Source organism: Bartonella sp. 1-1C (assembly GCF_002810325.1).
Taxonomy (GTDB): domain Bacteria; phylum Pseudomonadota; class Alphaproteobacteria; order Rhizobiales; family Rhizobiaceae; genus Bartonella; species Bartonella rochalimae.
This window is the reverse complement of record NZ_CP019489.1, coordinates 863,704-921,374: the sequence shown is the minus strand read 5'-3', so window position 1 is coordinate 921,374 and position 57,671 is coordinate 863,704. Positions and strand designations below refer to the sequence as shown.

Below are 57,671 nucleotides of genomic sequence, written 5' to 3'. Positions count from 1 at the left end.
GTTTAATATTGAAAATGCTCAAGGTATGATTTTAAAGATTCTTGAAAATAAAAAAGGAAAAACTTCAAAGAAAGAGCGTCAATATAGAGTGTTACCTATTCAAGGCACAAAAGGCGACATTCCAATACAATTTTCTCCTGAGGGAGCTGTGCCAGGAGATCAAATTGTTGGTATTATGCAGCCGGGTGTAGGTGTTATTATTTATCCGATACAATCTTCGGCTTTAACGGCTTATGATGATCAGCCAGAACGGTGGATTGATGTCCGCTGGGATCTTGATTCTGAGATGAGTGAACGTTTTCCTATTCGAATCAATATTTTAGCTGTAAATAGTCCTGGTTCTTTGGCTGAAATTACTCAGATCATTTTTGTAAATGATGCCAATATTGAAAATTTATCTTTTGTTCGTAAGGGAACAGATTTTACAGAAATTATTATTGATCTTGAGATTTGGAATTTAAAACATTTAAATCGTATCTTTTCTCAGTTAAAAAGAGCGAGATCAGTGAATACGGTACATCGGGTTTATGGGTAAAGAGATTATGCAATGAATACACAAGATGTGATTAATATTTTCAAACAAGCAGATGCTATTTTAGAAGGGCATTTTATTTTAACATCAGGTCGTCATAGTGCTACTTATTTACAAAAGGCAAAAGTGTTTATGCATGCTGATCTTACCGAAAAGCTGTGTTATGCTTTGGCCCAAAAAATTAAGAAATATGTGAAAGAGAAAATTGACTACGTAGTTGGGCCTGCAATTGGTGGTCTCATTCCTTCGTACGAGACTTCACGTCATCTTTGCGTTCCCTCTATTTGGGTAGAGCGTGTGAATGGTATATTCCAATTACGCCGCTTTGAAATTGAAAAAGATGCGCGGGTTATTATTGTTGAAGATATTATGACAACAGGTCTTTCTATTCGTGAGACCATTGAAGCATTGGTTGAAGCAAAAGCCACTGTGGTAGCGAGTGCATGTATTCTTGATCGGTCTGGTGGTAAAGTTAATGTAGGAGTCCCAATCATTTCACTTGCCGAGTATGAAATTGCATCTTATGATGCTAATGCTTTGCCTCCTGAGCTTGCTGTGCTTCCGGCGATTAAACCAGGAAGCCGAAATATTTGAATTTTATTAATTTTTCTGCGAAAATGCTTGATGAAATAAATCTGAATAACATAAAATATAAGCATTATTTAGTGTGTACAAGGTATATATGAGTAACCACATATTTTTTAATTATCGAACACCGATGAATTTTGGAAAGCGTGTTCGACGTAAGCTTAGCCCATGTCGTTTGTTTTATCATATGCGTAAACGTATTTTGCGTATATCAGCGACGCCTCATAAAGTGGCGTTGGGGTTCTCTATTGGTATTTTTGCAGCCTGTTCACCTCTTTTGGGATTGCACATCATTTTAGCAATATTTTTTTCTTGGGTTTTACGTGGTGATTTCGCTGCGGCAATTATCGGAACTGTTTTCTCTAATCCATTGACATTTTTTCTTATCATCATGGCTGATTATAAAATCGGTCGCCTATTTTTATTGTTCTTTGGTAATGAAAGTGAAATTTCTTTTTCACAAATTCGCAATATGTTAGATGGTTTGACGTTTTCGCAAGCATGGTTATTTTTTTGGGAAACATGGAATTTGATTATGATGCCGATGTTTGTGGGTGGAATATTTTTAGGTATTATTTTTGGTAGTTTATCTTATATAGGTGTTTACAGAACAATAATTCATTTTCAAAAAAAATCGCTATCAAAAGATGGTAAGAGAGAGATGTTCAAAGCAAAAAAGCTTAGGTAATATTTATGATTATTGGTCTTGGCAGTGATATGGTTGATATAAGGCGAATTGAGAGGATGTTGGTTCGCTATGGTGATCGTTTTATTCAGCGTATTTTTACAGATGTTGAACAGGAAAAATCTGAAAGTCTTTGTCAGCGATCTAGTTCCTATGCTAAAAGATTTGCTGCTAAAGAAGCGTGCGCTAAAGCTTTAGGAACAGGAATTGCTTGTGGTGTTAGTTGGAAAGATATGGGGGTAGTTAATTTATCATCTGGCAAACCGACTATGAGACTAACGAATTGTGCGCACACACAATTAAAAAGATTATTACCTCCTCACCATGAGGTGATGGTTCATCTCAGTATAACAGATGATTTTCCTTGGGCACAGGCATTTGTTATTATAGAAGCACTTCCACGTGGATAGATTCCATGAGAGATTGTGCTTTTATTATTTGGATATTATGATTGCAAAATAAGTTTTATCTATAAAAAGGTAGTACAGGATGAAACAAGAAGAGAAAATGCAAAAAAAAGATAAAAAAAGTGAAATTATTGAATTTTTTTCTGTTCTAATTCAGGCTTTATTTTTGGCTGGAATTATTCGTACACTTTTTTTTCAGCCTTTTACTATTCCTTCTGGTTCGATGCGTCCTACTTTGCTAGTGGGAGATTATCTGTTCGTTTCCAAATATGCATATGGTTATTCTCGTTTTTCTATACCTTTTTCTCCTCCTATTTTTTCAGGACGGATTTGGGCATCTCAGCCTAAGCGTGGGGATGTTTTGGTTTTTCGTTTACCTAGCAATCCGGATATTGATTATATTAAACGTGTTGTTGGATTACCCGGTGATCGTGTTCAAGTTCGTCAAAGTGTTCTCTATATTAATGATGAAGCTGTTTCACGTCAGTTTATGGGAAAGGTTGATGATCCTGATGTGACAGAGGTTAATCATCCTGTTGATGTTTATCGTGAAACAATGTCTAACGGTGTAAGTTACAATACACTTAATTTAGGTTTTATCCCTCAGGTTGATGATACAAAGGTTTTTGAGGTTCCACCAGGACATTATTTTGTGATGGGTGATAATCGTGATAATTCAGATGATAGCCGTTTGAATGTAGGATATGTTCCAGATGAAAATCTTATTGGTCGAGCTAATTTGATTTTTTTCTCTATTAGTAATGGTTCGAGTGCGTGGCAGATTTGGCGTTGGCCATTTGACGTGCGTTGGAATCGTTTATTTTCTTTCATTCACACTATTCGCGACTTTCCGCTTGATAAATAAGTAGGAATTCTGTGATGGAGCATCAAATTATTGATCAGCTGGAGAAGCTGACAGGGCATAGTTTTAAAGATGCAGACAGATTAAAAAGAGCATTGACACATTCTAGTGTGCAAAGTTCAGAGCAGGGTAATTATGAAAGATTAGAGTTTTTAGGTGATCGAGTTCTTGGGCTTTTGATTGCTGAAATGCTTTATCAAATTTTTCCACAAGCAAGTGAAGGTGAATTATCCGTACGTTTGAATGGCTTGGTCAATGCACAAACATGTGCCGATATTGCATTGGAAATGGGTTTACCCGATATGGTTCATGTTGGTTGTGAAATGAAAAACTTAGAAGGTCGTCGGTTAGTTAATATTTATGCTGATGTTATTGAAGCCTTAATTGCTGTAATATATCTTGACGGAGGTTTAGAGAGCGTTCGTCCTGTCATTCAAAGATATTGGCATGATCGAGCCAAGAAGATGAATGCTGGTCGACGTGATTCTAAAACAGAATTACAGGAATGGGCTCATACACAAGATAGTGCACAACCTCATTACCAAGTTGTACAGCGTTATGGTCCAGATCATGATCCGGTTTTTATGGTTGAGGTAAGTATTTGTGGTTATGCACCTGAGATAGGGCGAGGTAGTTCTAAACGTCAAGCCGAGAGAGATGCTGCTGAAAGAATTTTGCGACGTGAAGGTATATGGAAATAGAGGGGAAACATAATCGTGAATGATCTTATTAAAACGCGTTCAGGCTTTGTTGCTCTCATTGGTGTGCCTAATGCTGGAAAGTCAACGTTAGTTAATCAGTTAGTTGGAACAAAAGTATCAATTGTAACGCATAAAGTACAAACAACGCGAACTTTAGTTCGTGGTATTGTAATTTATGATAAGACTCAAATTATTCTGATTGATACACCAGGTGTTTTTCGTCCTCATAAGCGATTAGAGCGAGCTATGGTTTCTGCTGCTTGGGGAGGCGCGAAGAATGCTGATATTCTTCTCGTTCTTATTGATGCTCAGAGTGGTCTTTCAGATGAAGTTGATGCAATGTTAGATATTTTAAAAAGTATTGAGCAGGATAAAATTCTTGTTTTAAATAAAATTGATACGGTTGTTAAATCATCTCTCTTGGCATTAACGGCTAAAGTGAATGAACGAGTGAATTTTTTACAGACATTTATGATTTCAGCTTTAAATGGTTCTGGATGTAAGGATTTGCTGCATTATCTTAGTACAATTATGCAAGAAGGGCCATGGTATTATCCAGAAGATCAAATTTCTGATATGCCTATGCGTCAGCTTGCTGCTGAAATTACGCGTGAAAAACTTTTTCTTCGTCTCCATCAAGAACTTCCTTATTCATCAACGGTTGAAACAGAAAATTGGGAAGAGTGTGCAAATGGTGCAGTTAAAATTAATCAAGTCATTTATGTAGAACGTGATAATCAGAAAAAAATTGTTTTAGGAGCAAAAGGGAGCACCATTAAAGCTATCGGTCAGGCAGCACGTAAGGAATTAATGGATATCTTGGGACAGAAAGTTCATCTTTTTATATTTGTAAAAGTGCGTGATGATTGGGATGCGAACCCAGAGCATTATCGCGAAATGGGATTAGGTTTTTTTTGATGCAATGAAATGGAAAGAACAGGCTATTATTCTCGGTACACGCCAACATGGTGAAACAAGTGTTATTCTTGAAATTATGACACGTCAGCATGGTCGCTATATGGGAATTGTAAAAGGTGGACGTTCTCGTCGTATGGCTCCTCTTCTTCAGCCTGGAAATTTTGTTGAAGCTGAATGGTGGGCACGTTTAGATGAACATTTAGGATTATTTAGGCTTGAAGCGCTTGATTTACATGCTTCAAGATTGATTGTTTTACCAGAGGCGCTTTATTCTCTACAATTGATGGCTTTTTATTTACGTCTTCTTCCTGAGCGTGATCCTCATCCTGTTTTGTATGATATGTTATATTTTTTTATGCAAAATTTTGAGGATCCATTTATAAATGCTGAACTGCTTGTACGTTTTGAGCTTCTACTGCTTGAAGAACTTGGTTTTGGGCTTGATTTATCTTGTTGTGCTGTAACAGGTCGTCAAGAAAAACTTTATTATGTTTCTCCAAAATCAGGACGTGCTGTATGTGAAGAAATAGGACGTCCTTGGAAAGATAAGCTTTTACTTTTACCAAAATTCCTTGTACAAAAAAACGTTTATCCTGTTGATTTTAATGATATAAGCAAAGGATTAATTCTGACAAATTTTTTTTTAACACGCTATGTTTGGGACGCGAGAGGTATAAAACAGTCGTCTTTGCGTGTTAGTTTGATACAATTGTTTGAACGGCGATTTTGTATGAAAGCATCAACATTTTGATTTTGTGAAAGTAAATAAAATGCAAATTTTGAAAACAATTGCTGGGTTGCGTCAACACCTCAGAGAGGAGAGGCGCTTAGGGTTGTCAATTGGTTTTGTACCGACTATGGGGGCATTACATAATGGCCATCTTGCATTGGTACAACAGGCACGGGCGATGTGTGATCGTGTAGTGGTTTCTATATTTGTTAATCCCAAACAATTTGGTCGTCATGAGGATTTTAATGTATATCCAAGAGATCTAGAAGGGGATTGCTCTTTATTGCAAAGGGAGAATGTTGAGTATGTTTTTGCGCCTTCTATAGAAGAAATGTGGCCGTTAGGCAATGAGACAATTGTAGAAGTAGAAGACTTATCACGTATTTTGATGGGGAAATTACGTCCAGGACATTTTTGTGGTGTGACCAGTGTTGTTGCTAAGCTTTTTAATATTGTTCAACCAGATAAAGCTTTTTTTGGGGAAAAAGATTTTCAACAGCTTTTGATTATCCGTCGTATGGTTAAAGATTTGGCTTTTCCTGTTGAAATTGTCGGTGTACCTATTTTACGCGATGCAGATGGAGTTGTTAGTTCTTCACGTAACAAACTTTTGACATTAGAAGATCGCAAAGCTGCAAGGATTATTCCTGAAAGTCTTAAAGCTGTTAAGAGGCTTTATGAGAAAGGTGAACGATCCGTTGATAAATTGTGTGAAGTTGTTCGCTCTGTTTTACAAAAAGAACCACGTGCTGTGATTGAAGCAATAGATTTATGCGATCTGGAAACTTTGTGTGCGATTAAAAAGGAACTAAACAAACCTGCGATTTTATTGCTTACCGTTTGCTTTGGTAAAGTCAGACTTATTGATCAATATATATTACAATAAAAAGGCTGAAAAATGAGTCTTCATAAAGATATAAAGCGTATTACTGCTTCTGAAATACGTTCAAGAAAAAAACAAGAACCGATTGTTGCTTTAACAGCTTATCAGGCTTATAGCGCTCGGATTGCTGATTCACATTGTGATGTGCTTTTGGTTGGTGACAGCGTTGGTATGGTTATATATGGGTTTGATACAACACTTCCTGTTAGTGTGGATATGATGATTTTACATGGACAAGCTGTTGTGCGTAGTTCTAAACGCGCTCTTGTTGTTGTCGATATGCCTTTTGGTTCTTATGAGCAAAGTCCAGAGCAAGCTTTTGCTAGTGCATCTCGTATTCTTGCAGAAACAGGATGCGGTGCAGTGAAGCTTGAAGGTGGTACTTATATGGCAGAAACAATTAGTTTTTTATGCAATCGTGGTATTCCAGTTATGGCGCATATTGGTCTCACGCCGCAAGCGGTGAATCGTTTTGGTGGTTTTAAGACGCAAGGACGTAATGAAAGTGATTGGTTACAAATTGAAGCGGATGCTACAGCAATTGAAGCGGCAGGTGCTTTTTCTGTTGTTGTGGAAGGGGTGGTAGAGCCATTAGCAGTAAAACTTACAGAGAAACTTTCTATTCCTACTATCGGTATTGGTGCTTCCAATCAGTGTGATGGGCAGATTTTGGTGATGGAAGATATGTTAGGTTATGGTGCTTATATACCTAAATTTGTACGTCGTTATGGTGTTTTCGAGAAAGCGATGGATACAGCAATTAGGAATTATGCGAATGATGTCAAATCACGCGTTTTTCCAGCTGATTCAGAGGTTTACAAGCTCAAATAAATTGAGTTTAAAACGGCAGTTCTATAAAAGGGATGAAGAACTTTTTGAAGGTCTTCATAGGAAGAGATACAATAGAATCTTAATGCTTCACTAAGGTAACGACCGTATGATAGAAATTTTATATCCTTTCAGTTATGATAAAAAAATCAACAACCAGAATATGGCTTTTGAACATCAAGGTCATTAAAACGAGTTAAAAAGGCATTTTCAATTTGTTGTGTGGAACATGGTTGTAAATTGAGTCCATCAGATCCAATATTACTTGGATGACCAAAATAACGAAGAGCTTCTTCTCTACTAAAACCAGCAAGAGTGGTGGCTTCATAAAAAGCAGCGATGCGATCAGCTTGTTTGATTTTTTTTAGGATCTGTTGAGGCGGATTGACGGGTAAGGAAAAGCGTATGTGGATAATATCTTGTATACGTTTTTCTACGCGCTCGTAATGTTTTCCTATCACAGCTTTAAAAGGTGAAATTATATCTCCAATAACATATTCTGGTGCATCGTGAAGAAGAGCAAAGAGGCATTCTTCATTAGAGGATCGTGGGAAAAGTTGCTGAAATATTTGTTCGACCAAAAGTGAATGTTGTGCAACAGAATAAGCATATTCTCCTTTTGTTTGTCCGTTCCAACGTGCAACACGAGCTAGGCCGTAGGCAATATCCTCAATTTCAATATCAAAAGGAGAAGGATTGAGTAAATCGAGCCGTCGACCAGAAAGCATTCTTTGCCACGCACGTGTTGTTCCATCTTTTGATAATTCAGCTTTAGCCATTAGTTAGCCTCTACGGAGTTTTCAGGGAAGGTAAAATTCATATTTTCAGGAATATTAATAGTTACAGGAATATCATCTACTGTAAATTGAAGATTTTTATCAATAGCTTCTTTGACATGATCAATACGCATTAAGGCTAAAGCTTCATTTTTGACGCATGTTCCTAATTGACTAAATATTTTTGTACCTGCTTTAACGGTAGAGCCTGAGGTTAAGGGAGCTTGACTTTTAACCACTAAAAAACGGCGGCGAGCTGTTTTGCGATGGTACATTCGTGAAATAACCTCTTGTCCAATATAGCATCCCTTGTTGAAGAAAAGTCCATGAATTTGATCATAATTAATATCATAGGGTAAAACTTTACCTATTTCATAATCTTGACCACTTTCTGCTATCCCATAATGGATACGCATTTGATCCCAACAAGTATTATATTCTGGAATAAGAAAAGGAATTTTTCCATAAGTTCGTATAACTTTTTCCTTTTCTGGAAAGCGCTTATCTATAAAACTTAAATTAAAATTTAAATTATCTAAACTATTATTCCAAAAAACATTTATAACCTCTTGTAACGGTTCTATAATCTCTATTTTTTTATGGAGTCTATAGAGGGCGAGGCGCTTATGAAAAACATCAGCTAAGGAAGCTACAATATCAATCATGTAGTTTTGATCTATTTTACCAATCAGAAAATCAGCGATAACCTTCCCCTGTGGGGATAATAGGGCACCAGGAAAGAGCTCTCGTGATTTTATTTTTGTTACATCCGTAGTAATAAGAGCTTGCAGAAAATTTGTTGCTTCCTCACCTATAACTTTAATAATTTTGCGGTTTTTTAAATTTATGGCATTCTGTTTTTCAATCATGGTTCTTGCCTTTCTGCCTCGAGTTACATAACGATAGAGAGGCTATATACAAGGAGCATGGCTATGTTTAAAACATTTGATACAATTTTTAAAGGCGCAACGCTTGTTAATCATGATGGTATCAGCAAGCGCGATATTGGTGTTGTGAATGGTCGTATTGTTGAAATTGGTGATCTCACATGCGCATCTAGTGGAGAGCTAATTGACTGTACCGGACTTCATATTTTGCCTGGTATCATTGATAGCCAAGTGCATTTTCGTGAACCGGGTAAGGAATATAAGGAGGATCTGGAAAGCGGTTCTCGTTCTGCTGTTTTAGGGGGAGTTACAGCAGTCTTTGAAATGCCAAATACCAATCCATTAACGATATCGGAAGAAGCTTTGAATGATAAGGTTAAACGTGGATATCATCGGATGCACTGTGATTATGCATTTTGGGTCGGAGCAACGCATGATAATATTTGTGAATTAGCAGAGTTGGAAAGACTTCCTGGTGTTGCTGGAATTAAAGTGTTTATGGGATCATCAACAGGTAATCTTCTCGTGGATGATGATAAAAGTGTACGTCTTATTTTGCAAAATACACACCGTCGCATAGCTTTTCATTCTGAAGATGAAGCACGGCTTAAAGAACGTGAAGCTTTTTGTGTTACAGATGATGTGTCATCACATCCAGTTTGGCGTGATGAGGTTACAGCTTTGCAATGTACACAGCGTTTAGTTAAAATTGCACGTGAAACAGGGGCACGTATTCATATATTACATCTTTCTACAGCGGAAGAAGTTGATTTTTTGAAAGAGCATAAAGACATAGCAACAGTTGAAGTTACTCAGCATCATCTTACTTTGAGCGCTGATGATTATCAACGGTTTGGTACATTAATTCAGATGAATCCGCCTATTCGCGAAAAACGTCATCGTGAGTGTCTTTGGCATGGAGTTCAGCAAGGTATTATCGATATTTTAGGTTCTGATCATGCTCCACATACACTTGAAGAGAAGCATAAGCCTTATCCCTCATCTCCTTCAGGGATAACAGGTGTACAGACAACAGCAGCAATTATGCTTACTCATGTTAATGCAGGGAAAATGTCTCTTGAACGTTTTGTTGATCTTACTTCGCATGGTCCTAATCGCGTTTTTGGTATAAGTTGTAAAGGACGTATTGCTGTTGGATATGATGCTGACTTGACTATTGTTGATCTTAAACGTGAAGAAATTATTACGAATGCATTAGTTGGTTCGCGTGCTGGTTGGACACCCTATAATGGTAAAAAGGTAAAAGGATGGCCTGTGGGGACGGTTATTCGTGGTAGGCGGGTGATGTGGGAAGGTGAAATTGTTACGCCTTCGCAAGGTGAACCTATTAAATTTATAGAAGCGTTATCGTAGTACTACTCTTTGGGAATGGATAAGTATTATTGCAGAATTTTGCAATTCAAAATATTCAATTAAGCTATTATGCAATAGAATATATTAATTTTATTCGTGTTCTTATAACTTTTAGACAATTTATAATAGGAATGGGATTTTAAAATGTGCTTTTATTAGAGCACATTCTATTTTTCATCTTTTTATTTTAATTCTTTGGATTATTCTTAATAAAAAGACGAATATTGTATCTATAGAACAAATAAACTATCGAGTAATGCGCATACTCGTTAGAAAAGGATGTATGGAATAGTAGGATCATTTTTTAATTACTTTGCTAGGAGTAATAATTATTGGAATATTACTTCTTATTGTAACGATGATAATATGCGAGAACAGTTTATTTAAATTGCTTCTGCAGCTAATAGTATATCTTAACAATTATTTCATGGGTTTTCATGAGACAAGTTGGTAAGATTTGAAAACTTAAAATTTGGATTCTTTTAGAAAATCATAAGATGTTATTATTCTATGATAGGGATATCTCACTGGTCTTAAGGATTCCAGATAGAGTATATTTTCTATTCATATAAAAGCGCTGGGTAAAGTTGATAAAGAGAGAGAGAAGTTACCCAAAAAATCTAGAAATGTGGAGATTATAGAGATTTATAGTAGAAGAGTAGCAAAAAATTATGTTTATCAGAGGTCAAATTTTTGTACTGCCTATAAATTAATTTATTTGTTTTGTAGTTATTTATGTCAGTTAAATAAGAGTGCTATCAATTTTTTCTAGTTTTCATTATTGAAATTCTTAAGTAAACTTGTGGATAAGGCATTACCTTCTTTTACATATCTTTGATCTGCTTCGATTGCTGAATCTGTACAACGATGATAATTTTCTGAAAAAGCGCTGTAAGCTGCATTAAACGTTTCATATAGGTGAGCGCGTATTTGTGGAGTTGGTTTTTCTGCTTCAATTAATGCAACCATGTGATCATACCATTGATTTGTTGGAAAGCTACAAAGATTACGTAGATAATGCAGAGATCCTAAAATTTCTACTAATCGTAAAAGTTTGATATGATAAGGTGGGTATTGTTGTGCAAAAGTTTGTATTGGAATTAAGAAGAAAATTAAAAAAAATATATTTATCAATATCTTATTCATTATTTTTATTGCTCACTTTTAATATTATCTCTATGAATTTCAATAGTGGATAGAGGAGTTTTATTATGGACTATATATTGATAAATAGAGTCAAAATAGTTCACTCATTCTTATTCGCTATAGATGTGCAATAAGTATTTAGGGCATGATAAACGTAAGAAAATAATCATGAAAATATTAAAATTGAATATTTTAGAATATTTATTTTTTTTATGTAATCAATTTTCTTTTTCCATAAGATTACAGAGTATTTCTTGCGCATAATTCTATTTTGATGAAAATTATTATCTAATAGATAATGGCAGTTAACATTTGCTCATAACGAATAAAGTGACTTTTAATTATCAGTTAGATTTTTTGAATGTAAAAAATATGGTATGAAAAAGTCACAATTTTATTCATCGTAAGGATATTGGTTCTGCAGAGTTTATGGAAATCTAGAATGGTACAGATTTATTACTGATTGATACAGTTGCAATTATTACGTGGTCATGTGCTTCAATATTTATATTCCATTCATCATCGTATTCCTGTTATGGTAAATCGTGCTAGTATTGTGCGCTGGCTTGATTGTTTTCGTTATAAGGAAAATAATGTTATGGACCTTATGATAAGCCTAGTATGATGATTTCGAATTTTATCTCATTTCAAATCAAGTTAACAAGACGACCTATATGTTATCAGATATTTTTTAGGTTATATCTTTACCAAATCAAACAGTTAAATTATCCGATATTCAAAACAATCAACAGTTTGATTTATTTTAATTATTTGAGTATGCATAGTTAGTACGTTTATTAATGAGCATTTATTGCTATTTTTTTATTATATATGAAAATTGATGTTAGTAGTAGACGCAACAGGGCGAGATTTCTTTTCAAACAGTGCTATTAGTGCGTTGATGTAAACAATTTTAAGGAATGGCTAAGAAGTATCACTAATGGAGTGTGATGATGGGAGAATTGCGGTTTTATAATACGCTGACACGGAGAAAAGAAGATTTTATACCAATCGATGCTACTAAAGTACGCCTTTATGTTTGTGGTCCAACAGTTTACGATTACGCCCATATCGGTAATGCTCGTCCTGTTATTGTTTTTGACGTTTTATTTCGTTTGTTACGTCATGTTTACGGTGAAAACCATGTTATATATGTTCGTAATATCACTGATGTGGATGATAAAATTAATGCAAAAGCAGCTCTTCAGTATCCCGATCTAGAACTTAATGATGCTATTCATCAATTAACAGAACATACATCTTATCAATTTCAGCAAGATACATTGGCGCTTGGTTGCTTGCCGCCGACCAGTCAACCGCGCGCAACGGATCATTTGGAGGAAATACGGTTTTTGATTGAAAGGCTTCTTGAAAAGGGCCACGCTTATATAGCGGATAATCATATATTATTTTCTGTCGGTAGTATGGGAGATAACCCTCGTTATGGTATGTTTGCAAAACGATCACTTGACGAAATGAGAGCAGGGGCACGCATAGATGTAGCTTCTTATAAAAAGGGGGAAATGGATTTTGTTTTGTGGAAACCTTCTGCTCAAGGAGAACCAGGTTGGATATCACCAGCAGGAATTTCCGTTTTAGGTCGTCCTGGTTGGCATATTGAATGTTCAGCAATGTCGATGGCGAAGTTGTTATCTCCTTATGGAGGTGGTTTTATTTGTGAAGATCCGACGGCAAATATTTTTGATATTCACGGCGGTGGTATTGATTTGATTTTTCCTCATCATGAAAATGAAATTGCGCAAAGTTGTTCAGTTTTTGGGACAGAACGGATGGCTAATTTTTGGATGCATAATGGTTTTTTGCAAGTTGAAGGTAAAAAAATGTCTAAAAGTCTTGGGAATTTCATTACTATTCGTTCACTTTTAGAGAATGATTTTTTCGAGTTTGCAGACATTTTGTCAGCTGAAGTAAAACGGATCTGGGCTGGTTTATCTATACGTTTTTCGATGTTACAAACGCATTATCGAGAGCCTTTAAATTGGACAATGCAGCGTTTAGTACAGTCCAGTAGTGAGTTGTATCGCTGGTATGAATTGCTTCGTAGTGAAAGATGCTGTTTGGATGATAATCAAACTGTTGATTCTTCTTTAATTAAAACATTAAGTAATGATCTTAATACTTCAAATACAATTACTATTTTACGAAAATTTTATAAAGAGCACAATATTATAGCTCTTGCGCATGGTATGGATTTTCTGGGGTTATTGCGTCAGGAGTTGGTTAAGGAAAAAGAATGTCCACTCTTCGTTGGCAAAACGCATCTTAATTTACAATTTATTGATCAGCGTATTGCTGAAAGGCTTGCTCTTATCCATAATAAGGAGTGGGAAGCTGCGGATAAAATTCGTGGTGAGCTTGCAGCGGAGGGGATCTTTTTAAAAGATAGCAAGGATCCGCAGACTGGTGAGCGTATAACCACGTGGGAGATGAAACAATTCTAATTTCCATTTCCATATTCGAGTAGCTCTCATAAATATGAGGAGAGAGTTTTATGGAATTATATGGTTATGGATATATCACACTTAAGCTAGTTGTGGGTCTTATCGCTTTTTTGTTTATTTTAAGGACAACAGGTCGTGGTAGTCTCAGTCAAATTACACCAATTGATTTGGTAAGTAATTTTGTTATGGGAGGCATTATTGGAGGCGTTATTTATAATCCAAATATTAGTGGTATCCAATTATTGCTTGTTTTATTTATTTGGCAAATCTTAATTACATCTTTTAATTTTTTTGCACGATATTCAGTATTTTTTCATCGGCTTATTGCAGGAGGAAATACCAAACTTATTGTAGATGGTGTTTTTCAGCTTGATGAGATTAAGCGTTTAGGGATCAGTGTAAATGATTTGGCGACGATGCTAAGTATTAAAGGATGTCGCTTACATGAAGCAGATTTTGTTCGATTAGAGACGAATGGTGATTTTTCTGTTGTTAAAAAAGAAGAAGGTAAGAGGTCTGTTATTTTAGTAATAAATGGTGAAATACTTGAAGAAAATCTTAAAGAGATTGGTAAAACAAAGAAATGGCTTAAGACAAAGTTGAAAGAGAAGCGTGTAAAAATTGAGGATTTATTTGTTGCAGAGTGGTATGAGAATATAGATAAGAACAATAACTGTTCCAGTGGATTATTTCTTGTTCCTTTTCCAAGAACGGTTTAATTTAAATGATTTGTATTGTACAGTTTACTAGAGGTAGATAAAAGGTATGATATGATTTATTAAAGAGCAATATAAGAGCTTGTTCTTGTGCGTATTAAATGGGTAATAAAGAAGTCAAGATTTTATGAAACAAAATAGAATCATAAAAACAGTGTCAGCGGCTTCAGGTCAAACCCTACGCACACTTTATAATTTATGGCCTTATATGTGGCCATCAGATCGATCTGATCTAAAAATGCGCGTTGTATGGGCGGTATTTTACCTTATTTTAGCGAAGTTGATTCTCGTATTTGTTCCATATTTTTTCAAGTATGCTACGAATGCACTTGATATAGGGATTAAGATACCTGTGTGGTCTTCTTCATCGATTTGGGTAGTGCCTATCATGTTAGTTTTGGCCTATAATGTTGCGCGTATTGCTCAGGCTGGATTTAATCAATTGCGCGATTCCCTTTTTGCGACCGTTGGTCAGCACGCTATTCGCCAATTAGCATATAAGACTTTTGTTCATCTACATGAATTATCTTTGCGTTTCCATTTGGAACGAAAAACTGGTGGTCTTTCTCGCATTATTGAACGCGGTACAAAGGGAATTGAGGCCATTGTTCGATTTTCAATTCTTAATACAATACCAACTATTTTAGAATTTATTCTAACAGCATTTATTTTTTATATAAGTTATGGGTGGTATTATTTTCTTGTCATTATGATAACAGTTGGTTTGTATACTTGGTTTACGATTAAGGCAAGTGATTGGCGTATTAGTATTCGGAAAGAGATGAATACGGCAGATACAGAAGCCAATACACGTACAGTTGATTCTTTGTTGAATTTTGAAACAGTCAAATATTTTTGCAATGAAACTCTAGAAGCACGCCGATTTGATGATTCTATGGCTGGTTATGAAAAAACTGCAGTGAAGATTTGGACTTCTTTAAGCTGGCTTAATTTTGGTCAAGCCCTTATTTTTGGTATTGGGATGACAATTCTTATGTTAATGTCAGCTTACGAAGTAGCTTATGCGACGCAAACTTTGGGAGATTTCGTCTTTATTAATGCGCTGTTAATGCAGCTATCCATTCCATTGAATTTTATTGGCTCAATTTATCGTGAAGTTCGGCAGGGTTTAACCGATATTGAAGCAATGTTTGATCTTTTGGATGTTCCGCAAGAAATTATTGATAAACCAAATGCTAAGTCGCTTGTGGTGACTCACGGTACTATCCGGTTTGATCGAGTGAAATTTTCCTATGATTCAACTCGTCCAATTCTCAAAGATATTGATTTTGAAGTACCTGGAGGTAAAACTGTTGCAATCGTAGGCCCTTCAGGTGCGGGTAAATCAACTATTTCTCGATTACTTTTTCGATTTTACGATGTTAATGAGGGAGCAATAACCATAGATGGACAGGATATCCGTGATGTCACTCAAAAAAGTTTGCGTGAAGTGATTGGCATGGTGCCACAAGATACAGTTTTATTTAATGATACAATTGCATATAATATTTATTATGGACGCCCAAATGCTACAGATGCAGAGATGCGCAAAGCTGCTGAAATGGCACAGATATCGAAATTTATCGAGATGCTTCCAGAGGGATTCCAATCTTTAGTTGGTGAACGTGGTCTTAAATTATCTGGGGGTGAAAAACAACGCTTAGCTATTGCACGAACACTTTTAAAAGCACCGCCACTTCTTATTTTAGATGAAGCAACTTCAGCTCTTGATACAACGACAGAGCAGGAAATTCAGCAAGCATTGAATATTGTAAGCAGCGGGCGTACAACGTTGATTATTGCTCATCGTCTTTCAACTGTGGTTGGTGCAGATGAGATATTGGTGCTCAAAAATGGTCGTATTATTGAAAAAGGGACACATGCTGATCTTTTATGCAAAAAAGGTTTATATGCATCAATGTGGAATAAGCAGCTTGAGGCTTCACAAGCTGAAGAGAAATTACGAAAAATGCGTGAAGAGGATGAACTAGGTGTTGTTAATCGTGATAAATAAATTACATAAAATAGTAGCTGATTTTATGTATAATGATTGATTAAATATACAAATAGGGGGAAGAAAAATATTTATTAATTATTAAATTATCTATGAATAGGAAGTTATATGACTATTATAAAATCTATCCAAAATGGATTTGTCCCAATTCACAAAGAAGGTTATCCATTTATTGTAGCATTTTTTGTCGTTTCACTCATTTTAGGTTTAATCTGGAGTCCATTGTTTTGGTGTGGTCTTGTTCTAACAATGTGGTGTATATATTTTTTCCGTGATCCAGAGCGAGTGATACCTGTGAATTCGAATTGGGTTCTTTCTCCTGCTGATGGTCGTATTTCTTTTGTTGAGCCATGTGTTCCGCCTGCAGAGCTGGGATTAGGCGATCAAGAAATGATACGTGTTTCTGTGTTTATGAATATTTTTGCATGTCATATCAATCGTGTTCCTATGAGTGGGACAATAGAATCTATCGTTTATCGTCCGGGTAAATTTTCTAATGCTGAATTTGATAAAGCTAGTCAATTTAATGAATGTAATGGAATGGTGATTGATAGTGAACATGGAAAAATTGGTGTCGTTCAGATAGCAGGATTGATTGCCCGCCGAATTGTTTGTTGGCAAAAAACAGATGATTCAATTATTGCTGGACAACGTTTTGGATTAATTCGTTTTGGTTCTCGTCTTGATGTTTATATGCCAGCTAATGTAAAGTTGCGTGTTGCAGTTGGTCAGATAGCAATTGCGGGGGAAACAGTTTTAGGTTCTTTTGGTGATGATGTTGCTGTAAGTGACTTTAGGCTTGATTAGGATGAGACATGAAAAATTCTTCACCGTTTTCTTCATTTGAACCTGAAAGACAAAGTGGTGATATTGCTCATCGGCGGCGTTCACCTATACCGATGCGGTATATTATACCTAATATTATTACTATTTTAGCAATTTGCGCGGGAATGAATGGTATTCGTTTGGCTTTTGAGAATCGCTATGAATCAGCCATTTTGGTAGTACTTTTAGCAGCAATTTTAGATGGAGCTGATGGTCGTGTTGCTCGTTTGATGGATGGTACTTCATCTTTTGGAGCACAGATGGATTCACTTGCTGACGTTATTAATTTTGGTGTTACTCCTGCTCTTGTTGTTTATTCTTTTATATTGACCCAGGCTCATCAGGTCGGTTGGGTAGCTGCGCTTGTTTACTGTGTTGCGTGTTGCTTGCGGTTAGCTCGTTTTAATGTGATGCTAGATGATTCTGATATACCAGAATGGCAGAGGAATTATTTTATTGGTGTTCCTGCACCAGCAGGCGCATTAATGCTTTTATTACCTGTTTATTTAGGGGGAGTAGGTTTAGTCCCCAATTGGGGATGGGCTTTATTCTTTAGTTTTTATACTGTGATTATTGCTTTTCTCTTAGTAAGTCGTTTACCAGTATGGAGTGGAAAAACAATAGGTAATAATTTGAGGCGAGATATTGTCATACCATGTATGCTAGTTATTGTTATTTATGTTGGTTTTCTGGCTACTTATATGTGGTATACTTTATTAATAACAGTTTTTGGTTATATGACTTTTCTTCCCTATAGCGCTTGGACTTATAGTAAAAGAGCTGCTTTAGAAGGAAAAATCAAAAACATTATAGGTAGCTAATGAATAATTAGAGAATTCTATAATTAGCTATAAAAAAGTAAAGTATTTATTTTAGAAAACTTGTAATTAGTTTTGTAGTATATTCAGATTACGGTTAATCAGGAATATGATAGTTCATAAATCGTTTTTTACGAACATCAAAAAGTTTTCCTGTTTCTTTTAAGTGAGGTGATGAGAGATAGGCTATTTCTGCTGCAACTTCTTGTGGAGAAGGTAAGGTTTGAGGATCTTCATCAGGAAGAGCTTGTGCGCGCATTGTAGTACGTGTTGCGCCTGGGTTAACGCAATTAACTTTAATAGATGTTTGTTTGAGTTCTTCTGCCCAGCAACGAGCAAGAAGTTCTAGGGCTGCTTTAGAAGCGGCATAAGATCCCCAAGAAGCGCGTGCGCAATGAGCAACACTTGATGACAGAAGGATAGCGCGTCCAGCATTAGATTTGCGCAATAAAGGTTCAACTGCTTTCATTAAACGCCATTGACTGGTAAGATTTATTTGCAAAATCTCTTCAAACATTGCATTTTCGGTATGAGCTATTGGTGAAAGAGTCCCTAGGATTGCAGCGTTTGCAACTAAAATGTCAAGTTTCTTCCAACATTTGTCAATTGATACATTTAGTTCATCAATCACTTCCATATTACGCAAATCGAATGATACTAACGTTGCAGAACCACCTTTTTTTTTAATTTCATTATTAAGCGTTTTTAAACCGCTTAGTGTTCGTGCAAGTGCAATAATATGAGCGCCGCGTTTTGCTAGCTCTAATGCTAGATGATAACCAATTCCTTTAGAGGCTCCTGTGACAAGGGCAACACATCCAGTGAGATGAAAATCAGATTTTATCATTATTAATTTCTTGTTTTAAGGACAGACAATTTATGAACTATTGGAGTACTTTTTTGATCAGTAAGATGTGTAGGATAATGACCAGTGAAATAATGATCAGTAAATTGTGGATTAGAATTATTTCGTTTTTCTCCTATAACAGCAAGATATAGGCCATCAGTTGAAAGAAAGTCTAATGAATCAGCACCAATAAAATTGCACATGGATTGTAGGTTTGGATATTGATTGGCTAAAAGATTCTCAATTGTAGGTGTATCGATACCATAAAAATCAGGATATAAAATCATTGGGCTGGAAACACGCATATGAACTTCTTTTGCTCCTGCATTGCGGAGCATTCTTACAATCTTTACAGATGTTGTTCCACGTACAATTGAGTCGTCGATTAAAATAACACGCTTTCCTTCAATAATAGAACGGTTTGCAGAATGCTTTAATTTAACACCGAAAGCACGAATTTGTTGAGTTGGTTCAATAAAAGTACGACCAACATAATGATTACGAATAATGCCTAACTCAAAAGGAATTCCAATTTCTTGTGCGTAACCAATTGCTGCAGGTGTACCTCCATCAGGAACAGGAACCACAACATCACCATCGCAAGGTGCTTCTCGTGCTAAATGTATACCCATATTTTTTCGCACTACGTAGACACTTCGTCCTCCGACAATTGAATCAGGACGAGCAAAATAGACATATTCAAAAAGACAAAGCCTTTCTGGTTTCTCTATTTCTGGTTTAATAGTTTTTGTAGTGATTTGACCATCTTTTTGTATTTCACATATAATGATTTCACCATTTTTAACATCACGAATATATTTCGCTCCAATAATATCAAGAGCACAGGTTTCTGAACAAAAGATTGGTTTGCCATCAAGCTCACCCATAACAAGTGGTCTAATGCCTGTTGGATCACGTGCGGCAATTAGTTTAGTACGTGTTAATGCTAACATAGCATATCCACCTTCTACTTGCCGAATAGCATCAACAAAGCGGTCGGATGATGATTCATGGCGTGAGCGAGCAATAAGGTGGAGAAAGACTTCAGAATCTGATGTTGATTGACAGATAGCACCAGAGGCAATTAATTCGCGGCGTAATGTGAGGCCATTTGTTAGATTGCCGTTATGAGCAATAGCAATGCCTCCAGCATTTAATTCTGCAAAAAGAGGCTGTACATTGCGTAATGCTACTTCACCTGTGGTTGAATAGCGGGTATGTCCAATAGCACGATCTCCTGGTAGGCGAGCTAATGTTGCGGAATCTGTATAGTGATCACCTACAAGACCTAAATGTTTTTCTTGGTGAAACATCTTGTTATGATAAGAAACAATCCCTGCAGCTTCTTGTCCACGATGCTGTAACGCATGTAGCCCAAGAGCTGTCAGTGTCGCTGCTTCTTCATGTCCAAGGATACCAAATACCCCACATTCTTCATGAAGTGTATCGTCATCTAACGAAAATTCCTGACAAGAGACGTCGATTTTTGTCATCATATTCTTTCAGTTATGACGTAAGAAATAGCCGATATCATAGACTCCATATGATTTAAAGCTCATTCTTAATAAAACCATTTCTTATTCTGTGAATAAGAGCATCGTTAATTCGTCTAATAATATTTGTAATTTAATTATCTGCAGTGTCGTCTTTTTTAAAGAATTTTTCTATTATTTCAAAGGTATAATCAAGATCTTTTGGCATCATTTCTGCTATTTTTTTACTCAGTGAATCTAACATAGGTTTTGTTTGTGCATTTTTTAGCCAATCGGATTGTTGTTCAGGTTTAACAAGTGCATTAATAAGCATTATGCTGATGACAGCGATCAATAAGCCACGAAATGCTCCGAAAATAAATCCAACGGTGCGATCAAGTGCGCCAATTCGACTATCAATAATAAAATCAGCAATTTTCATAGTGATGATAGAAGTAATGACAAGAACAGTGATAAAAATCATGAAAAATGTGATAACCAATGCTATCATTTTATTAGAGAGATATTGTTCAGTGAAGGGTAATATAATTTTAAATGAATAAAATGTTGAAACTGCTGCAATTATCCAAGAAATGAATGATAACACTTCACGTGAGAAACCACGAAGCATGGCTAGAAAAGAAGAAAATAGGATAACTACTACGACAATACCGTCTAGAATTGTTACACTCATTTTTTGATTCCTTATATGTGCGTTGCATTTCGTTATAATCAGTATAAAAATGTACAGAAATATATTTTTGATTTTTGGTTATGTCGATTTTCTATTTTTATATCAAGAATCTTTTGTGTTTTATAGAATTTTCTCTTTAATTATTTTTCATGGTATAGAGCGTTTTTTATCTGAAGTAATAGCTGCAATCAATTCAGGAAGATCGGAGAATGTGTGTTGTTGAAAGTTTTGTGATTTTATTGTTTCGGTTGTTGCTATAGGTTGAAAGGCTCCTTGAAACCCTAGCTTTTTTGCTTCTTTAATGCGTTGTCCTGAATGGGCAACAGAACGAATTGCTCCTGAGAGACTGACTTCACCAAAATACACATAGTGAGTTGGAAGAGGAATATTTGCAAGAGAAGATACCAAAGCTGCTGCAACTGCTAAATCGGCTGCAGGTTCTGATATTCGGTAACCACCTGCAACATTAAGATAGACATCATGTTGTCCAAAGCGGATACCACAATGAGCTTCCAATACGGCTAGAATCATTGAAAGACGATTCCCATCCCATCCCACGACGGCACGTCGTGGCATACCAAGTGAAGAGGGAGCAACAAGAGCTTGAATTTCTACTAATATAGGGCGTGTACCTTCCATTCCTGCAAAAACCGCAGCTCCTGGTGCTTTTTCATTACGCTCACCTAAGAATAATTCAGATGGATTAGAAATTTCTCGTAATCCTTTGTCAGACATTTCAAAGACGCCAATTTCGTCCGTTGGTCCAAAACGGTTTTTTATAGTCCTTAAAATTCGATAATGATGTCCACCTTCACCTTCAAAATAAAAAACACCGTCAACCATATGTTCAACAACACGAGGTCCAGCAATTTGTCCATCTTTTGTGACGTGACCAACTAGAACAACAGAAACTCCTGTGTTTTTTGCAAAATGGATCATCGCTTGAGCACTGATGCGGACTTGTGTCACGGTTCCAGGCGCTGAATCTGCTAGATTTGACCACAAAGTTTGAATGGAATCAACGATGACCATATCAAGTTTTTCATGTGCATTTAAAGTTGCCAGAATATCTTCAACATTAGTTTCAGCAGCGAGTTGAACTGCCGTATCTGTAGCATTAAGTCTTTGTGCACGTAAACGAATTTGTGTAATAGCTTCTTCACCTGAGACATAGATGACATTGTACCCTTTTTGCGATAAGGCTGCTGCTGTTTGTGTTAGCAATGTTGATTTTCCTATGCCTGGATCGCCAGCAATCAGTAATGCTGATCCACGAACAAAACCACCGCCGGTAACACGATCAAGCTCAGCAATGCCGGAATGGATACGCGGAACATTTTCAATATTTCCAGAAAGAGATGTAAGTGTAACTATATGACCTTTACGAATATTTTTAGGAGGGCCACTTCCTACACCGCTATTTGTACCTTCTTCAGTGAGAGAATTCCAATTTCCACAGGAGTGACATTTTCCAGCCCAACGTGAATGGACGGTGCCACAATTTTGGCAAATAAATTGAAGACGATTACGTACCATAATGGTTTAACCATATTGTTCTGGAAGATAATTACTGTCTGCCAGATCACTGAAACGTGTGAAATCAGCTTGGAAAGAGAGTTTGACTATGCCTGTTGGTCCATGGCGTTGCTTTGCTACGATAATATCAGCTTTCCCAAAAACTTCATCCATTGATGCTTGCCATTTTAAATGTTCTGGACCTCCTATCTTAGGCTCCTCATTTTTAAGATAATACTCTTCACGATATACAAAAATAACAACATCAGCATCTTGCTCAATTGAACCAGATTCACGTAAGTCTGATAGTTGTGGACGTTTATCTGTCCGATTTTCGACTTGGCGTGAAAGCTGTGAAAGAGCAATAATGGGAACATTAAGTTCTTTAGCTAAAGCCTTCAATCCTGTGGTGATTTCTGTAATTTCTTGAACGCGACTTTCGGATGAGCGTCTCGAATTGCTTGTCATTAACTGTATGTAGTCAATAATCAAAACATCCAAACCATGTTGTCGCTTGAGGCGACGTGCACGTGCAGCTAATTGTGTGATCGATATGCCACCCGTTTGGTCGATATAAAGTGGAACTTTTTGTAGGCGATTCATTATGCGTAATAATTTTGCAAATTGTTCTTCTGAGATATTGCCTCGACGAATGTTAGAAGAAGAGACTTCTATTTGCTCAGAAATAATACGTGTTGCAAGTTGTTCTGATGACATTTCAAGCGAAAAGAATCCGACAATTCCTCCCTCATTTTCTGGCGATGATTCTTTTTTTGTATTACAGTTATAAGTATTAGCAATATTGAAGGCAATATTGGTAGCAAGAGCAGTTTTTCCCATACCAGGACGTCCAGCAATGATAATTAAATCCGAAGGCTGTAATCCTCCCATTTGTTCATCAAGCTTTTTTATGTGAGTAGCAATACCTGATAATCGTGAAGATCGCTTTTTTGCTATTCCCGCCATATCAATAGCTTTTTTAATAGCTTCATCAAAACTCTCAAATCCACCACCATATTTCCCCTTTTCTGCTAGCTGAAATAAATCACGTTCGATTTTTTCAATTTGTTGAATTGGTGTAAATTCTAAAGGGGCATCAAATGAGTTATTGACAACTTCATTTCCAAGATTAATCAAGGAACGTCGGATAAAAAGGTCATAAATTACTCGTCCATAATCTTCAGCATTAATAATTGTTACTGCTTCTTTAGCTAAACGAATAACATAATTAAATACAGTAATATCTCCAATTTTTTCTTCAGCTGGAATAAACGGTTTGATAGTGACAGGGGTTGCTAGTTTTCCTTTTTTGATAATTTGTGATACAATCTCAAAGAGTTGTTGATGTAATTGTTGGAAAAAATGTTCTGATTTTAAAAAATCTGACACGCGATCAAGTGCATCATTATTAATAAGAATCGCGCCAAGCAATGCTTGTTCAGCTTCAATATTATGTGGCATCTGCCGAAAAGAGGTGGATTCTTCTTTTTGCTGAGGAATCAGATTAGAGATGCCGGTTTCTTCCATAACAATCTTCCTATTAATAATATTTAGCCTTTCGACTAAATATTATCATGATATACCAATTTTAATGGGAAAGAAGAAAAAACAAACAGTTAAGTAAGAAAAAAATGTTCATTAACTGAGACTTTCTTCATTAAGATTGTTTTTTTCATGGTTATCAGTTTCTTTTGTTAATGGTTGCTCTTGAGTACCATATATTGCTTCAGTAGAAGTTAGATTTTCACCTGCTTCTTGACGCTGCGCTTCACTAGTTGAGCGTGCGATATTAATTGTTACAGAAACTTGAATTTCGGGGTGTAAGCTGAGAGAAATGGTATGAAGACCGATGGTTTTAATAGGATGATTAAGTTCAATTTGGTTACGTTCAATCGAAAAGCCATTCTCTGTTATAATATCAGCAATATTACGTGTTGATACGGAGCCATAAAGCTGTCCTGTTTCACCAGCTGAACGGATAATAATAAATGATTTTCCATCAAGTTTTTCAGAAATTTTTTTAGCTTCGTTTTTGCGTTCAAGATTACGAGCTTCAAGTTGTGCGCGTTGTGTTTCAAAGTGCTTTTTGTTGATTTCATTAGCACGTAAAGCTTTACCTTGAGGTAATAGAAAATTACGTGCATAGCCATTCTTAACTGAGACAATATCGCCAATCTGACCAAGATGAGTGATGCGTTCAAGCAAAATGATATCCATAGTTTTTCCTTTCGAATTAAATCAATTAGTGAGATTTGTGTGATTGGCTGTTATATTGAATGGTTGCCCAAATACCCATAAGCAGAAGCATAAAAGAAATAGGTACAGTAAAAATAACAGTTAAAATAGCAATGTATACAAAAGATAATATTATTATTCGGCCACTTATTTCTTTTGTAATATTATGGAGATATGCTAGACCACTAACTGATATGATAACTGTATAGGCAGTAATAAAAACATTTGCGCTTAAATTTAAAATAGAACTAATTTCAATCATTGCAGCTATAAAAGCAAAAATGAAAATAACAAGTCCCCAAATTGGAAGGCGAAAATTTTGTTTCCAATCATCACGAGGTCTTTTCAGCCAATCTATATGACGTGCTATTATCATTGAAAAGTAAAGATTCGCAATAAAAAACAATAAACTATAAACGGTTAATACTACTGCTGTTAGAGTTGCTGTATGTGTCATTACAAGTTCAGTAAAAGAAAGAATATTAGTTTCGTTTATAGACTGCGATTGTCGCATAGTCTGTACTATATTCTCGGTAATTTGCTTTGCAATAATAGGAGAAGCCGGATGATTTTGGACATAAATTCCAATAAAGGTTGATATACAGGCAATAAAATTTGTTAAAAGAAAAATGATTGATGGTAAGGGATACCATATCAATGAATTTTCTTCTTGTATTGTTTGTACTGGTTGTGCAAACCCAAGGAGCCAAGAAGCATAAACAGCAGGAAGAAAAAACAACAACATAAAACTAAAACCAATATAAATATTATTGGTTATGGAAAGAACAAAAGTTGCGCTAATTAAAGCAACAAGACTAGGTAATGTGCCATATCTAAATGCTGTGATAAAAATTGGAAGCGAAATAAAACAACCTAAAAAAAGAGAACAATAGGGAATAATATTTGAAACACTGATGATTGCCATCCCTATGACAGCAGTAAACAATCCTGCTAAAACACCGATTATTGTTTTATAAGAATAGGAATCTTCCATTGATCGCTGTCCTGCCTTTTGCAGTTAGAGGTATAGAATACCCCAACTTTTTTGGATATATTATATGTATTATAATTAAAATACGTTTTTTAAAATATTAAAGAAAAAGAATAATTGGCCAGAAAAAATTCTGGCTACATAATTAAATTAAAATTTATTTGATAACATATGGAAGTAAGCCAAGAAAACGAGCGCGCTTAATAGCATTCGCCAACTCACGTTGTTTTTTCTGACTAACAGCTGTGATGCGCGAAGGAATAATTTTTCCACGCTCTGAAATATAACGCTGTAACAGCTTGATATCTTTATAATCAATTTTAGGAGCATTTGCACCAGAAAATGGACATGTTTTACGGCGGTGATGAAAAGGACGACGTACCGAAGTTTGGTGAATATCTGTCATCATGCTATTCCTCCTGTTGGATTTTCATGTTGACGGTGTAGATTTTGAGCTTTCTCTTCATTTTGATTAGAGAAGCCATCACGGTTGAGGCTTGAAAGTGCTGTCGATTGCTCTTTTTCGTGTTTTTCTACACGGACAGTCATGTAACGTAGAATATCCTCATTAATGCGCATTTGACGCTCAAGTTCAGCAATTGTTGATGCTGGAGCGTCAATATTTACCAATACATAATAAGCTTTACGATTTTTGCGGATTCGGTAAGCAAGAGAACGAAGACCCCAATTCTCTATACGCCCAACTTTTCCACCATTTGCTTCGATAACGCCTTTGTAAGTTTCTAAAAGCTCATCAATTTGCTGCGGTGCAATATCTTGTCGGGCAAGAAATATGTGTTCATAAAGAGCCATTATTTTGCCTTTCTTCAATTAAATTCTACCAGTTTTGGCGCAAAGCCTCTGCGACTTGTCTTTATTGGAAAATCCAAAGAAGAAAGGACGCGTTTGCATTCGAGACACTCGAGAGCGGAGACACAGGAGGCCGGAATTATTATATTCCCACTGGTTTTTCCCAGCCCTCCGTTCAACCCCCAGCCAAATACCGGTAATGAACATTGAATACTTACAGCTTATCTTTAAAAATAGCAAGTTGATGTTTACAAAAAATATCATTTATTGAATCTTGGGATATTTTTTATATATTTCGCGTTTCGCTTTAACTCTATCATATTACTGTTTTTTTAGTAGACAATGATATAATAGAGAGGAAGATAATGATATAAAAGTGAGATAAGAATGAACATTTTACACCAGATTGATCTAGCACTTTTCGAAATGCTTGCTAATAATGATCAAACGGAGTTGGTTTTTGTTTGGTTTGGTATCATTTGTGCAAAGTTTTTGATTTATATTATTCCTATACATCTTTGTGTATTATGGTTTTGTGGTGGATGTATGGAAAGGCGTATTGCCTTAAGTATTGGTATTAGTATTTGTGTTGCTCTTATTATAGGCTATATTATTTCTCTTATTTATTATCGTCCACGTCCATTTGTTGTAGATTTTATGCGACCTCTTATTAAGCATCAGGAAACAGCTTCTTTTCCAAGTAATCATGCATTAGTTATTGTGTCTTACTTTGTTAATCTTTATTTGTATAGATACAAAATTGCTTCTAAGTTTGCATTGATATTTTTGTTATTAATTTGTTGGGGACGTGTTTTTACAGGTGTACACTATCCTTTTGATGTTTTGGCTGGTGTGATTTTAGGAAGCTTTGTAAGTTGGTTTATTATTCGGTTTGTTGCATCATATTTTCCTAAATTTCTATATCAAATTCCACCTTTGAAATATAATTTTCATATAGGTACTTAATTCTGAATTAAGTTGATTTGTTGTAATTTATGTTTATTGAATTGGTTGAAAAGAAGATAAATCTAAAATTTAATTTTGGAGATGATGATGGTAGCAGCATTCACTTTCCCAGGGCAGGGAAGCCAAGTTGTTGGTATGGGAAAAGTACTTGCAGAGCAATTTATTGAAGCACGCATGGTTTTTGAGGAAATTGATGATGCTTTAGGTGAAAAATTATCACAAATTATTTTTGAAGGACCAGAAGAGGCTTTGACGTTAACGGCAAATGCACAGCCAGCATTGATGGCCGTGTCTATGGCAATTATTCGTGTCATGGAAAAGTTGGGATTTGATATAGTAAAGAAGGTGAAATTTGTTGCTGGCCATTCTTTAGGAGAATATTCCGCACTTTGTGCTGCTGGTACATTTAGTTTAGCTGATACAGCAAAACTTTTACGGATTCGCGGAAATGCTATGCAAACAGCTGTTGCTGTTGGTGAGGGTGCAATGGCAGCAATTATTGGTTTGAATGAGCAAGATGTTGAAGAAATTTGCAAGTTCGTTTTAGGAAAGGGAGTCTGTCAAATCGCTAATGATAATGGGGGTGGACAGATTGTTATTTCAGGTGAAGCCAGAGCTGTCGAGTCAGCGATCAAGATCGCTTCACAAAAAGGAGCTAAACGTACATTGCTTCTTTCTGTATCAGCGCCGTTTCATTCAGTTTTGATGAGTTCTGCTGCTGATGCGATGAAAGACGCCCTTAGAGCTGTTAATAAAAAAGCACCTATTGTTCCGCTTGTTGCAAATGTTTCTGTTACACCAGAAAGTGATCCGGAACGTATTCTTATGCTTCTTGTTCAACAGGTCACTGGGCGGGTGCGATGGCGTGAAACAATCGAATGGTTTGGAGCTAATAAGGTTGATGTTCTTTTTGAAGTCGGCTCTGGAAAAGTATTAACAGGTTTAGCGCGCCGTATTAATAAGGATATTAATGGTTTGACAATTGGTACGGCTGAGGAAATTGAATCAGCATTACAAGTGCTAGGTGTTTAATCTTAAGGAGTCTAAAAAATGTTTAAATTAACAGGTCGTAAAGCTCTTGTAACGGGAGCATCAGGGGATATTGGCGAAGCAATTACTCGTGCTTTACATGATCAAGGAGTTATTGTTGGATTGCATGGAACGCGTGAAGGAAGACTCAAAGAAATTGCTGTAGATCTTGGTAAAGACACTTTTGTTTTCCCTGCCAATCTTTCTAACCGTGATGCTGTCAAACAATTGGCTAAAACAGCAGAAAAAGAGATGGATGGAATTGATATTCTTGTTAACAATGCTGGTATTACTCGAGATGGTCTGTTTGTACGTATGCAGGACCAGGATTGGGATGATGTATTGGCAGTGAATTTGACAGCTGCATTTACTTTAACACGTGAGCTAACATATAATATGATGCGGCGGCGTTATGGACGTATTATTAATATAACTTCTATTGTTGGTGTTGTTGGTAATCTTGGACAAACGAATTATTGTGCTGCGAAAGCTGGTTTAATAGGCTTTTCCAAGTCATTGGCACAAGAAGTTGCATCGCGAAATATAACAGTTAACTGTATTGCTCCAGGATTTATTCAATCCGCGATGACTGATCAATTGAATGAAAAGCAGAAAGAAAAAATTATGGCTACAATTCCAATGAAACGTATGGGAATAGGGCAAGAAATAGCTTCTGCAGTTGTTTATTTAGCGAGTGATGAGGCAGGATATGTGACTGGACAAACAATACATGTAAATGGTGGTATGGCAATGATTTGAGTATTTGCTGTATTCTACATTGATTTATAACCATTATTATTTTAGATAACGACAAATGAAATAAAACAATAAGTTTATTTCTTTAAGTATGGTAATTGTTCGACTGATCAGGGTATCAATTTAGTACATTTAAGAGGAGATATCAACAGAATGTCCTATATGTTATCACTAAAGTTTTGGAGCAATGCATCTATTACTTGATTATATGAACTTATATCGCTAACCAAGTACAGGAAAACAACATAATTCGAGGATTCAATATGAGTGATACAGAAGAGCGCGTTAGAAAGATTATCGTAGAGCATCTCGGAGTTGACGCAGATAAGGTCGTAGAAAATGCAAGCTTCATCGATGATTTAGGAGCAGATAGCCTTGATACGGTTGAACTTGTGATGGCTTTTGAAGAAGAGTTTGGTATAGAAATTCCGGATGATGCTGCTGAGACAATCTTCACAGTTGGTGACGCAGTGAAGTTTATTGATAAAGCTTCTGTATAATTTTATTTAAAGGGCAAAAGTATTTTATGCTTTTGCCTTATTTTCTAGTTTAGGGCATATTTTGACAATATGGTTTCTAGAGGTGGGTGGTTCAAGGTTAGAAACATGAGACGTGTTGTTGTTACTGGTTTGGGATTAGTATCTCCGCTTGCTAGCGATGTTGAATGGAGTTGGAGGCGGCTCCTTGAAGGAAAAAGTGGTATTCGACGCATCACTGAGTTTGAGGTTGCTGATTTATCATGTCAAATTGCTGGCCGTATTCCTTTAGGAGATGGTGCAAATGGTACATATAATGCTGATTTACATATGGATCCTAAGGACCAGCGTAAGGTTGATGCATTTATTACTTATGCAATAGCTGCTACTGATCAAGCACTTGCAGATGCTGAATGGTTTCCCAAAAGTGATGAAGAGCAGATACAGACAGGCGTTATGATTGGTTCTGGTATTGGTGGCGTTGAGGGTATTGTTGAGGCTGGTTATACACTTCGTGATAAAGGTCCACGGCGAATTTCTCCTTTTTTTATTCCAGGGCGTTTGATTAATCTTGCTTCTGGTTATGTTTCTATCAAATATGGTCTACGTGGTCCTAATCATTCGGTTGTAACAGCTTGTTCGACCGGTGCTCATGCAATTGGTGATGCAACTCGTTTAATTGCATTAGGTGACGCAGATGTGATGGTAGCAGGGGGGGCTGAATCTCCAGTTAATCGTATATCTCTGGCTGGTTTTGCGGCCTGTAAAGCTCTTTCTACTGGGTATAATGATGAACCTGAGCGTGCATCGCGTCCTTATGATGCCGATCGTGATGGTTTTATTATGGGTGAGGGAGCTGCTGTTGTTGTTTTGGAAGAGCTTGAACATGCAAAAAAGCGGGGGGCTCGCATTTATGCAGAAGTGATTGGTTATGGTTTGTCTGGTGATGCTTATCATATCACAGCTCCTTCGGAGAGTGGTGAAGGTGCGCAGCGTAGTATGATATTGGCTCTTAAGCGCGCGCAAGTGAATGTGAGCGATATTGATTATATTAATGCTCATGGTACATCAACGATGGCTGATGTTATAGAGCTAGCTGCTGTTGAGCGTGTTTTAGGTCATCATGCGTTGAAGGTATCAATGTCATCAACTAAATCATCTATTGGGCATTTACTTGGAGCAGCTGGTGCAGCTGAGGCTGTTTTTTGTATTTTAGCTATACGAGATAACATAGCTCCGGCAACACTTAATCTCGATAATCCATCTGTTAAAACAAAAATTGATCTTGTACCGCATACGCCACGTGAGAGAAAAATTGATATAGTTCTTTCTAATTCATTTGGTTTTGGTGGAACGAATGCATCTTTAGTAATGCGGCGTTTTAGTGAATAAATAAGTAGTTTCGTTTGTTATGGCTGTTTTGATAAGCTTTTTGATTATAAGATTTAAGTGAGAAATTGTGAGTAAAATACCTGAAATTATTAAGGTTAGTAAGTTATGTTTGATGTAAAAAGTAAGTCATCATTGAAGAATATAGATGACTTTTCATTAAGTTATCTGCCAAATAATAATGGATTGTTACATCAAAAACGGAAAAGATCGCATATTTTGCGCAATCCGTTTATTATTCTAGGTAATTTTTTTCTAACGCTTATTGTGGTTGTTCTTTTAGTTGTTGGTATTCCTCTCTATATTGTAAAGAACATTTTTGAGGGTAAAGGGATTTCTGAGAAAGAACAAGTTATTCTTATTGATTCTGGAAAAGGAATTCGTGAAATTGCATCATTGCTTGAAAAACGTAGTCTTATTCGATCATCTGATATTTTTATTTATGGGGTTGGTTATTACCAAAACACAACTCGTCTTAAAGCTGGTGAATATTTAATTCCAGCGTATGCTTCGATGCATGATATTATGAATATTCTTGTAAAAGGAAAGTCTGTTGAACATACTTTTACAGTGCCTGAGGGTTTAACGGTGCAACAAGTATTTGACCGGTTATCAGCCAATGAAATTTTGATTGGTGATCTTCCAGAAGTTTTACCTCCAGAAGGCAGTTTGGTGACGGATACTGTTCATTTTATTCGTGGCACAACGCGCGTCGAAATTATAAAAAGGTTATGTGAAGAACAAAAAAAATTAATTAATGCAATATGGGCTACTCGTTCACCAGATTTACCCATAAAGTCTATTGATGAATTTGTTATACTGGCATCAATTGTTGAAAAAGAAACAGGGATTGCAGCAGAGAGACCGCAAGTGGCTGCAGTATTTTATAATCGTCTTGCTAAAGGTATGCGTCTTCAATCTGATCCAACAGTAATTTATGGTATTTTTGGTGGAAAAGGTAAACCTGTAAATCGTCCAATTTATAAGTCAGATATTGAGAGAGAAACACCATATAATACTTATAAAATTGATGGGTTGCCACCAACAGCTATTGCAAATCCAGGTCGCGATTCTTTAAAGGCAGTAGCAAGTTTTCCGAAAAGTGATGCACTTTATTTTGTTGCCGATGGTTCAGGTAGGCATATTTTTTCTAAAACTTTGGAGGAACATAATGCAAACGTTCGTAAATGGCGGGCGTTAGAAAAACGGTAAACCTTCTTAAATTTAGAATTCATATTTAGAAAATTTTGAAAAGAGTAACATTATGACATTATTTGATAATGAATTGAGTACTCAAAAAAAAAATAAACGTCGCGGTTTTCTATTTATTCTTTCTTCTCCTTCAGGTGCTGGCAAATCAACAATTTCGCGGTTAATTCTAAAAGATCAACAGCTAGAGCTTTCTATTAGTATGACAACGCGGGCAAGGCGCCCTAGTGAAGTAGATGGTGTTCATTATCATTTTATTTCAAAAAAAGAATTTGAACGTAAATGTGCAGGAGACGAGTTTATTGAATGGGCAGAAGTTCATGGGAATTATTATGGAACTTTACGTGAAAGTGTTGAAAATGCATTGAGCGCTGGTCGGGATATGTTGTTTGATATTGATTATCAGGGGACTGAACAACTTCAAAAAAAAATGCTGGGTGATACTGTTTCTGTTTTTATTCTTCCTCCATCAATGAAGGAGCTTGTTGCTCGTTTACATCGTCGAGCAGAAGATAGCCAAGACATTATTAATTTGCGATTAAACAATGCAAGAACAGAAATTCAGCAATGGCGCTCTTACGATTATGTTGTAATTAATGAAGATTTGAATCAGTCGTTATTGCTTATTAAATCGATTTATTTAGCAGAAACAATGAAACGTACACGCTGTCGTTTTCTTGAAGGTTTCATTGATGAGCTTATTGCTGAAAAAATTGATTAATATGCTTATCATTTTAAGAGAATCTTTAAATTAACAAGGATTCTATTTTTTTAAGTGATGAGGTTGGCTAAAGTTACAAATTCAGAAATGGAAAGTGTTTCCGCTCGGCGTGTTCCATCAATACCAGCTTTTTCTAAAAGTGTTTCACCTCCAATAGTTTTAAGACTTTGTCTCAGCATTTTACGTCTTTGTCCAAAAGCAATTTTTGTTACGAGGCTTAATTTTTGTGTAGAGCAAGCGAGAGGTTGTAAGCGTGGAATAATGTGAACAACGGAAGAAGTTACTTTTGGCTCTGGTATGAAGGCTTGAGGCGGAATATCAAAAGCGATTTTTGCAATACTACGCCAACCAGTCAGTATGCTGAGACGACCGTAGTAAGGAGATTGAGAAGTTGCTGTAATACGTTTTGCGACTTCGCGTTGAAACATTAAAGTCATTGACTCATAAAAAGGAGGCCATGCTTTTGTTAAAAGCCAATTTAATAAGAGTTGTGTTCCAATATTATACGGAAGGTTTGCAATAATTCGCGGTTTTTCCGGATATGCTTCAAAAAGTTTTGGAAAATCTTGTTTTAATGCATCATTAAAAATAAGCTTGAGTTTTTGTGGATAGTGCTCTTCTATTTCTAAAAGAGCTGGCATACAACGTTCATCACGTTCTATCGCTGTTACAATAGCACCTTTTGCAAGTAAGGCGCGAGTCAAACCACCGGGACCAGGACCGATTTCAAGAACAGGTTTTCCTTCTATATTGCCTGCTTGATGAGCAATCTTAGCTGTTAAATTAAGATCGAAAATAAAATTCTGTCCTAAAGATTTATTAGCTTGTAACTTGTATTTATTGATGATGTTACGGAGAGGAGGAAGATTATCTATTAGCATATGATTGAATTGTTTTTTGCAAGTTGGTCTGCAAGTTTAAGAGCAGAAATAAAACTTTCAGGAGAAGCTATTCTTTTATGTGCAATATCAAAAGCCGTGCCATGATCTGGGGAGGTGCGAATGAAAGGTAATCCTAAGGTAACATTAACAGTAGTATCAAAGTCTAATGTTTTAACAGGGATAATAGCTTGATCATGGTACATACAAAGAGCAACATCATATGTTTGCCTTATACGTTCATGAAACATTATATCAGGAGAGAGGGGGCCTATAATATTCAGTCCTCTTTTTTTAAGATATTCAATAGCGGGAATAATAATTTTTTCTTCTTCTTTTCCTATTGCACCATTTTCTCCAGCATGAGGGTTCAGACCAGCAATAGCTAAGCGTGGTGCATTTATTGCAAATCTGGTTTTTAAATCATTTTCAGTAATTAATGCAGTTTTAATAATTAAATCACATGTAAGAGATGAAGAAATTTTATTAAGTGGAATATGAATAGTAATTGGTACTGTTTTTAATTGAGGTCCAGCCAGCATCATAACTGGATGATATTGTTTATTGGAAAACTTTTGAGCAAGGTGAGCAAGAAATTCAGTATGACCTGGGAAGTGAAATCCAAAATCGTAAAGACTTTTTTTTGCAATAGGGCAAGTAATTAGTGCGCATCCCTGACCCCTTTGAATCAATTGAACGCTGCGTTCAATTGATTCAATGACTCCAGCAGCATTATTCGGTGAAGATAATCCTAGTTGATCACTTTGTCGATTTTTTAAGGGAATTATAGGAAGAGATGTTGAAAAATTTTCTACAAGATTATGAGTAGAAACAGATTTTATATCAATATTAAGTTGTAAAAAACGAGCACGCGAACGAATGATTTCAGGATCGGCTAAAAGAACAAAAGGTGGAATTTGACGTATATTACGCATATTCCACGTTTTTATAACAATCTCAGGACCAATTCCTGCTGGGTCTCCACTACTAACGATTAGCGGAGCCATTATGAATTTTGAATACGTGCTGTTTGTCTCAATTCTTTTAAATACTTTTCACTGAGAGCTTCAAGAAGTTGAGGAATATCTTTCTTTTGATGATCTTGGATGGAAAATATAAGCCGAGCTACACGATCATCAGAAACTCTTTTTATTTGACAGACAGCAACTGCTTCAATACCATTCTGTGTTTCTTGAAAATTAGTCATTTTTCCAGCTGGCGTTGCAAGGATAGCTTTTTCCCAATTTTGAGGTAATTGAGGTTCCAAAAATTTTCCTAAATGACGGATAGTAATATCTAAAATACCTTTTGCTTGGTTTTTAGCGCTATTACATCCTTGGAAATTGGCACGGAACTTATTTGCTTCTTTTTTACGTTTTTCTAGAATTGCTGACCACCGATGTTCAGGAATAACAAAAATAATTTGTTGTAATGTATATTCGTTTGTTGAAGGTTTGACACCGCCATTTTTTAATATCCTCTGTGAGGCTTCTTGTTCTGTAATTACTCCACCTTCAGCTTGATAACGGGCATTAACAAGACGTCCCCAGCCCATTTGCCCCCAAATATATGCTTTAAAGTGTTCTACTGTGACATCAGTTTGAGTGAGCATTTGATTGAGTTGATCAACAGTCATATTATTTTGCGCGGCAAAATTTTCAAAAGCATTCTCAACTTCATCTTTGCTAACTTCAATATTTCGCCGTTTTATTTCATTATTTTTAAGGACTTCATCAATAAGATCGTTTTTAGCTTGTGTGGCAAGATTTCCTTGCTTCTGTTGCAATTTAAGAAAAGCAATACGCCTTTGAATATCATAATTTGTAATAGCATTACCATTAACTGTAACGACAACTGAAGTCTGTGCAAAAGCTTGTGATGTAAAAAATGTGCTTACGGATAAACTACTTACACTCAAAGAAGTGATACAAAATAAAGCAAGAGCACTATTTTTTAGTATATTCATATAAGTAAACCTTTACAATCAATTTTCATCTATTACCCAAAATATATGTTTTTCTGCATAAAAACAATGATAAGTTAAGATTGATATACTTTCTATTATAAATCTGATTTTATTTTTTTGCCAATATCTGTGATAGTACGTAATGAAAAAGAAAAATTAAAATTTTTAAAAGTCATATTTCTCTCTGGATTTTTTACCTGTTGATAACCAATCGTTATTCCAAAGCATTCATCTATATAACTTAGATTTATTCCTTGTTTTACAAAAGCGTTAGATACTAAATCATAACTAGCATTATTATTAATTGACCAATAGTTGGAAAATTTAAATCCCACTTGAAAAGAAATCTCTTGCTGATCTCGCGTATATTCATCATTTTGTTGATGTGAAATATAAGCATATTGCATAGACGTCCAAAGATTAGACCATTTTTGTGATGCTTCTAATTCACTACGGCGGACTTTCCCTGTTGTTTTATCAAAACGTCCACGAGATGCTATAGAAAAGCCATGAGTATGATTTGCTTCAAACATTGTCACATAGTCTGAGTGTGCTGTTTCAAGACCAGAGTACGCACCTAAATTGACAAAGTCTTTCTCTGCGAACGAATTTTTTCCTGCGAGATGAAATGATTGTCCAATAAGTCCATAAAGCGACCAATTATTATTCAGGCTTCCGGAATATCTAAGACCTATATTTACTCTTGTGCCACCTTCTACACGATCATAACCAGAGAATTTATCTCGTTGAAATAAGGTGGTTGTATCAAATACAAGGCTTTGCGCGTCTTCGTTTGGTAATTGTCCTACATAGTGTTCGTTATTGCGTATAAAAATTTGTGTTATTGGTTCTAGTATATGTGTGGATATTTCAGTAGTAATAAGAAGAGGATACCGTAACTCCAAGCCTGCTGTTGCCATACTACGAATTGTTGAGGAAGCAATATTAAAATTTTTCGAAGAGACATTTTCTATGCTAGCAATATAGTTATTGTGAGTGTTTATTGCACTTGTATCAATTCGTAAGGCAAAGATGGGCGTTAATATTAAACCATTTTGGGTATTGAAACGCTTTTTCCATTCTAGTTCATTTGTTAAACGAAAACTGTTTCCAGCTATACCGGAAAGATGAGGAGCATTGCTAGGGTAATCTGGAAAATGTGTGTTATTAAAGTCAGTATGACGACGATAAATTGATTGTATATTACTACGGAAGGTAAGATTTCCAGTGTGAATTGATTTATTTGGTGTAAAAGAATAATCAATGATAGGTAGACCCCATGCTTGCTGAGAATGACGATCATTGAGGGTGTTTTTAAGCAGTGAATTTTGGATATCGAAATGGTAAAAACGCATGTCAAAATAATTTTTGTCTGAAAGACCATTTAAATAAAACTGAGAAATTCTTACAGGGTCACTATAATTTTCAAGTTTGTATGTACGACTAAAATTTCTGTCTGACTGTGCGAAGATATCCCAGCCGTAAATCCACCGCGAATTAATACGAAAATTACCTCTTGTCGCTATCATATAACGATTAGTATTTTGTGAATCAACTCTATCATTATCGAAGTTGTAAGGATTGGTTTGGTATATATGAGCAAAATGGATGTTATAATAGCCTGTTTTTAAACGTTGATGCCATGTACCTTCATTTAAAAGTCCTTGTTTTGTATAAACTGTAGCGGAAAGTGTGAAATCATTGTAGAGTGAGAGGTTCCAGAAATAAGAGTTTTTTACGCCAATACCAAGATTATCAGCATAAAAAAAACGAGGAGAAAGAAAACCACTTATACGTTTTACTGTTGGATCAGGGAGTTCAATAGTTGGAAAATATAAAATTGGGATGCCGAAAGTTTCAAAATAGCCATTTTCAAATCGAATTGTTTTTTTGACATTGTTCCATGTGATCTTTTTTGCTTTGATTTGCCACGAGACTGCACCATCTGATTTGTTATGACAAAGTTCACATGCTGTATAAATAGCATTGTTAAAAGTTGTTATTTGGTTTCTGTTACGATTAGCGTTTTCAGCTGTGAAGTATGTATTATTCGTTGTTTTGATACGTAAAGAATTTACAAATCCTTCTCCAAAGTCTTTTGTCATATCAATATAATTAGAATAGATTTTATTTCCATCCTTTTGAGTAATCTTAACATTTCCTTGAGCTATGACACGTCCTGTTTTTTGATTGTAAGTGACTCTTTGAGCGAGAGCTTTATTACTGTCATATTCAATTTGGACATTTCCTTGTGCAGAAATGGTGTTTGCATCACGATTGTAAATAAGTTTATCAGCAGAGAGTAAGAAAGGACTTTTTGTATTCTGGGGATGATTTTGAAAAAAAGGGTTAGAATTTTGTGCTATTGTAGAATGAGATATAAGAACACCTCCAGAAAAACTGATGAGGCTTTTTATAACCAATATTCTCAGTGTTTTAAAAATTCTCCTTTTACTTGCTAACATTTTTACTTAACCATCCTCTGTATAAAGTAAAAAGGATATTGCAAAAAATAATGCCACTATAACTGGTACCCAAGCAGCAATGATTGGTGGAATGTAACCAGCGTTACCAAAACTTCGAACGAGCATAGAAATAACATAAAGTATAAATCCTGCAATTACACCACCAAGAATTAATGTTCTCGATTGTCCAAAGCGTGGAATTTTTAGTGATACAGTTGCTGCAATAAGAGTCATTGCTACAAGTAACATTGGTAAAGCAATCAGTGATTGTAAATGCATATCAAATTTATTGGCAGAATAACCAAGTGAGCGTGCAACAGCAATTTTTTTGGGTAAGTTGTAAAATGGAATAGTTATAGGATCGGTTAAATATTCGGTTAAAAACTCAGGTTTTAAGTGAGTTTTTATTCGTAATTCAGTAAATTTTTCAGGAGTTTGTCCTATCTTATAGATTGTTCCATTTGTTAATAACCAAGCACCATCTGTCAATGTTGCTTTTTTAGTATTAATCCAGTTTTTTACTGTTGCATTCTCATTATATTGTACAAAGGTTGCATCAATAAGAGAAAGATCTTGATATATGATTGATTTAGCACCAACGGTTATTCTTCCTAAATTTGTGTGTTGTGTTAACCATGGAATACGCGTGCCAGTGATAGATGTTTGGGCATTATTACTACGCCATTCTGCTATCATTTTTTCTGCTTGGAAAGAGCTCCATGCAGCTAGTGGATTAATGAAAAGAATGGAGAATAATCCGAAAAGAAAAGCTCCAAAACAAGCTGGTGCGAGAAATTGCCATGCGGAAATACCGATTGAACGAGCAACGACAAGTTCAAGTTTTTTATTAAGAGAGATAAGCATTGTTATTGCAGAAAATAATGCAATAAAGGGAAAGAGTTGTTGCATAATTAAGGGAATTCGCAGCAATGAAATAAGGAATGCTCCTTTTGCTGTATAATGAGGAAGAAATGCTAGTTTGCTAGAGTTTTCTGTAAAGTCGATTAAGAGGACGAGAATAAAGACACCCAGCAGGAAAAAACAGACTGTTTTAAGATAAAGCATGAAAAAATATCGTCCGAGCGTCAATCCAATCATGATACCTTATCCGAGAGATATTAAGAGTTTTGGTGAGTAGATATCATGATGCACGCGAATATTCAATGAAACGCGAAGTAAGCTTTATCATGAGAGTTCGTAAAGTGCATGATATACTCTTATCACAATATCAAAAATCATTAATTAAGAATTCAGTAGTTTGAAATTTTACCGATCTATCATCACTTTAAATTTATAGTGTATAAATGATTTTACATAATCTACTTTATATAAAAAAGATCTTGTAATTTGTTAGAAATGATAACTTCCTATAATTATAATTTAGATTTAATCAGTTTTTTGTATTTTGTATCGGTGTTATCTGTAGAAAATTCCATAGCATAATAAAGTACTGCCACATTGAGATTGAAGATGAAAAAATGCATAGGAAAAAATGCATAGTAGGAAATTTAGCTATTATTAATCTTTTCCATATTGATTCACTATCATGAATGTAAGCTATAATTCATTTTGAATAAAAGAGGAATTATTTTTGTAAATCAATTCTTTATAATTTTTTGAGAAATTGTTTGAATGACATGGTTAAATTTTTCAAGGATACCGGTTTTATAGTCTGTTAGTAGCATAAAAAAGATAAGCAAGCTTATTCCTATTGGAATGATATAAAGTAGTGGAATGTAAGAAGGGTTATTTTCTGTTTTCCGTGCAAAAAAGTATCCTAACCAATAAATCAATAAGGAAAAAGTAATTGTAGAAAAAGTCGCAGAGATACGCGCTTGTCGATATGAGTGTGCATCTCCTGCTATGGCTATTACGATTAATGCAAAAACAATAGGATAAAGACATTCTGTGAAACGACGATGCAACTCAGCTCTATATTGAAGTGGTTTTCGTTGATAATGAGAATCATTTGGATTGGGGTTGAATAAATAAGAAAGAGGGCGATCTTTAGGATAAATATTAGGTGTTTTCTTATTTGGAATAAATTCGCTTAGACTAAAAGTATGGGAGCTAAATTTGATAATTGAAACATTATCATTTTTATAATCGATTCTTTCTATTTCGCCATCATTAAGGATTAAAAATTTACCTTTTTTATTGTTAACAATAGCTCCTTTTGTTGCATAATAAAAAAGTCCAAGCTGAGGATCGCGCTGATCAGCAATGAAAAGACGGCCAATGGTTCCATTTGCATTTCGTTCACCAATTTCTATGTAAAGATTTTTAGTTAATTCTTGGAAACTACCTTCACGAATGAAAAGACTAATAAGATCGGAATGAGAACTTGCTAATATTTGTCGCATATTAAGACGCGCGTGAGGTGCAATAAAATTAGTAATGGAAAAGGAGGTAAATGAAGCCAGAACTGCTAAAAGAAGAATTGGCTTCCAAACAATATTTTTGGATATGCCTGAGGCGCTGATAACAGCTAATTCTGAATCTTGATTCATTGTTGAAAGAATGGTTGTAATTGCAACAACTAATGCGAATGGTATGATAAGAGAAGTAACAGAAGGAATTAATAGAGATGAAAAATATACAATTGTTAAGAATGTTTGCCCATTTGTTGTAAGAAAATTGATTCGTGCAAGAATTTGTACTGTCCAACTGATGCCAACTGCTCCAAGCAGCACGGCACTAAAAAGAATAAAAATACGTTTTAATATATATAATTCGAGAATCCGCATAGAATAAATGTTATCTTCAGTTCTCACTTCAAAAATGATATTATATAATGCGTTCAGTTTAAATATATAGTCAAAATTTAAAGACTGTTTTTCTGTATATATTTCCTATGAGTAATAGAAAATGATTATAGTTATACAGGCAGTTTATTTATAATAAGTTTCCAGTTTCTCTGATTTTGAATTAACAAGATGTTTTGTATGCAATATCTAAATACAAGGAAATTATAATATCAGGAATTAGTAAAATGTAATGGTGATATTAGCTTGTTATTCTATAAACAGAGTATTGTTCTGAGAGCTTTTTACATTTGTAGATGTTTTAAAGAAATGGGATTAGGAGCAAATAAAAATTCCTTTTTAAAAGTTATATAAATTAGCTACGCAATACGTAAAAGAAGCAATTCTATTAAAAAATACAAAAAGAAAAGCTGTGATTGCAGCTATAATAATCCTATTTTCTGACTTGTACGAGAATAATATGATTTTATAAATATTAATATATAGAATTATTTTTTCAGAATATAATCATTAGAATAAAACGAGATTTTTAATTCTAACTTACTTTATCTTATCAAAATACTGAAGCTCTAATAGTGCTTTATAATGAAAACTATTGAGGATTAAAATGGTTGATATTTTTTTCTATCATTTAACAAAGTCAACTTTAAAAGAGACTTTGCCTGTGTTGGTAGAGCGTGCATTGAAGCGCTTTGGTAGAATAACAATACAATGTATGAATAAAGAACAATGCAATTTTATAGATACTTGTTTATGGGTTTATGCTGATGAATCATTTATTGGGCATGGGACAGAATATGATAGGTATCCAGAGTTGCAGCCTGTGTTTCTTACTACAGGACAAGAAAATCCGAATGATTCAAAAGTGCGCTTTCTTATAGACGGAGCCGTTTGTTCAGATATTAATATTTATCAACGAGTTGTGATTATGTTTGATGGTCATAATGATATGCAATTGAATCTCATTCGTGAGCAGTGGAAAGATTATAAAACAAAAAATTATAATTTAACTTATTGGCAGCAAACTGAAGATTATCATTGGGAGCAGAAGGTTTGAGGTAGAGGATATCTTTATTTTGATTTTTTTAGTTATTGAACTCTCATAAATTAGAGTTCTTTATTATAAAATAATTAGGTTGAATTTTTCTTATGATTGTTTTAGGAGTGATAAAATATAGCCATAGATTAAAATATTCAAATGGAATGATAATGATATTTGACCGAGTTTTACTTATTCTATGGGCTGTAATATTAGCTTTTTTTTGTGTTTCATGGTTGGGAACAACAAATATTCTATCGCAGATATTTTCTATCTCTCATATTAGTATTATTATCGATATCTTATTCTTTTTCCTTTGTTTATTATTTGCTGGCATATTGTGGTGGATTATACCTAAACCGATGTCTTTAAAAATGAAATTAGCGGCATTTCTACCGCTAATATTAGTTTCATTATTCATTATTATTGTGTTTTAGTGCGATATCTCTTCATCTGTAAAACCAATAAAGCAAACGAGTGAGATAAAAGAAGATACAAAGAGATAATAACTAATATAAGAAACACTAAAATGTTGTACTAGATATTCTGCAATATAAGGTGCAACAGCTGCGCCTAAAATACCAGCTAAATTAAAGGTTATAGAAACACCGCTATACCGAACTTCTGTTGGATATGCTGATGAAAGAACTGCGCCAATCTGACTATATGTCATTCCCATGAGAGATAAACCAATAACAGACATTGCACAAATACCTAAAATTCCATGATCGAAAAAGTAAGGAATTGCAAAGGAATAGATACCGGTAGCTATTGTAACCCAAATCATCAAATTTCTGCGGTTAACATGATTAGCAATTTTCCCTGTAAGAACAGTAAAAATACCAAAAAAAACAGCGCCGACCATTTCCACTTGAAGTGCTTGATTAAATGATAATTGCAGATGGTTTGTTGAATAACTTAGCAAATAAGTCGTAACCAAGTAAAATAATACAAGAATTGTCATGCTACAAAATGTACCAAGAAATAAAATTCGTGGGTGTTTGAAGAATACATCTAGCACAGGTATTTTAGAGGTTTTTTCGTGGCTGATATTTTTTTTGAATTCAATTGTTTCATTGATCGACATACGAAGCCATAATCCTAAAATAATGAAGACAATTGAGCCAACAAAAGGAATACGCCATCCCCATGAGAAAAGTTGCTCTTCATCAAGCGCATGCCATAGTGCTAAGTAAGCTATAATAGATACGCATAAGCCAATTGGAGCGCCTAATTGCGGAAACATTGCGTACCAACTACGTTTTTCTGGGGGAGCATTTTCTGTTGCGAGTAGCACAGCTCCTCCCCATTCTCCTCCTAATCCGATACCTTGTCCAAAACGACATACTGTTAAAAGGAAAGGAGCAATCCATCCAGCTGTTTCATAAGTAGGCAAAATACCAATAATAATTGTTGAAATACCCATTGTAAGAAGAGAGGCAATGAGCGTTATTTTCCGTCCAATTTTATCACCAAAGTGCCCAAAAATAACTGATCCTATAGGGCGCGATAGGAAGGCGACACCAAAAATAAGGAAGGATTGCAAAATAGCGAGCTGCTCATTTTGGGATGGGAAAAATAATCGAGGAAATATGAGAGCTGCAGCAGTTGAAAAAACATAAAAGTCAAAGTATTCTATTGTTGTGCCGATAAAACTCGCGAACAAAATTCGACCGGGTGAAGATTCTCGGCTAGTGTTGCGTTTTTCTATACTTATAGACATGGATAGAAAGTTCCTTTTTGTGTGAAATTGAGTTACAAAACGCCTATAATTATAAAAAATTTATATCAGTGTCGAGTCATTATCGCTACCGATTTTAATTATTGCTGTGGATTTTTAAAATATATAAATGAAAATGAAGGACTATATATCCGCATCAATAGAGTTGTCTTTTTTTGTAATAATTACATTTGATCTTTTAAAAGAGTGAGTGATCAGTGTAATCAAACGTCGCTTATAAGTAAAATTGACTTGATTATGTTTTTAATTTTGATTAAAAAATCAAAATGTATAAAATTGCTGTGAATTGTAATCACTAGTCTTAACTAGTCTTGAAGTATTTTTAAAAAATTTGAGAATTCATGTTTAATTATTTAGTACTAGTCAAAAAGTTTTTTGATGATTTCCTTTGAACGGATGCAGTATTAGAAGTATAATCAAGGTGTTTTTTATATCCTAGATGCAATTTGAAGAGAGTTAATAGTAATTCTAAAAAGAAAGAGGAAAAATTTACCTAAAAGGATTCATTAATGTTCAAGAGAAAAAAAAAGATAATTTCAAATTATAAGACGGATTATGCTATACCTCAGTGCCTAATACAAAAGCGTCGTGAAGTAGTAAATTCAGTGATTAGTGCGCATATGATTGAAGGATACACTTTTAACTCTAAAACTTTAGGTATTTTAGAAGAATATATGAACGGGGATTATTCACTACAGCAGTTTAATACTCAGTTGGATAATTCTATGGAAAAACTCATTAAAGTAAATGCACAAAAGGAACATTCAACCTATTCTAGAAAAAAGCTGATAAATAAATATGGAATACTGGTAAATAAATTTGGAATAACAGATACAGTTGCTCTTCGTGACAAAATTGCATGCGATGTAGCAAAAGCAATTGTTAATTTGTCTTGTGAAAAGGTACCAGAACAATTTGACACTTCTTATCTAAAAAGTCTTCATAAGAGCTTATTTGGGAATATTTTTGATTGGGCTGGAAAGACTCGTGACGAGCTTAAATTTTTTGATAGTAGAATAAATGCTAAGTTGCCATTAATAGGAAAATTGAGCTCTATAAATAGTGAGGAAATTCAAGATAGTGAGGAAATTCAGGAAAGCTTGCAAAAAATCGATAACATTCTTTTTGAGAAGAATAATCTAAGAGGTTTATCATCCGAAGAATTTGCTCATAATGTAGCAAGAATGTTTTCTTTTCTTAATTATGTATGTCCTTTTGTAGCGGGGAATGAATGTACGCAAAAGGTGTTTTTTGAACAGCTTGCTAACGCTGCTGGTTATAAACTCGATTTTTCGGTTGTAACAGAAGAACGCATGAAATTTGTTAGGCATGCTTCGAAAACATTAGAAGGTGATGTAGATGCTTTAACTCCTATGGAGCATTTGTTTGAAGATATTTCCGATCCAGACAAAGTGTGTATGCTGAAAGAGTTTGTCAGCAATAACAAGTATAAAGGTGTAAAGAAACAGACTATTGTAGCTGCTCGTAAAGATGAGATTTATAACGGTATCTATAGAGGTTGTAGTTCAAATTCGGTTCTAGTCGAAACGCCAGATTGTTGCGTCGTGTGCCACAAAGATTGTTTTATGCCAGGAGAATTACAGACCTTAAAATTAGGTGATACAGTTGCTTTTAAAGCTGTAATACCTAAGGTGTTTGAAGATATTCTCATTCCAAAAAGAGTATGTGTTCCTTTGACAAGAGAAGAAATTGCTGAGAAAGTTAAAAAAGATTTCTCTGTTCAAAGAAGCTGGAAAGATGTTAAGTATTATTCAAAACTTGTTTATAATAATTCGAAAATCTTAAAAAAAAATATCGAATTAATTGATAAATTTTCATGTTTTGATAGAGCGCTTGCACAACAGCTTGCACAACAGCTTGCACAACAGCTTGTGGAATCTCCTCAATCTATTTCTCATCTTGCAGGTTTTGAGGTGTTAGGTATGAGAAATTTAAAGCGAAAAGAAGCTGAAGCGTCTTGTGCTGCACTTAGTGATGCAATTGTTCGGTATGCAGATATTGTAATAGGGACTAGAGATGGAATTTTAGAAAAACAAGCAATACAAAGTAGTATTTCAAGTAGATCTGTAAAAATGCCCAGTAAGGAAATACAAGATATTTTAAATTTGCCAGAAGACATCCAAAAAGAAATGCTTGATGTTTCTCCTTCATTACGTCAGGAATGTTTTGATTTTATGGATGCAATCATCTCTCGTCTTTCATTGAATGAGTATCAAGCACTTGATGGTAATAATTATGCAGAGCTTGCTGAAAGTTTGGGGGTATCAGAGAGTAAAGCAAAGCAAATTATAACAATCGTTAAAGTGATTGAAAAATTGTATTTGGACCTTAAAAAAGCTCTCTCTGTTAATCTTTCGGGAAATACAGCTATAGTGCAAGCCAATTAAATTGTAAGAAGTTGTTGCATCTTCATTTTTATGTGTGGAGAGTGTTAAAAAACAGAGGGTCTGCTTTCTAAAAAGTTTCAATTCATTTAGCTAAAGCAGAAGAATTTTTTGCGAATGAGTGCAGTGAATAAGTGGATGGATACACGTCTATTTTACTGAGTGAAATACTTAATTATACAAAAATTTAGCAGTTGTCATAAATTTTACAGACACATATATTAAAAGGATGTAGTTTAGTTCTGGTTAGCATATTCTGTACTGATTTACAGTCAGTTTATTCATTTATTGTGTTGTCGCATATTGATTTATTTGTATCAGATTGATTATTATTAATAATACTCGTAAAAGTCTTCTTTTAAAGTTATCTACATTAATTATATTGCACTATGAATGCAGAATAGCATGTTGGAATTGCTATCAAAAATTCTAGTTTTATGTACAATATGTTTTTTACTTAATAATAAGAATGAATAATTTGATGTTTAAAAAATATCAAATGTATATTGTTTAACTCTGAAAAATATTTCCTGAAAAGATAAAGCAATAAAAATATATGCTTGTTGAAAGACGCTTGTTATAGAGTGTTAATGGGATGGTTTTGTATTTTAAAACACAAGCTATTAAAGGTTTGTACACCTTACATTTTTGGCAATTTTTGATGGGTTATGGTTGAAATGTACTTTTGCAGAGCTATTTACTTTCCAGTAGTTTGTTCAAGATGTAATAGTAAGGATGTAGTTATGCAATACAAATGGAAGTTAGGTTATTGGGTTCTTATGATCAGTAGCTCTTTTGTGGGAGTTGCAAATGCAGATAAGAATGAAATGCAGAGATTTGATGGCAGCTATAGGGGAAGTGTTGTTTATGATCAGTATGATAATGAGAAAGAAAAAAAAACTGAGATCGCTAGAAAACGCGACGTCACTATTATTGAAGATGGAGCAGTTTTAAAAAATTTTGTAATAGAGAATGATACTGAAATCTATGTTGGAAATGATGGTCAGCAAGATAATCCAGGTAAGTCAATCAATAACATAGTTAGAAATTCTGGAAAGCTTTATGTTTATGGAGGTGGTTTGAGTGAAGGTACTAAAATTGAAAGTGATGGTGTTGAAATTGTTGTTACTTTCAACAGTAAACAAGGTTTTTCAAGAAATGCTATTATTTACACAAATGGACAACAACAGGTTAAGTATGGGGGAAAAACAGAGGGGACGAAAATTTATGGTGGTAAACAGTTTGTTTATGGGAAAGGTGATGTTGGAGGCAAAATAACAGAGAGTTTTGCTGATGGTACTATCATTCATGGTCAAGGTGATATACTAGGAGAACAGAATGTATATGAAGGTGGCGTGGTGTGGAATACAAAAGTGATGGAAGGAGGCATACAAAATCTTTATGCAAAAAGTGATCAAGAAGAGGGTGGTACTGCAGTAAATACTGAAATTTTTAGGAATGGAAGACAGCGCGTTTCCGCAGAAGGTGCAGCTATTACTGTTACTTTAAATGATAATGCTGTGCAAGAGATCTATAAAGGTGGTTATGTATATGGTCTAACTGTTAATGATCGTGCGAGTTCATGGGCATATGCGGGTGCAACATTAGAAGGAAATACAACAATTAATGATTTTGGAAAGTTTCTTCTTTATGCTGGAGATAAAGAGCATCAATCTACAATAGAAAACTTTATTTTAAATGGGAAAGATACAGAATTATTTGTTATTAGTGCACGTGATGAAGATAGCGCTTTGATTAAGAAATTAAGTGGTCGGGGAACTGTTAGTTTTATTCCTGATCAAGCTCAACCCCGTTATTCTCATCTTCATATTGAGAATCTTTCTGGTGAATTAGGAAGTTTACATTTTAGATTTAATACCACTATTGCAGAGGATCGCGGTGATTATCTTTTTATTGAAAGTGGTGATGGTCATCACATGATAAGCGTAGCTGATTCAGGTGCTGAAATTACCAATCCTCTTTCACAGCACCGTGATTTGGTTACTGATAAAAGTGCAGGTGCTCATTTTACTCTAGTAGATCTTTCTGGTGTAAAGATTAATGCTGTTGACGGTGGCACTTATATGTATGCCTTAAAACAAAGACAAGATGATTCTAGCAAGATTTGGTATTTAGCAGCAGATCATTTTGATAAGCCAACTCCTCCTGCTCCAGATCCAGATCCAAATCCAGATCCAAATCCAGATTTAGATCCGTTGCCAACACCAACTCCGTCTACGACCCCATCGACAGATGCAATGTTATCTTTGGCAGTAGCTTCTGAACTTGTTTTTAATAATGAGTTGCAAAGTTTGCGTGTTGGAAGAGGTCTTTTAGGAAGGAACAAGAAGAATACGGCTTTATGGACATATGGGATCAAGGGTCGCGATCGTTTGGCTACAGGTCATACGCATTTTAGACTTGATCAGACAGGTATAATATTAGGTGTTGATTGGCTGCAAGAACTGATGAAAGGAGATTTTTACATCGGTGGTTTTGGGAGTTATGATCAAGCGCGTATTACCCATGCACGAGGCGGTGTCAGTAATATGGACACTTATAGTGCTGGGGCTTATGCAACTTATTTTGATAATCAAGGGTGGTATTTAGATAGCGTTTTAAAATATAATTATTATACAAATAATTTAAAGGCTATTTCGACAAATGGTTTGGGTGTTCAAGGTGATTATAACCAATGGGCAATAGGGACTTCATTTGAAGCAGGATATTATTTTAATGTAGCATCAGATACTTGGATACAGCCTTATACTCAACTAACAGGAGTCCGTGTTTCGGATAAGGAAGTAAAGCTTTCTAACCAGATGGTTGGTAATGTGAATAGTTCTACTTCATTGCGCAGTGAAGCTGGATTATCTGTTGGTCATAAGTTTAATTTGAATGATGACGCTCACTTAATGACTTATATAACAACGGCTTGGTTACGTGAATATATAGATAGAAATCATACGACAATTAATAATCAGCATAAATTTATCACTGATTTGTCGAGGGATGCAGGTAAATTAGGAATTGGTTTGCATAGTCTTATTGGTGAAAATTTATCGCTTTATGCTGAAACTCATTATCTCAAAGGGCATAAGGTAGAACAGTCTCTTCAAGGTATTGTAGGATTACGCTATAGTTTCTAAGATCTCGCTCTGTTTTGTTTTCTGATCATTTTGGAATTATATTTTTTACAAACCAGATATTAATGATCAGAAAACTCTTTTTGAGAAGATATAGATGTTGAGATATTTTTGTATTCTAATATGCAAGATCAATTTTGTTTATTAAATTCATTTTGATTGTTTTGTGAAATGCATAATTTGCATATATTTTTCTTTTTATTATTTTGATAATCCAACATTATTTATGATCATCGCTCTTTTTGAGATATTATTATGTTGTAATATAAAGCACATTATGATATATGTAAAATACATTATGATATAATAGAATGAGCTATTTGATAGTCAGGGGACGTTAATCTAGCTTTCAGTGATGGAGTGTAGATCGTGCAATATTATAAATTAAGTTTTTCAGTATTAATGGTCAGTACTTTTTTCATACAAAGTGTGAACGCGCGGGAGAAAATGCAGGAGATGTCTGATGAATCTTTGGATTTAAGTGAAGTAATAAAAGCTTTTTCCTCTATTCTTACACAGGGAAAGGTATTGAAAAACTCTTCAATTGTTACTCAGGGTATCAGTATGAATACCAAAATTGAAGAGGGAGGTGTTGAGATTGTTGAAAATAATGGAACCTCAATGAATGCCATTGTTGGTAAAGGTGGAAAACAGGTCATTACGCGTGGAGCCACTGCAATGAACACTCAAGTTAAGGGTGGTTTGCAGTTTGTTTTTGAAGAAAGCAATAGACTTTTAGGTATAGTGAGTAAGCGAAGTAGTGCATATGAATCTTCGGTTTCTGGTATAAATGGAAGTGTCGGGCAACAAAATCTATATGATGGTGGGGAAGCATGGAATACAAAAATCATGGGAGGGGGGATTCAATACATTTATAAAGGAAAAACAGGAAAAGGTGGTTCTGCATCAGATACTGAAGTTTCTTCGAATGGTAGGCAGTTTGTTTTAGCAGGAGGTGAAGCTTCAGGAGTTACCTTGAAGGATAACGCTCGTCAAGTTGTATATCCTAGTGGGACAGTGAAAAATTTAACGATTCAAGATCAAGCGCAATCATGGGTATATGTTGGTGCAAGTTTGACAGGGGCAACAAGAATTAATGGTCAAGGGCGTCTTTGTCTTTATGCTGGTGATGATCGAGGTCATATTACAAAAGAAGATATTACTATCGAAGGGCGAAGTCCTGAAAGATTGTTTTCTATTGGTATGCAGAATGGCAGCCGTAGTTCTGAGGTTACGATTGAAGATTTAGGTGGGAATGGTGGAACAGTAGGTTTTTCTTCTGTTGAATATGATAAACGTCATTCTAAACTTAATGTTGGGAAGCTTTCAGGAAAATTACATTTCAATTTTAATATTAGTGATGTTGGGGAGGGAAGTGATTATATATTAATTAAAAATGGCTCAGGCAATCATACAATAAGTATTGCCGATTCTGGCCGTGAGATTGCAGCTTCTTTTTCGCAAAGGCATGGACATGTTTCTGAGATCAATTTAGTTACCGATACAAGTCAAAATGGAGGAGCAAGTTTCACTTTAGCAAATAGTGCAGGTACACCGATTAGTGCTGTTGATGGCGGAACTTATATGTATACTTTGCAACAGAGGAGCAAAAGTGGAAATTGGAAAGTTTGGGCTTTGTCTGCAGAGACTGGTCAACCTCGTCATATAAGTGCTCCTTCCAAACGTTTAATTCAAAAACCAAATTTAGATTTATCATCTACTTCTAATGGTAAAACGGATAATAGTAAATCAAAAAGTCGCAAAAATTCTCCTAAATCTTCAGAGCCTCGATCTCGTCCTCCTCGGCATGTGAGACAGTCTGAGCAGAGTTCTCGAGCACTGAGTTTGGAGGAATTGCAGGCTTCTGGTTCTTCAGCCATTTTATATAAGAACGATCAAAGTGCTGAACCAAAAAGTCGAAAACGTGTCTTACAGTCTCATGATAGTGGTGTGGATGGTTATCCAGTGCTGAGTGGTTCTCCAGTCTTGAATTCAGAGCAATCACAAATTCCTGATTTTGAAGTGATTCCGTATACATCGGGACAACAGATTGATGTTAATAAAGAGATTCCAGCTTACTCGGGTCATTTGCCTCTAGAAGAAGATATTAATTTAGAAGATCTAGAAGATTTAGAAGATCTAGAAGATTTAGGAGAACAAGAGTCCACACAATTGATTAATCAAGTGATTAATCAAGATAATGAAGAACAGTTGCCAATAGAGGAACAGTTGCCAATAGAGGAACAATTGCCAATAGAGGAACAATTGCCAATAGAGGAACAGTTGCCAATATTAGATCCGATATCTACATCTGCTCTGTCTACGACACCATCGACAGATGTGTTATTGTCTTTGGCGGTAGCTCCCGAGCTTATTTTTAACAATGAGTTACAAAGTTTGCGTGCTGGAAGGGGTTTGGTAGGAAGAAATAAAAAGAACACTTCTTTATGGACATATGGGATCAAGAGTAAAGAACATCTTTCTACAGGTCATACGAATTTTAAGTTAGATCAAACTGGTATAATGCTAGGAATTGATTGGTTAAGCGATCTAATGAATGGACAACTTTATATTGGTGGTTTTGGCAGTTATGGCCAATCAGATATTGTTCATGCTCGGGGTGGTATTAGTCGTGTAAATACTTATAGCGTTGGGGCTTATGTGACTTATTTTGGTGATCGAGATTGGTATTTAGATAGCGTTTTAAAATATAATCATTATCAAAATAATCTTCACGCCATCTCAACGAACGGTATAAATATCAAAGGTGATTATAATCAGAAGGCGATAGGTGCTTCATTTGAAGCGGGACGCTATGTGAAGTTAGCGGAAGATACTTGGGTTCAACCTTATGGTCAGTTAATTTGGTTGCAGGTTGAGGATAAGGAAGTAAAACTTTCTAATGAAATGACAGGTGATATTAGTCCATACACTTCGTTGCGTAGCGAAATTGGGATGTCTATAGGGCATGAATTGAGTTCAGGTACATCCACTCAAATGATGACTTATATAAAGACTGCTTGGTTACGTGAATATATAGATAATAATCACACAATAATTAATAAACAGCATAAATTTAAGACTGATTTATCTGGTAATTCTGGAAAACTTGGTATTGGTTTGAATAGTTTTATTAGTGAGAATTTGAATTTTTATGTTGAAGCTCATTATCTCAGGGGGAAGAGAACAAAGCAATCACTTCAAGGTGTTTTAGGATTGCGTTACAGTTTTTAAAAAAATAGCCTCAGTCTCGATTTTTGGTATGTTTTATAGTGATTGAGGCTAGTGAATTCGCCAACTTTTAAGAGTAGAGTTTGAATAATGCGCTATAAATTAATTTCTGCGATGCTAGTCATAGATATTTCTCTTGTACAAGCTGTTTCATCTAATTCTAATATCGATACAAAAGTGAAAGCACCTGTACCGGTATTGCTATCTACATCTTCAAATGATTTAAAAGTTTTTCCTTATGGTCAAGGTTATATAAGAGAAGAACAGAATGTATCTGGAAGCGAGGTGGTATGGAATGCGAAAGTGATGGAAGGAGGCATACAAAATCTTTATGCAAAAAGTGATCAAGAAGAGGGTGGTACTGCAGTAAATACTGAAATTTTTAGGGATGGAAGACAGCGCGTTTCCGCAGAAGGTACAGCTATTACTGTTACTTTAAATGATAATGCTGTGCAAGAGATCTATAAAGGTGGTTATGTATATGGTCTAACTGTTAATGATCGTGCGAGTTCATGGGCATATGCGGGTGCAACATTAGAAGGAGATACAGCAATTAATGATTTTGGAAAGTTTCTTCTTTATGCTGGAGATAAAGAGCATCAATCTACAATAGAAAACTTTATTTTAAATGGGAAAGATACAGAATTATTTGTTATTAGTGCACGTGATGAAGATAGCGCTTTGATTAAGAAATTAAGTGGTCGGGGAACTGTTAGTTTTATTCCTGATCAAGCTCAACCCCGTTATTCTCATCTTCATATTGAGAATCTTTCTGGTGAATTAGGAAGTTTACATTTTAGATTTAATACCACTATTGCAGAGGATCGCGGTGATTATCTTTTTATTGAAAGTGGTGATGGTCATCACATGATAAGCGTAGCTGATTCAGGTGCTGAAATTACCAATCCTCTTTCACAGCACCGTGATTTGGTTACTGATAAAAGTGCAGGTGCTCATTTTACTCTAGTAGATCTTTCTGGTGTAAAGATTAATGCTGTTGACGGTGGCACTTATATGTATGCCTTAAAACAAAGACAAGATGATTCTAGCAAGATTTGGTATTTAGCAGCAGATCATTTTGATAAGCCAACTCCTCCTGCTCCAGATCCAGATCCAAATCCAGATCCAAATCCAGATTTAGATCCGTTGCCAACACCAACTCCGTCTACGACCCCATCGACAGATGCAATGTTATCTTTGGCAGTAGCTTCTGAACTTGTTTTTAATAATGAGTTGCAAAGTTTGCGTGTTGGAAGAGGTCTTTTAGGAAGGAACAAGAAGAATACGGCTTTATGGACATATGGGATCAAGGGTCGCGATCGTTTGGCTACAGGTCATACGCATTTTAGACTTGATCAGACAGGTATAATATTAGGTGTTGATTGGCTGCAAGAACTGATGAAAGGAGATTTTTACATCGGTGGTTTTGGGAGTTATGATCAAGCGCGTATTACCCATGCACGAGGCGGTGTCAGTAATATGGACACTTATAGTGCTGGGGCTTATGCAACTTATTTTGATAATCAAGGGTGGTATTTAGATAGCGTTTTAAAATATAATTATTATACAAATAATTTAAAGGCTATTTCGACAAATGGTTTGGGTGTTCAAGGTGATTATAACCAATGGGCAATAGGGACTTCATTTGAAGCAGGATATTATTTTAATGTAGCATCAGATACTTGGATACAGCCTTATACTCAACTAACAGGAGTCCGTGTTTCGGATAAGGAAGTAAAGCTTTCTAATCAGATGGTTGGTAATGTGAATAGTTCTACTTCATTGCGCAGTGAAGCTGGATTATCTGTTGGTCATAAGTTTAATTTGAATGATGACGCTCACTTAATGACTTATATAACAACGGCTTGGTTACGTGAATATATAGATAGAAATCATACGACAATTAATAATCAGCATAAATTTATCACTGATTTGTCGAGGGATGCAGGTAAATTAGGAATTGGTTTGCATAGTCTTATTGGTGAAAATTTATCGCTTTATGCTGAAACTCATTATCTCAAAGGGCATAAGGTAGAACAGTCTCTTCAAGGTATTGTAGGATTACGCTATAGTTTCTAAGATTTCACTTTGTTTTGTTGATTATAGTTTCTATTGTATGAGAAATTTTTAAAGATCTTTTCTATGAAGCTATTATTCCGCCAAGCAGGAAAGCTAATGGTAGGGGAGCTATGTTTTTGTATGATTTTGGGTTTCATATTGATTAGATAAGGCAAACCAGAGTGTTTCAGCTTCTTCCAGTTTTTTCATTACTTTAGCACGTTCTTTTGCTTTTTCAGAGAACTGATTATGGGAAGAAGCAGGGATTAATTCTTCATCGAGTTGTTTAATTTGTTTTTGAAGAGAATTTATCACTGTTTCAGTTTCAGCGATTTGTTTGCGTAATGGTGCAAGAAGAGAGCGTTTTTGCGCATTGATTTTTCTTTGCTCATTTTTAGAAAGAAAATGTTCTTTTTTAGGAGAAGTTTTTGTTTCTTTTTTGGGGGAGAAGCCAAGAACTTCTACGCGGTAAGTGTTGATATCACCTTTATAAGGTAGAACAGTTTTATTTTTCACAAGCCAAAATTGATCCATTGTTGCTTCAATAAGGTAACGATCATGAGAAATGAGGATAACTGCTCCATTAAAATTATTGAGTGCATGGATTAGTTCTTCACGACTATCAATATCAAGATGATTGGTAGGTTCATCGAGGATAAGAAGATGGGGACCTTTGAAAACGATAAGTCCCATAAGTAAGCGTACTTTTTCACCTCCTGAAAGCTCTTTAACTTTTACCATCATTTTTTCTGTTAATAGTCCCATCTGTGCTAATGTAGAGCGTATTTTGGTTTCTGACTGTTCTGGCATTAGATAGCGCATATGTTCTATTGCATTTTGTTCTGGTATAAGATCATCTAATTGATGTTGTGTAAAAAAGGCAATTTTTAGATGGGGGGCGAGTGTTATTGTTCCTTGTTCTGGTTGAAGACGGCCTGCGAGTAATTTGGCAAGAGTTGATTTACCGTTTCCATTTGAACCTAAGAGAGCGATACGGTCATCATTATCAATTCTCAAATTTAGTTCTTTAAGAATAGGTTTCCCTTTTTCATAACCAATATTTATATTTGATAATGCAATAATAGGGGAGGCTACAGGTCTATCAGCTATCGGAAAAGTGAAAGATTGACTATATCTTGTTTCCCAAGGTGTGATTAGTTTAAGTTTTTCTAGTGCTTTAAGACGTGATTGTGCTTGTCGCGATTTACTTGCTTTTGCACGAAAACGGTTAATAAAATCCTCCATATGTTTTTTTTGTGCTTCTTGTTTTGCCTGTTCTTTTTGTTGTAATCTAGTAGTTTCCGCTTTTTGCTGTTTAAATTGATCATAATTACCACGCCAGAAGGTAAGCTTATTATTTTCAAGATGCATGATAGAGTTAACAGTCTTATTTAAGAAGTCGCGATCATGGCTAATGAGAATAGTTGTATGAGGATATTGGTGTATATATTCGATGAGCCATAAAGTTCCTTCAATATCAAGATAGTTTGTTGGCTCATCGAGGAGTAAAAGATCAGGTTCAGTAAAAAGTACAGTTGCCAATGCAATGCGCATGCGCCATCCACCAGAAAAAGAGGATAGAGGTTTTTGTTGTGTATGAGGATCAAATCCTAGACCAGAAAGAATTTTACTAGCGCGTGCTTTTGCCGAATGAGCGTTAATATCACTTAAACGTGTATGAATGTTAGCAATGTGTATTGGGTCAGTTGCTGTTTTTGATTCACGGATGAGATTAATAAGTTCTTTGTCTGCATCTAAAACAGTTTCGAGCAAGGATTGCTCGGTTGTTGGTGCTTCTTGGGAAACTAAACCAATTCGCGCTTTTTGTGGTATGAGAACTTCACCATTCTCAGGAGAAATATCACCTGTAATAACACGAAAAAGAGTTGATTTACCAGTTCCATTATTCCCAACAAATCCAGTTTTTGAGCCAGAAGGGATTGCAATATTAGCGCGATCAATCAAAAGGTATCCAGCCATTCGGATTGTGATATCATTCAAGACCAACATAGTGAAAAGTTTCCTTTACATGATTTTCTAATAAGCTCATTTATTCAATTTTTGAAGGAAAAATGATGATATGGTTATTAGGATAAATTACTACTAATATTTTTATTATATGAAGGTTATGATCTCAAAAAGAATTATATAATTGAAAATTAATACAGATTTTCTTACCGTTACTTGGTAGAAAGTTCTTTACTTGTTATAGAGAAGTGAAGATAGTTTTTAAATGAAAGAAAGGTAGATAACCAAATGGCTGTAGAACGCACTTTATCGATGATTAAACCAGATGCAACGCGCCGTAATTTGACTGGGGCAATTACAAAAATGCTTGAAGATGGCGGATTGCATATTATCGCATCTAAGCGCGTGTGGATGAGTCGACAGCAAGCAGAGGGATTTTATGCTATCCATAAAGGGCGTCCATTTTTTGAAGAGTTGGTAACATTTATGTCTTCTGGTCCAACTGTTGTGCAGGTTTTAGAAGGAGAAAATGCAATCATTAAAAATCGTGAAATTATGGGAGCCACAAATCCTATTGATGCACAGGAAGGAACAATTCGTAAAGTGCATGCTTTATCGATTGGTGAAAATTCTGTCCATGGTTCAGATAGTGCTGAGTCTGCGAAAACGGAGATAGCTTATTGGTTTTCTGACATTGAAATTGTTGGTTAACAAAAGACCATTTAGCAAATGAAAAGTCCCGAAATA

At 35.3% G+C, this 57,671-nt stretch carries 51 protein-coding genes (1 of these 51 running past the window's edge); 31 read left to right on the top strand and 20 right to left on the bottom strand.

The features are described 5' to 3' along the window. From B11cv2_RS04115 to panB, 10 genes are all read left to right on the top strand, one after another. Positions 1–535 carry the 3' end of a bifunctional (p)ppGpp synthetase/guanosine-3',5'-bis(diphosphate) 3'-pyrophosphohydrolase gene (locus B11cv2_RS04115; RefSeq protein WP_100693441.1) on the top strand. Its footprint begins 1,694 nt before the window's first position, so only the last 535 of its 2,229 coding nucleotides appear in the window; its start codon lies beyond the left edge, outside the window; its stop codon occupies positions 533–535. A gap of 12 nt (positions 536–547) precedes the next feature. Further along, entirely contained in the window at positions 548–1,126 is a 579-nt protein-coding gene (pyrE, locus tag B11cv2_RS04110; protein WP_100693440.1) for an orotate phosphoribosyltransferase, read from the top strand. Between the two features lie 88 nt (positions 1,127–1,214). Further along, on the top strand, positions 1,215–1,808 hold the full coding sequence (locus tag B11cv2_RS04105; RefSeq protein WP_371410309.1) for a DUF2062 domain-containing protein: 594 nt from the start codon (positions 1,215–1,217) through the stop codon (positions 1,806–1,808). Between the two features lie 5 nt (positions 1,809–1,813). Next, entirely contained in the window at positions 1,814–2,215 is a 402-nt protein-coding gene (gene acpS, locus B11cv2_RS04100) for a holo-ACP synthase (protein ID WP_100693439.1), read from the top strand. 79 nt (positions 2,216–2,294) lie between these two features. Next, positions 2,295–3,077: a signal peptidase I gene (gene lepB, locus B11cv2_RS04095; protein WP_100693438.1), complete on the top strand. Its 783-nt coding sequence runs from the start codon at positions 2,295–2,297 to the stop codon at positions 3,075–3,077. A gap of 14 nt (positions 3,078–3,091) precedes the next feature. Beyond that, positions 3,092–3,775 (top strand): ribonuclease III, encoded by a 684-nt coding sequence (gene rnc, locus B11cv2_RS04090; RefSeq protein WP_100693437.1) that lies wholly within the window; start codon positions 3,092–3,094, stop codon positions 3,773–3,775. 15 nt (positions 3,776–3,790) lie between these two features. Further along, positions 3,791–4,693: a GTPase Era gene (gene era / locus B11cv2_RS04085; protein ID WP_100693436.1), complete on the top strand. Its 903-nt coding sequence runs from the start codon at positions 3,791–3,793 to the stop codon at positions 4,691–4,693. Positions 4,694–4,697: 4 nt separating this feature from the next. Continuing rightward, the gene (recO, locus tag B11cv2_RS04080; protein ID WP_100693435.1) at positions 4,698–5,444 is read left to right on the top strand and encodes a DNA repair protein RecO; all 747 of its coding nucleotides are present in this window, start codon (positions 4,698–4,700) and stop codon (positions 5,442–5,444) included. Between the two features lie 19 nt (positions 5,445–5,463). Further along, on the top strand, positions 5,464–6,309 hold the full coding sequence (panC, locus tag B11cv2_RS04075) for a pantoate--beta-alanine ligase (protein WP_100693434.1): 846 nt from the start codon (positions 5,464–5,466) through the stop codon (positions 6,307–6,309). Between the two features lie 12 nt (positions 6,310–6,321). Beyond that, on the top strand, positions 6,322–7,137 hold the full coding sequence (gene panB, locus B11cv2_RS04070) for a 3-methyl-2-oxobutanoate hydroxymethyltransferase (RefSeq protein ID WP_100693433.1): 816 nt from the start codon (positions 6,322–6,324) through the stop codon (positions 7,135–7,137). 146 nt (positions 7,138–7,283) lie between these two features. Here panB and B11cv2_RS04065 read toward each other — a convergent pair whose 3' ends face one another. After that, on the bottom strand, positions 7,284–7,913 hold the full coding sequence (locus tag B11cv2_RS04065) for a YfbR-like 5'-deoxynucleotidase (protein ID WP_100693432.1): 630 nt from the start codon (positions 7,911–7,913) through the stop codon (positions 7,284–7,286). Continuing rightward, on the bottom strand, positions 7,913–8,779 hold the full coding sequence (locus B11cv2_RS04060; protein ID WP_100693431.1) for a folate-binding protein YgfZ: 867 nt from the start codon (positions 8,777–8,779) through the stop codon (positions 7,913–7,915). The genes B11cv2_RS04065 and B11cv2_RS04060 overlap by 1 nt, the downstream gene beginning before the upstream one ends. 63 nt (positions 8,780–8,842) lie before the next feature. Between B11cv2_RS04060 and B11cv2_RS04055 the strand changes: the two genes are divergently transcribed. Next, positions 8,843–10,171 carry a dihydroorotase gene (locus B11cv2_RS04055; protein ID WP_100693430.1) on the top strand — a complete coding sequence of 443 codons (1,329 nt, stop codon included), beginning with the start codon at positions 8,843–8,845 and terminating at the stop codon, positions 10,169–10,171. Positions 10,172–10,939: 768 nt separating this feature from the next. Here the strand turns inward: B11cv2_RS04055 and B11cv2_RS04050 are convergent. Further along, entirely contained in the window at positions 10,940–11,317 is a 378-nt protein-coding gene (locus B11cv2_RS04050; RefSeq protein ID WP_100693429.1) for a TIGR02301 family protein, read from the bottom strand. Positions 11,318–11,780: 463 nt separating this feature from the next. On the opposite strand from B11cv2_RS04050, the gene B11cv2_RS07080 reads away from it, so the two are divergent. The 6 genes from B11cv2_RS07080 to pssA all read left to right on the top strand — a co-directional run bounded on the left by B11cv2_RS07080 (position 11,781) and on the right by pssA (position 18,155). Further along, positions 11,781–11,942 (top strand): SOS response-associated peptidase, encoded by a 162-nt coding sequence (locus tag B11cv2_RS07080; RefSeq protein WP_148664925.1) that lies wholly within the window; start codon positions 11,781–11,783, stop codon positions 11,940–11,942. A 328-nt stretch (positions 11,943–12,270) separates the two neighbouring features. Beyond that, a complete protein-coding gene (gene cysS / locus B11cv2_RS04045) occupies positions 12,271–13,779 on the top strand; it encodes a cysteine--tRNA ligase (RefSeq protein ID WP_100693428.1) in 1,509 nt (502 codons plus the stop codon). Positions 13,780–13,829: 50 nt separating this feature from the next. Beyond that, complete coding sequence (locus B11cv2_RS04040; protein ID WP_100693427.1) at positions 13,830–14,498, top strand: DUF421 domain-containing protein; 669 nt, start codon at positions 13,830–13,832, stop codon at positions 14,496–14,498. Between the two features lie 124 nt (positions 14,499–14,622). Further along, positions 14,623–16,509, top strand: a complete 1,887-nt coding sequence (locus tag B11cv2_RS04035; protein WP_100693426.1) for an ABC transporter ATP-binding protein/permease — start codon at positions 14,623–14,625, stop codon at positions 16,507–16,509. A gap of 108 nt (positions 16,510–16,617) precedes the next feature. Further along, positions 16,618–17,316, top strand: coding sequence for a phosphatidylserine decarboxylase (locus B11cv2_RS04030; protein WP_100693425.1), 699 nt, complete (start codon positions 16,618–16,620; stop codon positions 17,314–17,316). An 8-nt stretch (positions 17,317–17,324) separates the two neighbouring features. Beyond that, entirely contained in the window at positions 17,325–18,155 is an 831-nt protein-coding gene (pssA, locus tag B11cv2_RS04025; protein WP_100693424.1) for a CDP-diacylglycerol--serine O-phosphatidyltransferase, read from the top strand. 94 nt (positions 18,156–18,249) lie between these two features. Here pssA and B11cv2_RS04020 read toward each other — a convergent pair whose 3' ends face one another. The 9 genes from B11cv2_RS04020 to rpsF form a co-directional block, all read right to left on the bottom strand. Beyond that, the gene (locus B11cv2_RS04020) at positions 18,250–18,999 is read right to left on the bottom strand and encodes an SDR family NAD(P)-dependent oxidoreductase (RefSeq protein WP_100693423.1); all 750 of its coding nucleotides are present in this window, start codon (positions 18,997–18,999) and stop codon (positions 18,250–18,252) included. 2 nt (positions 19,000–19,001) lie between these two features. Beyond that, complete coding sequence (gene purF / locus B11cv2_RS04015; RefSeq protein ID WP_199570322.1) at positions 19,002–20,495, bottom strand: amidophosphoribosyltransferase; 1,494 nt, start codon at positions 20,493–20,495, stop codon at positions 19,002–19,004. Between the two features lie 130 nt (positions 20,496–20,625). Then, positions 20,626–21,165, bottom strand: a complete 540-nt coding sequence (locus B11cv2_RS04010; RefSeq protein ID WP_100693421.1) for a CvpA family protein — start codon at positions 21,163–21,165, stop codon at positions 20,626–20,628. Between the two features lie 147 nt (positions 21,166–21,312). Then, a complete protein-coding gene (gene radA / locus B11cv2_RS04005) occupies positions 21,313–22,701 on the bottom strand; it encodes a DNA repair protein RadA (RefSeq protein ID WP_100693420.1) in 1,389 nt (462 codons plus the stop codon). A gap of 6 nt (positions 22,702–22,707) precedes the next feature. Next, positions 22,708–24,207: a replicative DNA helicase gene (locus B11cv2_RS04000; protein ID WP_100693419.1), complete on the bottom strand. Its 1,500-nt coding sequence runs from the start codon at positions 24,205–24,207 to the stop codon at positions 22,708–22,710. A gap of 111 nt (positions 24,208–24,318) precedes the next feature. Further along, complete coding sequence (gene rplI, locus B11cv2_RS03995; RefSeq protein WP_100693418.1) at positions 24,319–24,897, bottom strand: 50S ribosomal protein L9; 579 nt, start codon at positions 24,895–24,897, stop codon at positions 24,319–24,321. Between the two features lie 25 nt (positions 24,898–24,922). After that, positions 24,923–25,909 carry a hypothetical protein gene (locus B11cv2_RS03990; RefSeq protein ID WP_100693417.1) on the bottom strand — a complete coding sequence of 329 codons (987 nt, stop codon included), beginning with the start codon at positions 25,907–25,909 and terminating at the stop codon, positions 24,923–24,925. Between the two features lie 154 nt (positions 25,910–26,063). Continuing rightward, positions 26,064–26,312 (bottom strand): 30S ribosomal protein S18, encoded by a 249-nt coding sequence (gene rpsR, locus B11cv2_RS03985; protein WP_100693955.1) that lies wholly within the window; start codon positions 26,310–26,312, stop codon positions 26,064–26,066. After that, the gene (gene rpsF, locus B11cv2_RS03980; protein WP_100693416.1) at positions 26,312–26,719 is read right to left on the bottom strand and encodes a 30S ribosomal protein S6; all 408 of its coding nucleotides are present in this window, start codon (positions 26,717–26,719) and stop codon (positions 26,312–26,314) included. Before rpsF ends, rpsR begins: the two co-directional genes overlap by 1 nt. A gap of 384 nt (positions 26,720–27,103) precedes the next feature. Between rpsF and B11cv2_RS03970 the strand changes: the two genes are divergently transcribed. From B11cv2_RS03970 to gmk, 7 genes are all read left to right on the top strand, one after another. Beyond that, positions 27,104–27,682: an undecaprenyl-diphosphatase gene (locus tag B11cv2_RS03970; RefSeq protein WP_100693415.1), complete on the top strand. Its 579-nt coding sequence runs from the start codon at positions 27,104–27,106 to the stop codon at positions 27,680–27,682. Between the two features lie 87 nt (positions 27,683–27,769). Further along, complete coding sequence (gene fabD / locus B11cv2_RS03965; RefSeq protein ID WP_100693414.1) at positions 27,770–28,714, top strand: ACP S-malonyltransferase; 945 nt, start codon at positions 27,770–27,772, stop codon at positions 28,712–28,714. 18 nt (positions 28,715–28,732) lie between these two features. Beyond that, complete coding sequence (gene fabG / locus B11cv2_RS03960) at positions 28,733–29,470, top strand: 3-oxoacyl-[acyl-carrier-protein] reductase (RefSeq protein WP_100693413.1); 738 nt, start codon at positions 28,733–28,735, stop codon at positions 29,468–29,470. A 260-nt stretch (positions 29,471–29,730) separates the two neighbouring features. Continuing rightward, complete coding sequence (locus B11cv2_RS03955; RefSeq protein ID WP_013544895.1) at positions 29,731–29,967, top strand: acyl carrier protein; 237 nt, start codon at positions 29,731–29,733, stop codon at positions 29,965–29,967. A gap of 105 nt (positions 29,968–30,072) precedes the next feature. Beyond that, complete coding sequence (gene fabF, locus B11cv2_RS03950; RefSeq protein WP_100693412.1) at positions 30,073–31,335, top strand: beta-ketoacyl-ACP synthase II; 1,263 nt, start codon at positions 30,073–30,075, stop codon at positions 31,333–31,335. A 105-nt stretch (positions 31,336–31,440) separates the two neighbouring features. Then, on the top strand, positions 31,441–32,544 hold the full coding sequence (mltG, locus tag B11cv2_RS03945; RefSeq protein WP_100693411.1) for an endolytic transglycosylase MltG: 1,104 nt from the start codon (positions 31,441–31,443) through the stop codon (positions 32,542–32,544). Between the two features lie 52 nt (positions 32,545–32,596). Continuing rightward, entirely contained in the window at positions 32,597–33,262 is a 666-nt protein-coding gene (gmk, locus tag B11cv2_RS03940) for a guanylate kinase (RefSeq protein ID WP_100693410.1), read from the top strand. 50 nt (positions 33,263–33,312) lie between these two features. Here the strand turns inward: gmk and rsmA are convergent, their stop codons facing one another. The 6 genes from rsmA to lptF form a co-directional block, all read right to left on the bottom strand. Further along, on the bottom strand, positions 33,313–34,143 hold the full coding sequence (gene rsmA, locus B11cv2_RS03935) for a 16S rRNA (adenine(1518)-N(6)/adenine(1519)-N(6))-dimethyltransferase RsmA (RefSeq protein WP_100693409.1): 831 nt from the start codon (positions 34,141–34,143) through the stop codon (positions 33,313–33,315). Continuing rightward, positions 34,137–35,147: a 4-hydroxythreonine-4-phosphate dehydrogenase PdxA gene (pdxA, locus tag B11cv2_RS03930; protein WP_100693408.1), complete on the bottom strand. Its 1,011-nt coding sequence runs from the start codon at positions 35,145–35,147 to the stop codon at positions 34,137–34,139. Before pdxA ends, rsmA begins: the two co-directional genes overlap by 7 nt. Next, positions 35,147–36,106, bottom strand: coding sequence for a peptidylprolyl isomerase (locus B11cv2_RS03925; RefSeq protein WP_100693407.1), 960 nt, complete (start codon positions 36,104–36,106; stop codon positions 35,147–35,149). Before B11cv2_RS03925 ends, pdxA begins: the two co-directional genes overlap by 1 nt. A 95-nt stretch (positions 36,107–36,201) precedes the next feature. After that, positions 36,202–38,571: an LPS-assembly protein LptD gene (locus B11cv2_RS03920; RefSeq protein ID WP_100693406.1), complete on the bottom strand. Its 2,370-nt coding sequence runs from the start codon at positions 38,569–38,571 to the stop codon at positions 36,202–36,204. Positions 38,572–38,577: 6 nt separating this feature from the next. Next, positions 38,578–39,669 (bottom strand): LPS export ABC transporter permease LptG, encoded by a 1,092-nt coding sequence (gene lptG / locus B11cv2_RS03915; RefSeq protein ID WP_100693405.1) that lies wholly within the window; start codon positions 39,667–39,669, stop codon positions 38,578–38,580. 500 nt (positions 39,670–40,169) lie between these two features. Further along, entirely contained in the window at positions 40,170–41,318 is a 1,149-nt protein-coding gene (gene lptF, locus B11cv2_RS03910) for an LPS export ABC transporter permease LptF (RefSeq protein WP_100693404.1), read from the bottom strand. A gap of 625 nt (positions 41,319–41,943) precedes the next feature. Between lptF and B11cv2_RS03905 the strand changes: the two genes are divergently transcribed. Beyond that, on the top strand, positions 41,944–42,393 hold the full coding sequence (locus B11cv2_RS03905) for a DNA polymerase III subunit chi (RefSeq protein WP_100693403.1): 450 nt from the start codon (positions 41,944–41,946) through the stop codon (positions 42,391–42,393). 152 nt (positions 42,394–42,545) lie between these two features. Then, positions 42,546–42,812, top strand: coding sequence for a hypothetical protein (locus tag B11cv2_RS07505; RefSeq protein WP_100693402.1), 267 nt, complete (start codon positions 42,546–42,548; stop codon positions 42,810–42,812). Here B11cv2_RS07505 and B11cv2_RS03895 read toward each other — a convergent pair. Further along, on the bottom strand, positions 42,809–44,098 hold the full coding sequence (locus B11cv2_RS03895) for an MFS transporter (RefSeq protein ID WP_100693401.1): 1,290 nt from the start codon (positions 44,096–44,098) through the stop codon (positions 42,809–42,811). The genes B11cv2_RS07505 and B11cv2_RS03895 overlap by 4 nt on opposite strands. Positions 44,099–44,625: 527 nt before the next feature. Here B11cv2_RS03895 and B11cv2_RS03890 point away from each other — a divergent pair. The 4 genes from B11cv2_RS03890 to bafA (B11cv2_RS03875) all read left to right on the top strand — a co-directional run bounded on the left by B11cv2_RS03890 (position 44,626) and on the right by bafA (B11cv2_RS03875) (position 54,977). Further along, complete coding sequence (locus B11cv2_RS03890; protein WP_100693400.1) at positions 44,626–46,524, top strand: BID domain-containing T4SS effector; 1,899 nt, start codon at positions 44,626–44,628, stop codon at positions 46,522–46,524. Positions 46,525–47,264: 740 nt separating this feature from the next. Beyond that, on the top strand, positions 47,265–49,670 hold the full coding sequence (bafA, locus tag B11cv2_RS03885; RefSeq protein WP_100693399.1) for a BafA family autotransporter: 2,406 nt from the start codon (positions 47,265–47,267) through the stop codon (positions 49,668–49,670). Between the two features lie 453 nt (positions 49,671–50,123). Continuing rightward, positions 50,124–52,901, top strand: a complete 2,778-nt coding sequence (bafA, locus tag B11cv2_RS03880; RefSeq protein WP_158521546.1) for a BafA family autotransporter — start codon at positions 50,124–50,126, stop codon at positions 52,899–52,901. 87 nt (positions 52,902–52,988) lie between these two features. Next, entirely contained in the window at positions 52,989–54,977 is a 1,989-nt protein-coding gene (bafA, locus tag B11cv2_RS03875; RefSeq protein ID WP_100693397.1) for a BafA family autotransporter, read from the top strand. Between the two features lie 108 nt (positions 54,978–55,085). Here bafA (B11cv2_RS03875) and B11cv2_RS03870 read toward each other — a convergent pair whose 3' ends face one another. After that, entirely contained in the window at positions 55,086–56,966 is a 1,881-nt protein-coding gene (locus tag B11cv2_RS03870; protein ID WP_199570321.1) for an ABC-F family ATP-binding cassette domain-containing protein, read from the bottom strand. 246 nt (positions 56,967–57,212) lie between these two features. Between B11cv2_RS03870 and ndk the strand changes: the two genes are divergently transcribed. Next, positions 57,213–57,635: a nucleoside-diphosphate kinase gene (gene ndk / locus B11cv2_RS03865; RefSeq protein WP_100693396.1), complete on the top strand. Its 423-nt coding sequence runs from the start codon at positions 57,213–57,215 to the stop codon at positions 57,633–57,635. Positions 57,636–57,671 lie beyond the last annotated feature (36 nt).

Coding starts and splice junctions, on each gene's coding strand:
- bafA (WP_100693399.1), top strand. CDS start 47,265: ATGCAATACAAATGGAAGTTAGGTTATTGGGTTCTTATGATCAGTAGC.
- cysS (WP_100693428.1), top strand. CDS start 12,271: ATGGGAGAATTGCGGTTTTATAATACGCTGACACGGAGAAAAGAAGAT.
- B11cv2_RS04040 (WP_100693427.1), top strand. CDS start 13,830: ATGGAATTATATGGTTATGGATATATCACACTTAAGCTAGTTGTGGGT.
- B11cv2_RS04035 (WP_100693426.1), top strand. CDS start 14,623: ATGAAACAAAATAGAATCATAAAAACAGTGTCAGCGGCTTCAGGTCAA.
- B11cv2_RS03890 (WP_100693400.1), top strand. CDS start 44,626: ATGTTCAAGAGAAAAAAAAAGATAATTTCAAATTATAAGACGGATTAT.
- B11cv2_RS04055 (WP_100693430.1), top strand. CDS start 8,843: ATGTTTAAAACATTTGATACAATTTTTAAAGGCGCAACGCTTGTTAAT.
- rnc (WP_100693437.1), top strand. CDS start 3,092: ATGGAGCATCAAATTATTGATCAGCTGGAGAAGCTGACAGGGCATAGT.
- rpsR (WP_100693955.1), bottom strand. CDS start 26,312: ATGACAGATATTCACCAAACTTCGGTACGTCGTCCTTTTCATCACCGC.
- fabG (WP_100693413.1), top strand. CDS start 28,733: ATGTTTAAATTAACAGGTCGTAAAGCTCTTGTAACGGGAGCATCAGGG.
- panC (WP_100693434.1), top strand. CDS start 5,464: ATGCAAATTTTGAAAACAATTGCTGGGTTGCGTCAACACCTCAGAGAG.
- B11cv2_RS03970 (WP_100693415.1), top strand. CDS start 27,104: ATGAACATTTTACACCAGATTGATCTAGCACTTTTCGAAATGCTTGCT.
- bafA (WP_100693397.1), top strand. CDS start 52,989: ATGCGCTATAAATTAATTTCTGCGATGCTAGTCATAGATATTTCTCTT.
- rpsF (WP_100693416.1), bottom strand. CDS start 26,719: ATGGCTCTTTATGAACACATATTTCTTGCCCGACAAGATATTGCACCG.
- B11cv2_RS07505 (WP_100693402.1), top strand. CDS start 42,546: ATGATATTTGACCGAGTTTTACTTATTCTATGGGCTGTAATATTAGCT.
- fabF (WP_100693412.1), top strand. CDS start 30,073: ATGAGACGTGTTGTTGTTACTGGTTTGGGATTAGTATCTCCGCTTGCT.
- recO (WP_100693435.1), top strand. CDS start 4,698: ATGAAATGGAAAGAACAGGCTATTATTCTCGGTACACGCCAACATGGT.
- lepB (WP_100693438.1), top strand. CDS start 2,295: ATGAAACAAGAAGAGAAAATGCAAAAAAAAGATAAAAAAAGTGAAATT.
- B11cv2_RS03905 (WP_100693403.1), top strand. CDS start 41,944: ATGGTTGATATTTTTTTCTATCATTTAACAAAGTCAACTTTAAAAGAG.
- gmk (WP_100693410.1), top strand. CDS start 32,597: ATGACATTATTTGATAATGAATTGAGTACTCAAAAAAAAAATAAACGT.
- acpS (WP_100693439.1), top strand. CDS start 1,814: ATGATTATTGGTCTTGGCAGTGATATGGTTGATATAAGGCGAATTGAG.
- fabD (WP_100693414.1), top strand. CDS start 27,770: ATGGTAGCAGCATTCACTTTCCCAGGGCAGGGAAGCCAAGTTGTTGGT.
- purF (WP_199570322.1), bottom strand. CDS start 20,495: ATGATGACAAAAATCGACGTCTCTTGTCAGGAATTTTCGTTAGATGAC.
- B11cv2_RS03920 (WP_100693406.1), bottom strand. CDS start 38,571: ATGTTAGCAAGTAAAAGGAGAATTTTTAAAACACTGAGAATATTGGTT.
- panB (WP_100693433.1), top strand. CDS start 6,322: ATGAGTCTTCATAAAGATATAAAGCGTATTACTGCTTCTGAAATACGT.
- B11cv2_RS04050 (WP_100693429.1), bottom strand. CDS start 11,317: ATGAATAAGATATTGATAAATATATTTTTTTTAATTTTCTTCTTAATT.
- B11cv2_RS03925 (WP_100693407.1), bottom strand. CDS start 36,106: ATGAATATACTAAAAAATAGTGCTCTTGCTTTATTTTGTATCACTTCT.
- pyrE (WP_100693440.1), top strand. CDS start 548: ATGAATACACAAGATGTGATTAATATTTTCAAACAAGCAGATGCTATT.
- bafA (WP_158521546.1), top strand. CDS start 50,124: ATGTCTGATGAATCTTTGGATTTAAGTGAAGTAATAAAAGCTTTTTCC.
- pssA (WP_100693424.1), top strand. CDS start 17,325: ATGAAAAATTCTTCACCGTTTTCTTCATTTGAACCTGAAAGACAAAGT.
- B11cv2_RS04060 (WP_100693431.1), bottom strand. CDS start 8,779: ATGATTGAAAAACAGAATGCCATAAATTTAAAAAACCGCAAAATTATT.
- lptF (WP_100693404.1), bottom strand. CDS start 41,318: ATGCGGATTCTCGAATTATATATATTAAAACGTATTTTTATTCTTTTT.
- B11cv2_RS04105 (WP_371410309.1), top strand. CDS start 1,215: ATGAGTAACCACATATTTTTTAATTATCGAACACCGATGAATTTTGGA.
- mltG (WP_100693411.1), top strand. CDS start 31,441: ATGTTTGATGTAAAAAGTAAGTCATCATTGAAGAATATAGATGACTTT.
- B11cv2_RS03870 (WP_199570321.1), bottom strand. CDS start 56,966: ATGTTGGTCTTGAATGATATCACAATCCGAATGGCTGGATACCTTTTG.
- B11cv2_RS04000 (WP_100693419.1), bottom strand. CDS start 24,207: ATGGAAGAAACCGGCATCTCTAATCTGATTCCTCAGCAAAAAGAAGAA.
- B11cv2_RS03990 (WP_100693417.1), bottom strand. CDS start 25,909: ATGGAAGATTCCTATTCTTATAAAACAATAATCGGTGTTTTAGCAGGA.
- pdxA (WP_100693408.1), bottom strand. CDS start 35,147: ATGGCTCCGCTAATCGTTAGTAGTGGAGACCCAGCAGGAATTGGTCCT.
- B11cv2_RS04010 (WP_100693421.1), bottom strand. CDS start 21,165: ATGAGTGTAACAATTCTAGACGGTATTGTCGTAGTAGTTATCCTATTT.
- B11cv2_RS03955 (WP_013544895.1), top strand. CDS start 29,731: ATGAGTGATACAGAAGAGCGCGTTAGAAAGATTATCGTAGAGCATCTC.
- B11cv2_RS03895 (WP_100693401.1), bottom strand. CDS start 44,098: ATGTCTATAAGTATAGAAAAACGCAACACTAGCCGAGAATCTTCACCC.
- B11cv2_RS04030 (WP_100693425.1), top strand. CDS start 16,618: ATGACTATTATAAAATCTATCCAAAATGGATTTGTCCCAATTCACAAA.
- B11cv2_RS04020 (WP_100693423.1), bottom strand. CDS start 18,999: ATGATAAAATCTGATTTTCATCTCACTGGATGTGTTGCCCTTGTCACA.
- rplI (WP_100693418.1), bottom strand. CDS start 24,897: ATGGATATCATTTTGCTTGAACGCATCACTCATCTTGGTCAGATTGGC.
- B11cv2_RS04065 (WP_100693432.1), bottom strand. CDS start 7,913: ATGGCTAAAGCTGAATTATCAAAAGATGGAACAACACGTGCGTGGCAA.
- rsmA (WP_100693409.1), bottom strand. CDS start 34,143: ATGCTAATAGATAATCTTCCTCCTCTCCGTAACATCATCAATAAATAC.
- lptG (WP_100693405.1), bottom strand. CDS start 39,669: ATGATTGGATTGACGCTCGGACGATATTTTTTCATGCTTTATCTTAAA.
- radA (WP_100693420.1), bottom strand. CDS start 22,701: ATGGTACGTAATCGTCTTCAATTTATTTGCCAAAATTGTGGCACCGTC.
- ndk (WP_100693396.1), top strand. CDS start 57,213: ATGGCTGTAGAACGCACTTTATCGATGATTAAACCAGATGCAACGCGC.